At 58.4% G+C, this 57,194-nt stretch carries 52 protein-coding genes and 1 pseudogene (2 of these 53 cut by a window edge); 20 read left to right on the top strand and 33 right to left on the bottom strand.

Going from position 1 to position 57,194, the window contains the following annotated elements; genetic code table 11:
- The 3 genes in view from D8U73_RS22875 to D8U73_RS22865 are tightly spaced (each overlapping or abutting the next) and all read right to left on the bottom strand, a layout consistent with a single transcriptional unit that may run on beyond the window.
- Positions 1-584: the 5' portion of a prepilin-type N-terminal cleavage/methylation domain-containing protein gene (locus D8U73_RS22875; RefSeq protein ID WP_130905864.1), read on the bottom strand. 130 nt of this gene lie to the left of the window's left edge; the window shows 584 of its 714 coding nt (coding positions 1-584); its start codon is at positions 582-584; its stop codon lies off the left edge, out of view.
- Positions 581-1,030, bottom strand: coding sequence for a type IV pilus modification protein PilV (pilV, locus tag D8U73_RS22870; protein WP_130905863.1), 450 nt, complete (start codon positions 1,028-1,030; stop codon positions 581-583). Before pilV ends, D8U73_RS22875 begins: the two co-directional genes overlap by 4 nt.
- Positions 1,027-1,500, bottom strand: a complete 474-nt coding sequence (locus tag D8U73_RS22865; RefSeq protein WP_130905862.1) for a GspH/FimT family pseudopilin — start codon at positions 1,498-1,500, stop codon at positions 1,027-1,029. The genes pilV and D8U73_RS22865 overlap by 4 nt, the downstream gene beginning before the upstream one ends.
- A gap of 131 nt (positions 1,501-1,631) precedes the next feature.
- Here D8U73_RS22865 and D8U73_RS22860 point away from each other — a divergent pair, with 131 nt between their 5' ends.
- Positions 1,632-2,189 (top strand): GspH/FimT family pseudopilin, encoded by a 558-nt coding sequence (locus D8U73_RS22860; protein ID WP_130905861.1) that lies wholly within the window; start codon positions 1,632-1,634, stop codon positions 2,187-2,189.
- Here D8U73_RS22860 and ispH read toward each other — a convergent pair.
- The 6 genes from ispH to murJ all read right to left on the bottom strand — a co-directional run bounded on the left by ispH (position 2,158) and on the right by murJ (position 9,675).
- Complete coding sequence (gene ispH / locus D8U73_RS22855; RefSeq protein ID WP_056855662.1) at positions 2,158-3,105, bottom strand: 4-hydroxy-3-methylbut-2-enyl diphosphate reductase; 948 nt, start codon at positions 3,103-3,105, stop codon at positions 2,158-2,160. The two genes, D8U73_RS22860 and ispH, sit on opposite strands and share 32 nt — an antisense overlap.
- A gap of 157 nt (positions 3,106-3,262) precedes the next feature.
- Complete coding sequence (fkpB, locus tag D8U73_RS22850; RefSeq protein WP_172668667.1) at positions 3,263-3,700, bottom strand: FKBP-type peptidyl-prolyl cis-trans isomerase; 438 nt, start codon at positions 3,698-3,700, stop codon at positions 3,263-3,265.
- Between the two features lie 7 nt (positions 3,701-3,707).
- Positions 3,708-4,220: a signal peptidase II gene (gene lspA / locus D8U73_RS22845; protein ID WP_056855663.1), complete on the bottom strand. Its 513-nt coding sequence runs from the start codon at positions 4,218-4,220 to the stop codon at positions 3,708-3,710.
- Positions 4,213-7,044, bottom strand: a complete 2,832-nt coding sequence (gene ileS / locus D8U73_RS22840; RefSeq protein WP_130905860.1) for an isoleucine--tRNA ligase — start codon at positions 7,042-7,044, stop codon at positions 4,213-4,215. Before ileS ends, lspA begins: the two co-directional genes overlap by 8 nt.
- A complete protein-coding gene (gene ribF / locus D8U73_RS22835) occupies positions 7,045-7,995 on the bottom strand; it encodes a bifunctional riboflavin kinase/FAD synthetase (RefSeq protein WP_056855665.1) in 951 nt (316 codons plus the stop codon).
- Between the two features lie 141 nt (positions 7,996-8,136).
- Complete coding sequence (murJ, locus tag D8U73_RS22830) at positions 8,137-9,675, bottom strand: murein biosynthesis integral membrane protein MurJ (protein WP_056855666.1); 1,539 nt, start codon at positions 9,673-9,675, stop codon at positions 8,137-8,139.
- A gap of 252 nt (positions 9,676-9,927) precedes the next feature.
- On the opposite strand from murJ, the gene rpsT reads away from it, so the two are divergent.
- Positions 9,928-10,206, top strand: coding sequence for a 30S ribosomal protein S20 (gene rpsT / locus D8U73_RS22825; RefSeq protein ID WP_020798646.1), 279 nt, complete (start codon positions 9,928-9,930; stop codon positions 10,204-10,206).
- Between the two features lie 134 nt (positions 10,207-10,340).
- Here rpsT and D8U73_RS22820 read toward each other — a convergent pair whose 3' ends face one another.
- The 5 genes from D8U73_RS22820 to rplU form a co-directional block, all read right to left on the bottom strand.
- Positions 10,341-10,802, bottom strand: a complete 462-nt coding sequence (locus tag D8U73_RS22820; RefSeq protein ID WP_056855667.1) for a CreA family protein — start codon at positions 10,800-10,802, stop codon at positions 10,341-10,343.
- A gap of 12 nt (positions 10,803-10,814) precedes the next feature.
- Positions 10,815-11,933: a glutamate 5-kinase gene (gene proB / locus D8U73_RS22815; protein WP_056855668.1), complete on the bottom strand. Its 1,119-nt coding sequence runs from the start codon at positions 11,931-11,933 to the stop codon at positions 10,815-10,817.
- 147 nt (positions 11,934-12,080) lie between these two features.
- Positions 12,081-13,304, bottom strand: a complete 1,224-nt coding sequence (gene cgtA, locus D8U73_RS22810; RefSeq protein WP_056855669.1) for an Obg family GTPase CgtA — start codon at positions 13,302-13,304, stop codon at positions 12,081-12,083.
- Positions 13,305-13,499: 195 nt separating this feature from the next.
- Positions 13,500-13,757, bottom strand: a complete 258-nt coding sequence (gene rpmA, locus D8U73_RS22805) for a 50S ribosomal protein L27 (protein WP_003281574.1) — start codon at positions 13,755-13,757, stop codon at positions 13,500-13,502.
- A 35-nt stretch (positions 13,758-13,792) separates the two neighbouring features.
- Complete coding sequence (gene rplU / locus D8U73_RS22800; protein ID WP_003176051.1) at positions 13,793-14,107, bottom strand: 50S ribosomal protein L21; 315 nt, start codon at positions 14,105-14,107, stop codon at positions 13,793-13,795.
- Positions 14,108-14,347: 240 nt separating this feature from the next.
- On the opposite strand from rplU, the gene D8U73_RS22795 reads away from it, so the two are divergent.
- From D8U73_RS22795 to D8U73_RS22785, 3 genes are all read left to right on the top strand, one after another.
- A complete protein-coding gene (locus D8U73_RS22795) occupies positions 14,348-15,316 on the top strand; it encodes a polyprenyl synthetase family protein (RefSeq protein ID WP_056855670.1) in 969 nt (322 codons plus the stop codon).
- 177 nt (positions 15,317-15,493) lie between these two features.
- Positions 15,494-15,835, top strand: a complete 342-nt coding sequence (locus tag D8U73_RS22790; RefSeq protein ID WP_028624609.1) for a zinc ribbon domain-containing protein YjdM — start codon at positions 15,494-15,496, stop codon at positions 15,833-15,835.
- Between the two features lie 206 nt (positions 15,836-16,041).
- Entirely contained in the window at positions 16,042-16,299 is a 258-nt protein-coding gene (locus D8U73_RS22785; protein ID WP_130905859.1) for a hypothetical protein, read from the top strand.
- A gap of 113 nt (positions 16,300-16,412) precedes the next feature.
- Here D8U73_RS22785 and D8U73_RS22780 read toward each other — a convergent pair whose 3' ends face one another.
- The 3 genes from D8U73_RS22780 to D8U73_RS22770 all read right to left on the bottom strand — a co-directional run bounded on the left by D8U73_RS22780 (position 16,413) and on the right by D8U73_RS22770 (position 18,086).
- A complete protein-coding gene (locus D8U73_RS22780) occupies positions 16,413-17,030 on the bottom strand; it encodes an FKBP-type peptidyl-prolyl cis-trans isomerase (protein ID WP_056855672.1) in 618 nt (205 codons plus the stop codon).
- 121 nt (positions 17,031-17,151) lie between these two features.
- Entirely contained in the window at positions 17,152-17,460 is a 309-nt protein-coding gene (locus tag D8U73_RS22775; protein ID WP_056855673.1) for a DUF6482 family protein, read from the bottom strand.
- A 137-nt stretch (positions 17,461-17,597) separates the two neighbouring features.
- On the bottom strand, positions 17,598-18,086 hold the full coding sequence (locus tag D8U73_RS22770; RefSeq protein ID WP_007970904.1) for a TIGR00645 family protein: 489 nt from the start codon (positions 18,084-18,086) through the stop codon (positions 17,598-17,600).
- Between the two features lie 169 nt (positions 18,087-18,255).
- On the opposite strand from D8U73_RS22770, the gene D8U73_RS22765 reads away from it, so the two are divergent.
- Entirely contained in the window at positions 18,256-20,085 is a 1,830-nt protein-coding gene (locus D8U73_RS22765) for a hypothetical protein (RefSeq protein WP_130905858.1), read from the top strand.
- A 6-nt stretch (positions 20,086-20,091) separates the two neighbouring features.
- Here D8U73_RS22765 and D8U73_RS22760 read toward each other — a convergent pair whose 3' ends face one another.
- On the bottom strand, positions 20,092-20,433 hold the full coding sequence (locus D8U73_RS22760) for a hypothetical protein (protein ID WP_056855675.1): 342 nt from the start codon (positions 20,431-20,433) through the stop codon (positions 20,092-20,094).
- 321 nt (positions 20,434-20,754) lie between these two features.
- Entirely contained in the window at positions 20,755-23,193 is a 2,439-nt protein-coding gene (locus D8U73_RS22755) for an ATP-binding protein (protein WP_056855676.1), read from the bottom strand.
- A gap of 278 nt (positions 23,194-23,471) precedes the next feature.
- Between D8U73_RS22755 and D8U73_RS22750 the strand changes: the two genes are divergently transcribed.
- From D8U73_RS22750 to D8U73_RS22740, 3 genes are all read left to right on the top strand, one after another.
- The gene (locus D8U73_RS22750; RefSeq protein WP_056855677.1) at positions 23,472-23,960 is read left to right on the top strand and encodes a DUF3015 domain-containing protein; all 489 of its coding nucleotides are present in this window, start codon (positions 23,472-23,474) and stop codon (positions 23,958-23,960) included.
- 95 nt (positions 23,961-24,055) lie between these two features.
- Positions 24,056-25,909: a DUF4105 domain-containing protein gene (locus D8U73_RS22745; protein WP_130905857.1), complete on the top strand. Its 1,854-nt coding sequence runs from the start codon at positions 24,056-24,058 to the stop codon at positions 25,907-25,909.
- A gap of 75 nt (positions 25,910-25,984) precedes the next feature.
- A complete protein-coding gene (locus D8U73_RS22740; protein ID WP_130905856.1) occupies positions 25,985-26,479 on the top strand; it encodes a GreA/GreB family elongation factor in 495 nt (164 codons plus the stop codon).
- Here the strand turns inward: D8U73_RS22740 and gdhA are convergent.
- Positions 26,476-27,813 (bottom strand): NADP-specific glutamate dehydrogenase, encoded by a 1,338-nt coding sequence (gene gdhA / locus D8U73_RS22735; RefSeq protein WP_056855680.1) that lies wholly within the window; start codon positions 27,811-27,813, stop codon positions 26,476-26,478. The two genes, D8U73_RS22740 and gdhA, sit on opposite strands and share 4 nt — an antisense overlap.
- Positions 27,814-28,182: 369 nt before the next feature.
- Positions 28,183-29,847: an energy-dependent translational throttle protein EttA gene (gene ettA, locus D8U73_RS22730; RefSeq protein ID WP_020798667.1), complete on the bottom strand. Its 1,665-nt coding sequence runs from the start codon at positions 29,845-29,847 to the stop codon at positions 28,183-28,185.
- Between the two features lie 285 nt (positions 29,848-30,132).
- Here ettA and D8U73_RS22725 point away from each other — a divergent pair, with 285 nt between their 5' ends.
- Positions 30,133-33,981 carry a bifunctional diguanylate cyclase/phosphodiesterase gene (locus D8U73_RS22725; RefSeq protein WP_056855682.1) on the top strand — a complete coding sequence of 1,283 codons (3,849 nt, stop codon included), beginning with the start codon at positions 30,133-30,135 and terminating at the stop codon, positions 33,979-33,981.
- A gap of 275 nt (positions 33,982-34,256) precedes the next feature.
- Positions 34,257-35,510, top strand: coding sequence for a serine hydroxymethyltransferase (gene glyA, locus D8U73_RS22720; protein WP_056855683.1), 1,254 nt, complete (start codon positions 34,257-34,259; stop codon positions 35,508-35,510).
- 117 nt (positions 35,511-35,627) lie between these two features.
- Here glyA and lanM read toward each other — a convergent pair whose 3' ends face one another.
- The 4 genes from lanM to D8U73_RS22700 all read right to left on the bottom strand — a co-directional run bounded on the left by lanM (position 35,628) and on the right by D8U73_RS22700 (position 42,598).
- Positions 35,628-38,702 (bottom strand): type 2 lanthipeptide synthetase LanM, encoded by a 3,075-nt coding sequence (gene lanM / locus D8U73_RS22715; RefSeq protein ID WP_130905855.1) that lies wholly within the window; start codon positions 38,700-38,702, stop codon positions 35,628-35,630.
- Positions 38,703-39,224: 522 nt separating this feature from the next.
- On the bottom strand, positions 39,225-40,196 hold the full coding sequence (yjiA, locus tag D8U73_RS22710; protein WP_130905854.1) for a GTPase: 972 nt from the start codon (positions 40,194-40,196) through the stop codon (positions 39,225-39,227).
- Between the two features lie 122 nt (positions 40,197-40,318).
- Complete coding sequence (locus D8U73_RS22705) at positions 40,319-40,516, bottom strand: YbdD/YjiX family protein (protein WP_007895266.1); 198 nt, start codon at positions 40,514-40,516, stop codon at positions 40,319-40,321.
- A 15-nt stretch (positions 40,517-40,531) separates the two neighbouring features.
- Positions 40,532-42,598 carry a carbon starvation CstA family protein gene (locus D8U73_RS22700; RefSeq protein ID WP_130905853.1) on the bottom strand — a complete coding sequence of 689 codons (2,067 nt, stop codon included), beginning with the start codon at positions 42,596-42,598 and terminating at the stop codon, positions 40,532-40,534.
- 159 nt (positions 42,599-42,757) lie between these two features.
- Between D8U73_RS22700 and D8U73_RS22695 the strand changes: the two genes are divergently transcribed.
- Complete coding sequence (locus D8U73_RS22695) at positions 42,758-43,126, top strand: PilZ domain-containing protein (RefSeq protein WP_056855687.1); 369 nt, start codon at positions 42,758-42,760, stop codon at positions 43,124-43,126.
- 46 nt (positions 43,127-43,172) lie between these two features.
- On the opposite strand, the gene radA is transcribed toward D8U73_RS22695, so the two are convergent.
- Positions 43,173-44,540 (bottom strand): DNA repair protein RadA, encoded by a 1,368-nt coding sequence (gene radA, locus D8U73_RS22690; protein ID WP_056855688.1) that lies wholly within the window; start codon positions 44,538-44,540, stop codon positions 43,173-43,175.
- A 665-nt stretch (positions 44,541-45,205) separates the two neighbouring features.
- Between radA and mscL the strand changes: the two genes are divergently transcribed.
- On the top strand, positions 45,206-45,619 hold the full coding sequence (gene mscL / locus D8U73_RS22685) for a large-conductance mechanosensitive channel protein MscL (protein WP_056855689.1): 414 nt from the start codon (positions 45,206-45,208) through the stop codon (positions 45,617-45,619).
- A gap of 44 nt (positions 45,620-45,663) precedes the next feature.
- Here mscL and D8U73_RS22680 read toward each other — a convergent pair whose 3' ends face one another.
- On the bottom strand, positions 45,664-46,440 hold the full coding sequence (locus D8U73_RS22680) for a ferredoxin--NADP reductase (RefSeq protein ID WP_130905852.1): 777 nt from the start codon (positions 46,438-46,440) through the stop codon (positions 45,664-45,666).
- A 322-nt stretch (positions 46,441-46,762) separates the two neighbouring features.
- On the opposite strand from D8U73_RS22680, the gene D8U73_RS22675 reads away from it, so the two are divergent.
- Both D8U73_RS22675 and D8U73_RS22670 read left to right on the top strand, forming a co-directional pair.
- A complete protein-coding gene (locus D8U73_RS22675) occupies positions 46,763-47,494 on the top strand; it encodes an autoinducer binding domain-containing protein (RefSeq protein ID WP_130905851.1) in 732 nt (243 codons plus the stop codon).
- A 163-nt stretch (positions 47,495-47,657) separates the two neighbouring features.
- A complete protein-coding gene (locus tag D8U73_RS22670) occupies positions 47,658-48,782 on the top strand; it encodes a methyltransferase (RefSeq protein ID WP_056855692.1) in 1,125 nt (374 codons plus the stop codon).
- 26 nt (positions 48,783-48,808) lie between these two features.
- On the opposite strand, the gene D8U73_RS22665 is transcribed toward D8U73_RS22670, so the two are convergent.
- From D8U73_RS22665 to D8U73_RS22655, 3 genes are all read right to left on the bottom strand, one after another.
- Positions 48,809-48,976, bottom strand: a complete 168-nt coding sequence (locus D8U73_RS22665) for a DUF2474 domain-containing protein (protein ID WP_081504875.1) — start codon at positions 48,974-48,976, stop codon at positions 48,809-48,811.
- Between the two features lie 86 nt (positions 48,977-49,062).
- On the bottom strand, positions 49,063-50,070 hold the full coding sequence (gene cydB / locus D8U73_RS22660; protein ID WP_130905850.1) for a cytochrome d ubiquinol oxidase subunit II: 1,008 nt from the start codon (positions 50,068-50,070) through the stop codon (positions 49,063-49,065).
- A gap of 3 nt (positions 50,071-50,073) precedes the next feature.
- A complete protein-coding gene (locus D8U73_RS22655; RefSeq protein ID WP_056855694.1) occupies positions 50,074-51,510 on the bottom strand; it encodes a cytochrome ubiquinol oxidase subunit I in 1,437 nt (478 codons plus the stop codon).
- A gap of 362 nt (positions 51,511-51,872) precedes the next feature.
- Here D8U73_RS22655 and D8U73_RS22650 point away from each other — a divergent pair, with 362 nt between their 5' ends.
- From D8U73_RS22650 to D8U73_RS22640, 3 genes and pseudogenes are all read left to right on the top strand, one after another.
- Positions 51,873-53,111, top strand: a complete 1,239-nt coding sequence (locus tag D8U73_RS22650; protein ID WP_056855892.1) for an MFS transporter — start codon at positions 51,873-51,875, stop codon at positions 53,109-53,111.
- Between the two features lie 85 nt (positions 53,112-53,196).
- A pseudogene (locus tag D8U73_RS22645) lies at positions 53,197-53,475 on the top strand (type II toxin-antitoxin system RelE/ParE family toxin).
- A gap of 13 nt (positions 53,476-53,488) precedes the next feature.
- Positions 53,489-53,785 carry a HigA family addiction module antitoxin gene (locus D8U73_RS22640; protein WP_056855696.1) on the top strand — a complete coding sequence of 99 codons (297 nt, stop codon included), beginning with the start codon at positions 53,489-53,491 and terminating at the stop codon, positions 53,783-53,785.
- On the opposite strand, the gene D8U73_RS22635 is transcribed toward D8U73_RS22640, so the two are convergent.
- The 3 genes from D8U73_RS22635 to D8U73_RS22625 form a co-directional block, all read right to left on the bottom strand.
- Entirely contained in the window at positions 53,782-54,333 is a 552-nt protein-coding gene (locus tag D8U73_RS22635) for a DJ-1 family glyoxalase III (protein ID WP_056855697.1), read from the bottom strand. The genes D8U73_RS22640 and D8U73_RS22635 overlap by 4 nt on opposite strands.
- Positions 54,334-54,400: 67 nt before the next feature.
- Positions 54,401-54,850, bottom strand: a complete 450-nt coding sequence (locus D8U73_RS22630) for a DUF4879 domain-containing protein (RefSeq protein ID WP_056855698.1) — start codon at positions 54,848-54,850, stop codon at positions 54,401-54,403.
- Complete coding sequence (locus D8U73_RS22625; RefSeq protein ID WP_130905849.1) at positions 54,847-55,038, bottom strand: hypothetical protein; 192 nt, start codon at positions 55,036-55,038, stop codon at positions 54,847-54,849. Before D8U73_RS22625 ends, D8U73_RS22630 begins: the two co-directional genes overlap by 4 nt.
- A gap of 32 nt (positions 55,039-55,070) precedes the next feature.
- Here D8U73_RS22625 and D8U73_RS22620 point away from each other — a divergent pair, with 32 nt between their 5' ends.
- Together D8U73_RS22620 and trmA are read left to right on the top strand one after the other, a co-directional pair.
- Positions 55,071-56,366 (top strand): NCS2 family permease, encoded by a 1,296-nt coding sequence (locus D8U73_RS22620; protein WP_056855699.1) that lies wholly within the window; start codon positions 55,071-55,073, stop codon positions 56,364-56,366.
- On the top strand, positions 56,363-57,194 hold the 5' portion of the coding sequence (gene trmA / locus D8U73_RS22615) for a tRNA (uridine(54)-C5)-methyltransferase TrmA (protein WP_130905848.1). The gene runs 248 nt beyond the window's last position; 832 of the gene's 1,080 nt are visible here — the first part of the coding sequence; the start codon lies at positions 56,363-56,365; its stop codon lies off the right edge, out of view. Before D8U73_RS22620 ends, trmA begins: the two co-directional genes overlap by 4 nt.

The raw sequence follows: 57,194 nt of genomic DNA, 5'->3' as shown, positions 1-57,194 counted from the left end.
TAACTGGAAGCCGACGAGTCGGCAGCAGAGCTGGCAAGGCCAAAGCTCACATTGAAGGCGCTGACGTTGTCCACCAGGACCTGCTGGGCCGGCGTGCCTCGGCCTACACCCATGGTCAACTGGCCGTTCTTCAAGCTGTAGATCAACCGTCGAATCGGGAATGCCAGCTGCCCCGAAGCCGGCGCGCGCAGGTCGCTGTATGCCGTTGCAGTGTTTCGACAGTCGGATATCACCGTCCAGGTCGGCGCCCCGCCGCTGCCTCCGACATCCGCCGTTACCAGAGTCAGCTTGAGGTTGGCGTTATCCCAACTGATCGGTGTGATTTGCGCCGCGTTGAAATCACCCGGCGTACTGGCGTCCGTGATCGTCCCCAGACAACCAAACATGCCCACCATGCGGATTTCCTGGATCATCTTGCTCAGCACGAAACGCGCGTCTTCCTGCATCGCAGCGGCGGCGTTCTGGCTGATGTAGGTGTTTTTCGACGCGATGAAAACCTGCACCACGCCCAGGACCACCACCAGACTCAAGGCCAGGGCGACCAGCAATTCGATCAGGCCGAAGCCTCTTTGCCGGCGGATCATGGCGTCGATACCGGGTCAACGGTGGCACGACTGGTGAGGACGAAGCTGCGACGGGCATTGGCGCTATTGGCAGCCCTGGAGTCATCCCAAGTGATGGTGATGGTATAAACCCGCTGATTGAGTGCGATGCTGCCCGTGGCGGTGGGACCGCCGAAATTGACGATATTGCTGGTGAAGTCGTACAGGTCCTGGTCCCGGGCTACGTTGAGGTTGCCGGAAGTCGGAGGTGACACGGTGTAATCGGCGGCGGAATTGGCGCGGATGCGGTCCATCATGTCGTAGGCGATGAAACTGGCCTGGCTGGTCATCCGCGCACTGTCGGTGTATTTCAGCGCATTCAATTGAAAAGCTGCCGCCCCCAACAGCCCTACGCTCAATATCAACAACGCAACCAGAACTTCGATCAATGTCATGCCATCCTGTGCATGCTTGCTCCATGGCCTCATCCGCAATTTCCACCCAATAGAATTCGTCCGTTCAAACACACATTCAGCGTCCTGCTTTGCGACCCCAGCACATAACTGATCACCACCGCCGTGGACGATGACGCCAGCCCGCCCAGATTGTTGAAATCAATGGGGGTCACCCCTGAGGTTAGCGTCAGAGTCGCTCCGCTGCTCATCGCTGGAACAACCCGCAATACATTGGCCGCAGTGCCAGTACCGTCATAAACCGCTAACTCTCCGGTCCAGACGCCGTCGCCTGCCTTGGGCCGCAGCCGCGTCGTCACGCCTCGGTCGATGGCCTCGAGGCGAGCGAAATTCAGACTGCGTTGCAGGTCGCCGATTTCAGTGTCGGCCTTTGTCGTTTGGGCCGAGCGGGTAAACGCCGGGACGGCCAAAGTGATCAGCACCAGAAAGATCCCCAGCGCGATCAACAACTCGACCAGCGTGAAACCTTTTGAATGATGTTGCATCGGTGCCCTCCGTTGCCGTCGGCTATACCTGCAATTACACGCTAGAACATTCCACCGCCCCAGCGCGGTAGATTTGCCATCAGTCGCGCAGGAAGCGCACAGATTCACGCCACTCCAGGGAGGGAGATATCATGCGTCAGCACGGTTTCAGCCTGATTGAACTGCTTATGGGACTGACGATTGTCGGGATTGTTCTGCATTTGGTCAGTCCGGCATTCGCGGCAGTTACCGAATCGAACCTTCGCGAGCAGGCTGCGCAGTCGCTGTACAGTGACATCCGCACCGCCAGAACCGAGGCGATCGCCCGCCATCAAAGCGTGATGATTTATTCCATCAACGGTGACTGGGGCCAGGGTTGGCGAATCATTCTGGATATCAGTGGCAAGGGGCACAAAGACCCCGGCAATCCGCTGCTGGTCGAGCGTCAAAGCGCCACGCCGATGCCGATCGTCGGTAACCGACCTGTCAGCCAGTTCGTGCGTTTCAGCCATCTGGGCGAACCACAGTTCGCCCAGGGAGAATTTCAGGCGGGGACATTACATGTTTGCGCCGCGCGCGAAGCGGTCAGTCAGTATCAGGTGGTACTGGCGCCGAGCGGACGCGTCAGCCTGCGCAGCGCGAAGGCTGAGCAGGCGTTGTGCGCAGAAGGAAAAACGCTTAAAGCAGGGAGCGGACGCGCAGCTCTTTAGGCATGGAGAACGTGATGTTCTCCTCACGACCGGCCAGCTCATCGGCACCGGTAGCGCCCCAGGCCTGCAACTGCTGGATCACGCCGCGCACCAGCACTTCCGGTGCAGAGGCGCCAGCCGTAATGCCGATACGTTCGACACCGTCGAACCAGCTCTTTTGCAGGTCTTCAGCGCCATCAATCAGATAGGCTGGGGTCGACATGCGTTCGGCCAGCTCACGCAGGCGATTGGAGTTCGAGCTGTTCGGGCTGCCGACAACCAACACCACATCGCATTCGTCGGCCAGTTGCTTGACCGCATCCTGACGGTTTTGCGTGGCGTAGCAGATGTCGTCCTTGCGTGGCCCACCGATGGCCGGGAAACGCGTACGCAGGGCATCGATGACGCGACTGGTATCGTCCATGGACAAGGTTGTCTGGGTCACGAACGCCAGTTTCTCGGGGTTATGCACTTGCAGCGCGGCGACATCCTTTTCGTCTTCGACGAGGTAGATCGCGCCACCATTGCTGGCATCGTACTGGCCCATGGTGCCTTCGACTTCCGGGTGCCCGGCGTGGCCGATGAGGATGCATTCGCGACCGTCGCGGCTGTAGCGTGCGACTTCGATGTGCACTTTGGTCACCAGCGGGCACGTGGCATCGAATACTTTCAGGCCACGGCCGGCAGCTTCGGTGCGCACCGCCTGGGAAACACCGTGGGCACTGAAGATCACGATCACGTCGTCCGGTACCTGATCCAGCTCCTCGACAAAGATCGCGCCACGGTTGCGCAGGTCTTCGACGACAAATTTGTTGTGGACCACTTCATGGCGCACATAGATCGGCGGCCCGAAGACTTCCAGGGCGCGGTTGACGATTTCGATCGCCCGGTCCACACCGGCGCAGAAGCCACGGGGATTGGCGAGTTTGATTTGCATGCTGTGCCTCGTGTCTTGCGCGCAAGAAGTTAGATCATTACAAACCTGTAGGAGCAAAGCTTGCTCGCGAAAGCGGCAGATCAGTCGACATCAATGTTGGATGTGATGACGCCTTCGCGAGCAAGCTTCGCTCCTACAGTTGACCGAATCCGGTCAGTTACAGCGCTTTGACGGAGATGATTTCCACGTCAAAGGTCAACGTCTTGCCAGCCAGCGGATGGTTGAAGTCGATGGTCACTTGCGCGTCATCGAACTCTTTGACCACACCCGGCAATTCAGTATTGGCCGCATCGTTGAAGATCACCAGCAATCCTGGCGACAGGTCCATGTCCTGGAACTGTGAGCGCGGGATGATCTGCACGTTTTGCGGGTTAGGCTGGCCAAAAGCGTTTTCCGGCTCGATGCTCAGGGTTCGCTTGTCGCCCGCCTTGAAACCGAACAGTGCCGCTTCGAAACCTGGCAACAGGTTGCCATCACCGACCTTGAAGGTCGCCGGGGCTTTGTCGAAGGTGCTGTCCACCGTGTCGCCGTTCTCCAGGCGCAATGCGAAATGCAAGGTGACTTCCGTGTTCTGGCCGATGCGTTGCTCAGCCAATACCTGTTCAGTCATGAACGGTTTCTCCGGTCTTTTTACTTTTGAACATATCCAGTGCCAGCATTACCGCACCGACCGTAATTGCACTGTCGGCAAAGTTGAACGCCGGGAAGTACCAGCGGTTTTGCCAGTGCACCAGGATGAAATCGATCACATGGCCCAAGGCAATGCGGTCATACAGGTTGCCCAGCGCGCCACCGAGCACCAGCGCCAGCGCAACCGCCAGCCAGGTCTCGTTACGCCCCAGACGCTTGAGCCACACCACCAGCACCGCACTCACCCCAATCGCGATCAGGGCAAACAACCAGCGCTGCCAGCCGGAGCTGTCGGCCAGAAAGCTGAATGCCGCGCCAGTGTTGTAGGCCAGGGTCCAGCTGAAGTAATCGGGAATGATCACGATCTGCTGGTACATCTCGAGCCTGCCTTCGAAGTAGAACTTGCTGGCCTGGTCGATGACCAGAACCAGCAAGCTCAACCAGAGCCAGCCCAGTCGCCCGAAGCGACCAACGGCATTAGGCATAGTGACGAACCTCGCCGGCGCCGCTGATGTTGTCGACGCAACGACCGCAAATTTCCGGATGTTCCGGGTTCACGCCGACATCTTCACGGCAGTGCCAGCAACGGGCGCACTTGGCGTGGGCCGATTTGACGATTTTCAGTTTCAGGCCGCTGACTTCGGTGACCACTGCGTCGGCAGGCGCCTGTACGAACGGCGCAACGCTGGCGGTCGAAGTGATCAACACGAAGCGCAACTCGTTGCTCAGCTTGGCCAGGTCGGCGCTCAGGGCGTCTTCGGCGAACAGCGTCACTTCGGCTTGCAGGTTGCCACCGACGGCCTTGGCCGCACGCTGGATTTCCATTTCCTTGTTGACCGCCACCTTCACTTCCATGATGCGATCCCAGTAGGCGCGACCCAGTTCGAAGCCTTCCGGTAGTTCGGTCAGACCTTCGTACCAGGTGTTGAGCATGACCGATTCGTTACGCTCGCCCGGCAGGTACTGCCACAGCTCGTCGGCGGTGAACGCCAGGATCGGCGCGATCCAGCGCACCAGCGCTTCGCTGATGTGGAACAGCGCGGTCTGGCACGAACGACGGGCCTTGCTGTCGGCGCCAGTGGTGTACTGGCGATCCTTGATGATGTCGAGGTAGAAACCACCCAGCTCCTGCACGCAGAAGTTGTGGATCTTCGAGTACACGTTCCAGAAACGGTACTCGCCGTAGTGCTCTTGCAACTCGCGTTGCAGCAGCAGGGTACGGTCCACGGCCCAACGGTCCAGCGCGAGCATTTCTTCAGCCGGCAGCAGGTCGGTGGCCGGGTTGAAACCGGTCAGGTTGGAAAGCAGGAAGCGCGCGGTGTTACGGATACGCCGGTAGGCGTCCGCACTGCGTTGCAGGATCTGCTCGGATACCGCCATTTCACCGGAGTAATCGGTAGACGCGACCCACAGACGCATGATGTCGGCGCCCAGTGTGTCGTTGACCTTTTGCGGTGCGATCACGTTGCCCAGGGACTTGGACATCTTGCGGCCGGACTCGTCGACGGTGAAACCGTGGGTCAGCAGCTCGCGGTACGGCGCGTGGTTGTCGATGGCGCAACCGGTCAGCAGCGACGAGTGGAACCAGCCACGGTGCTGGTCCGAACCTTCCAGGTACAAGTCGGCGCGCGGGCCGCTCTCGTGGCCCATCGGGTGCGAACCGCGCAGGACGTGCCAGTGCGTGGTGCCCGAGTCGAACCAGACGTCGAGGGTGTCGCTGATCTTGTCGTACTGCGGTGCTTCGGCGCCCAGCAGCTCGGCGGCGTCCAGCTTGAACCAGGCTTCGATGCCTTCGACTTCGACGCGCTTGGCGACTTCTTCCATCAGCTCGACGGTGCGTGGGTGCAGCTCGCCGCTTTCCTTGTTCAGGAAGAACGGGATCGGCACGCCCCAGTTGCGCTGACGGGAAATGCACCAGTCCGGACGGTTGGCGATCATTGAGTGCAGGCGCGCCTGGCCCCAGGCCGGGACGAACTTGGTGTCTTCGATGGCTTTGAGCGAGCGCACACGCAGGGTGTCGCCGCTGGTGGGCTCTTTGTCCATGCCGATGAACCACTGCGCAGTGGCGCGGTAGATCAGCGGGGTCTTGTGGCGCCAGCAGTGCATGTAGCTGTGTTCGATGACAGTGGTGTGCAGCAGCGCGCCGACTTCGGTCAGCTTGTCGACGATGGCCGGGTTGGCCTTCCAGATGAACTGGCCGCCGAAGAACTCCAGCGATGGCACGTACACGCCGTTGCTTTGCACTGGATTGAGGATGTCGTCGTTGACCATGCCGTATTTCTTGCAGGTCACGAAGTCGTCCACGCCGTAGGCTGGCGCGGAGTGAACCACGCCAGTGCCTGCGCCCAGTTCAACGTAATCAGCCAGATAAACCGGCGACAGACGGTCGTAGAACGGGTGACGGAAGTTGATCAGTTCCAGTTGTTTACCGGTGGTGGTCGCGATGACCGAGCCTTCAACGCCATAGCGCGCAAGGCAGGCCTCGACCAGTTCTTCAGCCAATACCAGCAGCTTGTCGCCGATGTCGACCAGCGCGTAGTTGAATTCCGGGTGAACGTTCAGCGCCTGGTTGGCCGGGATAGTCCACGGGGTGGTGGTCCAGATCACGATCGACGCAGGTTTGGCCAGCGACGGCAGACCGAAGGCGGCAGCCAGCTTGGCTTCATCGGCAATCGGGAACGCGACGTCGATGGTCGAGGACTTCTTGTTCTCGTACTCGACTTCCGCTTCAGCCAGGGCCGAACCGCAGTCGAAGCACCAGTTTACGGGCTTGAGGCCCTTGAACACGAAACCGCCCTTGACGATTTCAGCCAAGGCACGGATTTCACCGGCCTCGTTCTTGAAGTCCATGGTCTTGTACGGGTTGGCGAAGTCGCCCAACACGCCCAGACGGATGAATTCGGATTTCTGGCCTTCGATCTGCTCGGTGGCATAAGCCCGACACAGTTCGCGGGTCTTGTCCGCGCCCAGGTTCTTGCCGTGGGTCACTTCGACTTTGTGTTCGATCGGCAGACCATGGCAATCCCAGCCAGGAACATACGGCGCATCGAAGCCCGACAGGGTCTTCGAGCGGATGATCATGTCCTTGAGAATCTTGTTCAGTGCGTGACCGATGTGGATCGTGCCGTTGGCGTACGGAGGGCCGTCGTGCAAGACGAACTTCGGACGATCCTTGCCAATCTCGCGCAACTTTCCGTACAGGCCAATACTGTCCCAGCGCTGCAGAATCTGCGGTTCGCGCTGTGGCAGGCCGGCCTTCATTGGGAAGGCGGTGTCCGGAAGGTTTAGCGTGGCTTTATAGTCGGTCATTTAAGGCTCTTCATTAGCGATTGGCGCTAGGTGCGACAGGGCACGGGCGGCGGCGACATCCGCATTGATCGCCGTCTTAAGCGCCTCCAGAGAGGCGAAACGCTGCTCTTCACGCAGCTTTTGGTGGAAAACCACCGTCATACGCCGGTCATACAGATCGCCGGCAAAATCTAAAAGATGAACTTCGAGATGGGCTTTGCCATCCCCCTGAACCGTAGGTCGAACGCCGATATTGGCGACACCCGGCCAGGTCTTGCCATCGAGGTCGACGCTGACCAGGTAAACGCCTGTCAGCGGCACACGGCGACGCTTGAGTTGAATGTTGGCAGTGGGCGTACCCAGTTGGCGCGCCAGTTTCTGGCCATGCAACACGCGACCGGCAATCCGGTACGGGCGCCCGAGCAGACGTTCAGCGAGGGCAAAATCGGCAGCCGCCAGTGCGTTACGCACCTGGGTACTGCTGACGCGAATGCCATCGAGCTCGACGGTCTGCGCCGCTTCAACGGTGAAGCCCTGCATGACGCCGGCCTGTTGCAGGAAATCGAAATCGCCTACCCGGTCACAGCCGAAACGGAAATCGTCACCGACTTCAAGGTGCTGTACACCGAGGCCGTCCACCAGAATGGTATCGACGAATTCGCTGGCGCTGAGTTTGCTCAGGCGATGGTTAAACGCCAGGCACAAGACCCGGTCGACGCCTTCGCCAGCCAGCAGCTGCAGTTTGTCACGCAGGCGGGCCAGACGGGCCGGTGCGGTGTCCGGAGCGAAAAACTCTCGCGGCTGCGGCTCGAAAATCACCACGCAGCTGGGCACGCCCAACTCGAGCGCACGCTCACGCAGCCGCGCCAGGATAGCCTGGTGGCCACGGTGTACACCGTCAAAGTTGCCAATAGTGGCGACACAGCCCCGATGCTGGGGGCGCAGATTGTGGAGGCCTCGAACCAGCTGCATAACGCGCTTCTTGCTCATAAAGTGGTCGATTATAACCACACCCGGCGGCCGACGACAGGCAACACCGTATCCCAAAGTAATCGAGCCGACAGAAATGCCGGCCCGTGCCGTTTTTTCATGACAGATATCGAGGTTTTATCCTCAGCCCAACGCCTTGCGGTTGAAGTCGCGCAAACGGAAGCCCATCAACATTAACATGCCGAAATAGGCAACCACACCGGCAACCACCAAAGCTCCGAGACGCAGGAAACGCTCAAGCATCTGCCCTTCGCCCCAGGCCGGCATAAAGTGCATCCCGGCCAGCAATACGCCGGACATCACCACCACCGCAATCACCAGCTTGAAGCCGAACTTTGCCCAGCCCGGTTGCGGCTGATACATCTGCTGCTTGCGCAATTGATAGAAAAGCAGCCCGGCATTCAGACAGGCCCCGGCGCTGATGGCGAGCGCCAGGCCGGCGTGCGCCAGCGGGCCGATCAGCAACAGGTTGAACAGCTGAGTGACCACGAGAGTGAAAATTGCGATTTTTACCGGCGTGCGGATGTTTTGTTGCGCATAAAAGCCCGGCGCCAGCACTTTGATCACGATGATCCCGAGCAAACCGACGGAATAGGCGATCAACGCACGCTGGGTCATGGCGGCGTCATGGGCATCGAACTGACCGTACTGGAACAGCGAAACCGTCAGCGGTTCGGCCAGAATCGCCAATGCCAGAGCGCAAGGCAGCACCAGCACAAAGCACAGCCGCAACCCCCAATCAAGAATGCGTGAGTATTCCTGGCGATCCTTGCTGGCGTAGGTCTTGGCCAGGGTCGGCAGCAGGATTGTCCCCAGCGCCACACCCAACACACCGGACGGCAGCTCCATCAAACGGTCGGCGTAGTACATCCACGACACAGAACCGGCGACCAGGAACGACGCGAAAATAGTGTTGATGATCAGCGAGATCTGACTCACCGACACCCCGAGAATCGCCGGCAGCATCTGCTTCATTACTCGCCAGACACCGGTGTCGCGCAAATTCAGGCGCGGCAGCACCAGCATGCCGATTTTTTTCAGATGCGGCAGTTGATAGAGCAGCTGCGCAAGACCACCCACCAACACCGCCCAACCCAGTGCCATTACCGGCGGATCGAAATACGGGGTCAGGAACAGCGCGAAGACAATCATGCTGACATTGAGCAGCGTCGGCACGAACGCCGGCACCGAAAAACGGTTCCAGGTATTGAGGATTGCGCCTGCCAGCGATGAAAGGGAGATCAGCAATATGTAAGGAAAGGTCACCCGCAACAGGTCAGTGGTGAGCTCGAATTTTTCCGGGGTATCGGTAAAACCCGGTGCCGTCACCCAGATGACCCATGGCGCGGCCAATATGCCCACCGCAGTGACCAACGCCAGCACCAGTGTCAGCAGGCCCGAAACGTAAGCAATGAATGTTCGCGTCGCCTCATCGCCCTGCTGACTTTTGTATTCGGCGAGAATCGGCACGAAGGCCTGGGAAAACGCGCCCTCGGCGAAAATCCGTCGCAACAGGTTTGGCAGCTTGAAGGCGATGAAAAAGGCGTCGGTCGCCATTCCCGCGCCGAATGCCCGTGCAATGAGGGTGTCACGAACAAACCCCAGAACCCGGGAAAGCATCGTGATAGAGCTGACGGCGGCCAACGATTTGAGCAGATTCATTGAAAGAGTTTGTGCCTGTCGATAAACAGCAGGCGAACAATGCGCCTACTTATGCGATACTCCGCGCCGCAACAGCACAGAGCCAAAGCTCGCGAGTTTACAGGTCGCACGCTGGAAAGAAATATCCAGAGGTGTAGTACCTACCACTTAGCGGAACGTCTCAACCGCCCTTGACAAGACCTCAACTCATCGGCATGATTCGCGGCCTATTTTGTTTGCTATTTCCTAAAAAGTCTTTCGAGGAGCTCGACGGTGGCCAACTCACCTTCCGCCAAAAAACGTGCAAAACAGGCTGAGAAGCGTCGCAGCCACAACGCCAGCCTGCGTTCCATGGTTCGTACCTACATCAAGAATGTAGTTAAAGCCATCGACGCAAAAGACGCTGAAAAAGCTCAAGCTGCTTACGTTCTGGCTGTGCCAGTTATCGACCGCATGGCCGATAAAGGCATCATCCACAAGAACAAGGCTGCTCGCCATAAGAGCCGCCTGAATGGCCACGTTAAGGCCCTGAACGTTGCCGCTGCTGCCTAAGCGACTCGTTCATTAAAAAACCGACCTCAGGGTCGGTTTTTTATTGCCTGCGATTTGGTGCGCATCAATCCACACCTTCGCGGACAAGCCCCACCCAGCAGGAGCGAGGCCTGGCCGCGAAGACAATCTTCAAATCACTGCTGAGCCCACGGCAAGATCGGGATCGCCGTCACCGCATTCTGCGGACTGCCTTCGATCAAGCGATCGCTGTACACCAGATACACCAGCGTATTGCGCTTCTTGTCGAGGAAACGCACCACCTGCATGGTTTTGAACACCAGCGACGTGCGCTCCTTGAACACCTCGTCGCCATCCTTGAGCTCACCCTTGAAACTGATCGGCCCCACCTGGCGACAAGCGATGGACGCTTCGGCACGATCTTCAGCCAAGCCAAGACCACCCTTCACGCCGCCCGTCTTGGCGCGCGACAGATAGCAGGTCACACCTTCGACCTTGGGATCATCAAACGCCTCGACGACGATCCGGTCATTCGGGCCGACGAATTTGAACACCGTCGACACTTGACCAATCTCCTCGGCCGAAGCCAACAACGGCATTGCCAACAGCAGCCCCAACAATCCTTTTGCCACGCGCATTCAGGTATTCCTTCAGACCAGAATCAGGTTATCGCGGTGAACCAGTTCCGGTTCCGCCATGTAACCCAACAGACCGACAATCGCATCAGACGACTGACCGATGATTTTTTGTGCTTCCAGCGCGCTGTAGTTGGCCAGGCCACGGGCAATCTCACGACCGTCCGGCGCCACGCAAACCACCATTTCGCCGCGACGGAAACTGCCCTGGACCAGCTTGACCCCAACCGGCAACAAGCTTTTATTGCCCTTAGACAACGCCGTCACAGCCCCCGCATCGAGCACCAGGGTGCCACGGGTTTGCAGATGCCCGGCCAGCCATTGCTTGCGCGCCGCCAGCATGCCGCGCTCCGGCGAGAGCAAGGTGCCAATGCGCTCGCCAGCCTTGAGGCGATCCAGCACACGCTCAAGACGCCCACCAACGATGATGGTATGCGCCCCGGAACGCGCCGCCAGACGCGCCGCGCGCAGCTTGGTCTGCATGCCGCCACGACCCAGCGCACCACCCGTACCACCCGCCACCGCATCAAGTGCGGGATCATCGGCGCGCGCTTCGTAGATCAGCTGTGCATCGGGATTGTTGCGCGGATCGGCGTCGAACATGCCGTCGCGATCGGTCAGGATCACCAGCAAATCAGCCTCGACCAGGTTGGCCACCAGCGCCGCCAGGGTATCGTTGTCGCCGAAACGGATTTCGTCGGTGACCACGGTGTCGTTCTCGTTGATGACAGGGATCACTTTCAGCTCAACCAGCGCACGCAAGGTACTGCGGGCGTTGAGGTAGCGCTTGCGGTCAGACAAGTCGTCGTGGGTCAGGAGAATCTGCGCCGTGTGCCGACCATGCTCGGCAAAGCTCGACTCCCAGGCCTGCACGAGCCCCATCTGGCCGATTGCCGCAGCGGCCTGGAGTTCGTGCATTGCACTGGGTCGCGAGGTCCAGCCCAGACGGCTCATACCGGCCGCCACCGCCCCAGAGGACACCAGCACCAGCTCGACGCCCGCCTCATGCAGGGCCACCATCTGCTCTACCCAGACACCCATTGCCGCGCGATCCAGGCCTTTGCCGTCTGCCGTCAGCAAAGCGCTGCCGATCTTCACGACCCAACGCTGCGCACCTGTCACCTTGCTCCGCATCATCTTCAACCTTTGCTTTGAGGACAGCGCGACCTGGCACTGCCCGTGACGTTATTCGTGGTTATTCGTGGTTATGAGTGACCATCGACGATTTCCAGATACTAAAACGCCGCTCGATTGAGCGGCGCTTAAGTTTATCGCAACGAATCAGTCACGCACGTAAATGATTTCCGGACCGTCTTCGTCATCCACATCTTCTTCATCCCAATCATCGTCACCGATGTCATGGACCGACTTCACGCCACTGCGACGCAGAGCACGCTGATCGTCCAGCGCCTGCAGCTGGGCACGCGCCTCATCTTCAATGCGCTGATCGAGATCGGCCAATTCTTCCTTGTAGGCCGGGTCGTTGGCCAGGCGATCGGCGCGATCTTCCAGGTAACGCATGATGTCGTGGCACAGACGCTCGGTGTTCTGCTTGGCGATGGCCGAGATCACATAGACCGGACCGGTCCACTCCAGACGATCGACGATCTCCTTGACGCGAGCATCGTGCTCTTCATCGAGGATCTGGTCGCACTTGTTCAGGATCAACCAGCGATCGCGCTCAGCCAGCGACGGACTGAATTTGGTCAGCTCGTTGACGATGACTTCGGCGGCGTCCGGAGCGCTGGTTTCATCCAGCGGCGCCATGTCGACGAGGTGCAGCAACAGACGGGTACGCGACAAGTGCTTGAGGAAGCGAATCCCCAGACCCGCGCCATCGGAAGCGCCTTCGATCAGACCCGGGATGTCCGCGACCACGAAGCTTTTCCAGCGATCGACGCTGACCACACCCAGGTTCGGCACCAGGGTTGTGAACGGGTAATCGGCCACTTTCGGCTTGGCGGCCGATACCGAACGGATAAAGGTACTTTTACCAGCGTTCGGCAAGCCCAGCAGACCGACGTCCGCGAGCACTTTCATTTCCAGCTTCAGGTCACGCTGCTCACCCGGCTTGCCCGGCGTAGTCTGGCGTGGCGCACGGTTGGTACTGGATTTGAAACGGGTGTTGCCCAGGCCGTGCCAGCCACCATGAGCCACCATCAGCTTCTGGCCGGCCTTGGTCAGGTCGCCGATCACTTCTTGAGTGGCAGAGTCGATCACCGTGGTACCCACAGGTACACGCAGGATCAGATCCTCGCCCTTCTTGCCGGTGCAGTCGGTGCTGCCGCCGTTGGAGCCACGCTCGGCATCGAAGTGCCGGGTGTAACGGTAGTCGACCAGGGTGTTGAGGTTCTCGTCGGCCATCATGTAGATGGAACCGCCATCACCGCCATCACCGCCGTTAGGGCCACCGTTTTCGATGAATTTTTCGCGACGGAAACTCATGCAGCCATTGCCGCCGTCACCGGCCTTTACTCGAATCGATACTTCATCAACAAACTTCATAACAAACGCCTCTCGCCATACGGACGAGCCGAAAAACAATCAAGACATAAGACTCTTGCAAAAATGAGCGCAGCGACCCCAAACCACGACACCTACATCGTACGCCGACAGCCCATACAAACAGCTTTGCAAGAGACTCACCCCACAAACGAAAAAGCCCCGTCGCGAGACAGGGCTTTTCCAGCGATCGCGCAATTAAGCTGCGACTACGCTCACGTAACGACGACCGAAGGCGCCTTTTACTTCGAACTTGATCACGCCTTCGACTTTAGCGAAGAGGGTGTGATCCTTACCCATGCCAACGCCGTAGCCAGCGTGGAATTGGGTGCCGCGCTGACGCACGATGATGTTGCCTGCTTTGATAGCCTGGCCGCCATACATCTTCACGCCAAGGCGTTTGGCTTCTGAGTCGCGACCGTTACGGGTACTACCACCAGCTTTTTTGTGTGCCATGAGTTCAATTCTCCTAGTGAGGAATTAGGCTGAAATTAAGCCTGAATACCGGTGATTTTGATCTCGGTGTACCACTGGCGGTGGCCCATACGCTTCATGTGGTGCTTACGACGACGGAACTTGATGATGCGGACTTTATCGTGACGACCTTGGGAGATCACTTCAGCCACAACGGTAGCGCCAGCAACAACTGGAGCACCGATATTCACGTCGTCACCGTTGGCAACCAACAGAACGCGATCAAAGGTAACGGATTCGCCGGTAGCGATTTCCAGTTTTTCGATCTTCAGGTATTCACCTGGGGCGACTTTGTACTGCTTGCCGCCAGTAACGATTACTGCATAAGACATGGTATTTCTCCGATAATCCTGCTCACCCAGCTCTTTATAAGAAGAGGTATTGGCTGGCATGGCTGCATGGGGCTGGAAGGCCCGCTTGCAATTGCGTAAGGCAGGTGCTGCCCAGGAAGTTCAGGGTGCGCGATTGTACGCAAGGCACGAGCGCCTTGCAATAGGCCGTCCATCGCGCCTTGACAGGCCCGGACGTGGGTCCTAGCATGCCGCGCAACCCTTCTGGAGCGACTGTCGCTGATGCAACCCCAAGCTTTCTACCGCGCGGTGGCGGACGATTTTAGCGCCGTCGACGGCATCATCAAGAAGCAGCTGACTTCCCGAGTGCCGCTGGTATCGAAAATCGGCGATTACATTACCTCGGCCGGCGGCAAGCGCCTGCGTCCTTTATTGGTGCTGCTTTCTGGCAAGGCCCTGGGACGTGAAGGCGATGACCTGCGACTGCTGGCCGCCACCATCGAATTCCTGCACACCGCTACCTTGCTGCATGACGACGTGGTCGATATGTCCGGCATGCGCCGAGGCCGCTCGACCGCCAACGCCATGTGGGGCAATGCACCCAGCGTACTGGTCGGCGACTTCCTGTATTCGCGTTCATTCGAAATGATGGTCGAACTGGGCTCCATGCCCGTGATGAAGATCCTTTCGCAAGCCACGCGCATCATCGCCGAAGGCGAAGTGTTGCAGCTGTCGAAGGTTCGTGACGCCAGCACCACCGAAGAAACCTACATGGAAGTCATCCGCGGCAAAACCGCGATGCTCTTCGAAGCCTCGACCCACAGCGCCGCCGCCCTGGCCGGCGCAACGCCCGAGCAGAGCGAAGCACTGCGCATGTTCGGCGATCACCTGGGCGTGGCTTTCCAACTGGTCGACGACCTGCTCGACTATAAAGGCGATGCCGAAACCCTGGGCAAGAACGTCGGTGACGATCTGGCCGAAGGCAAGCCGACCCTGCCGCTGATCTACACCATGCGCGAAGGCACGCCGGAACAGGCCGCCCTGGTGCGCAAGGCGATCCAGAAAGGCGGCATCGAAGACCTGGAGAGCATCCGCGTAGCCGTGGAAGCCTCGGGCTCGCTGGAATACACCGCACAACTGGCTCGCGATTATGTGGCCCGAGCGATCAAATGCCTCGAAGTGCTGCCGCCGAGCGAGTATCGCGATGCGCTGGTCGAACTGAGCGAGTTTTCGGTAGCCCGCACGCACTGATACTCCCTTCGTAGGAGCGAGGCTTGCCGCGAAGGCAATTTGTCAGTCAAATTGATGTCGACTGGTAGATCGCCTTCGCGGACAAGCTTCGCCCCTGCAATTCATGTGTCGCCCCTCACCCGCTAAAAACCCTATACAATGTGCGCTTTTTAGCGATCCTGAATCCAAGGAGCCTTAGTGAGCACGTTGCCACCCTGCCCGAAATGCAATTCCGAATACACCTATGAAGACGGCGCCCAGCTGATCTGCCCTGAGTGCGCCCACGAATGGTCCGCCACCGGCGAAGCCGAAGCGGCATCCGATGACGCGGTGAAAAAGGATTCGGTCGGCAACGTCCTGCAGGACGGCGACACCATTACCGTGATCAAGGACCTCAAGGTCAAGGGCACGTCCCTGGTGGTCAAGGTCGGCACCAAGGTCAAGAACATCCGCCTGTGCGATGGCGATCACGACATCGACTGCAAGATCGACGGCATCGGCCCGATGAAACTCAAATCCGAGTTCGTCAGAAAAGTCTGATATTGCTGTATTCCATCCCGCGCCAAGCGTGGGATGGCACTTCGCCCTCTCCCGTCCCACCCAGCAATTTCACGCAATAGCCAAAGGCCAGCCGTTTTGACCTTACGCAATCTTTACCCGGAAAAAAGCGCAAACCTCTAATCGATCCTTGCTATTTATTGAATAGGAATTATTCTCATTGAAACTATCAATGGAGATGAGAACCCATGACTTATTTGATCGATGCCTGGCTGGATCGCCCGCACCCTTACCTCAGGATCCTTCATCGGGAAACCGGGGAAGTCTGTGCCGTACTGGAAGAGGAGGCCTTGAACGAACTTCAGAATCAGGGTGACCTGGACCTCAGCGGCTTGAGCTCAATCGAGCCTGTGGTGCTCAAGGAAGTGGTGCGCAACCTGTTTCTGTTCTGCTATGCGCGGGCGTTGCGCCCTTCGCATGATCTGCAGCACAAGTTGGAACTATGAAAAACGCAAAACCTGTAGGAGCCGGCTTGCTGGCGATGCAGTCACCTCGGTCCAGACTTCAAACCGGGTAGATCCAATTCGCCAGCAAGCCGGCTCCTACAGGCAGGGCAGTCTTACAGAACGTCGAGCAGTTCGACGTCGAACACCAGAACGCTGTGCGGCGGAATGCTGCCAACGCCTTGAGCGCCGTAAGCCAGTTCACTCGGCACGTACAGGCGCCATTTGCTGCCGGCATTCATCAGTTGCAGGGCTTCGGTCCAGCCAGCGATCACGCCGCCAACCGGGAATTCTGCAGGCTGGCCACGCTCGTAGGAGCTGTCGAACACGGTGCCGTCGATCAGGGTGCCGTGGTAGTGAGTACGCACGGTGTCTTCACGGGATGGCTTGGCGCCTTCACCGGCAGTCAGTACTTCGAACTGCAGGCCGGAGGCCAGGGTGGTGATGCCGTCACGCTTGGCGTTTTCAGCCAGGAAGGCCAGGCCTTCGCCAGCGGCCGCTTCAGCCTTGGCTGCTGCTTCGGCTTGCATGATTTCGCGAATCACCTTGAAGCTCGCGGACATTTCTTCCTGGCCGACACGGCTAGGCAGACCGGCAAACGCGTCGGTCAGGCCGGCCAGGATCGCGTCCAGGCTGACGCCCGGTGGCGGGTTGTCGCGCAGTTGGTCGCCCAACTGACGGCCGATACCGTAGCTGACGCGTGTTTCGTCGGTGGACAGATTTACTTCGGACATGACACTGCTCCGCTGTGCGGACGGCCCGGGAACTTGCCGTGCGTGCACAGCGCGTCCCGGAGCGCCCGGAACCAAAAGGGCCAGCAGACTAGCACAGTTGCCATAGCGTTGATCAGGGGCATCAGCCCTGATGCGGTGAACGCTGCTCGATCGGCACTTTCAGGCTTTCTTCAATGCCACCCAGCCCGCACATCTCGTCATGCACCAGAGTGTGCACCAGATTGAAGTTCAACTTGGGAAAGGAGCGCAGCACATCACGGGCGTGCTCAACTGATCGCAGGTGCATCATGTGGCCGTGGGTATCGCTCAACGGATACGCCGCGCCATGCATCCGTGCCTCCAGCAAATAGATGCCTCCCTCCAGCGAGATCAGGTTCAGCTCATCGACTTTCCCGGCGACGGCATAAGCATTCAACTCTTGCAGGTTCATGAAACACACCTCACGCATTGGCGAACCAAGACATCTACAGGCATATGCCTCGGCACCTCAAAGCACAAGCCAAAAACGACGCCGCCCGTCTGTTTCTGCAACAGACGGGCGGCGGCACAGCGATCAGCAACAGGTGATCAGTGCTTGGTCACTTTATCCAGGTAACCCATGGCGAACGCTGACACGACGAAGGTCATATGGATGATCACGTACCACTGCAAATGCTCGGGATCGACATTTTTGGCGTCCATGAAGATGCGCAGCAGGTGGATGGACGAAATGGCCACGATGGAGGCGGCCACTTTCATCTTCAGCGACGAAGAGTCCATGGTACCCAGCCAGTTGAGCTTTTCCTTGCTGTCGTCGATGTCCAGTTGCGAGACGAAGTTTTCGTAACCGGAAATCATCACCATCACCAGCAAACCGCCCACCAGCGCCATGTCGATCAACGACAGCAGAACCAGAATCAGGTCCGATTCGGCCATCGAAAATACATTGGGTATGACGTGGAAGACTTCCTGGAAAAATTTAAGCGCCAGCGCCAACAACCCAAGGGACAAGCCAAAGTAGATCGGCGCCAGCAACCAGCGGGATGCGTACATTGCGTTTTCGATAAAGCGTTCCATTGAATCTCACAGGTGGTCTGAAAATGGACGCGAGTATAACAGCCACCTGCCCTTCCTCAGAAGCGGCCATAAACCACCGGGAATCTGCCACCTGCGCGGTGTGTGGCAACGTTTTCTGCTAGTGTCCAGATCATTGATATTGCCGTGATATCGGACAGGAAGACTGGAAATGGATGTGCGACTACCCCTGACGAGTGCCGGAATCTGCCTGGCCGTGCTGCTGAGCGGCTGTTCGCCCAGCGAAGAGAAACGCCAGGTGAGCCTCGAGGAAAAGACTGCGCAGTTCGAAAAATCGCTGGATGCGATCGAGGATCCGAAACTCAAGGATGCCGTGGCCGAGCTCGGCGGTTCGCTGCTGTTGCTTGAACGGGCGCAACTCAAGCTCGACAGCAAACCATTGGAAACCGAGTACGGCGAAGACGTCCTCGCCGTGCTAAAGCACTACCCCACGCCACAAGCGCTGGTCGATACCTACATCAACGGCCTGTTCGTACTGCATAAAGATTCCAGTTCAGATTACCTGACCGACCTGCAGCCGGTATTCCCCTTCAATTTCAGTATTCCGGCGGCCTTCATTTTCCCTCATGGGTTGCAATGGCAGTCGGTGACCCTGAGCAATAAACGGGTGATAGCCTTTCAGCCGGAATGGTCGGAAACCGATCCCGGCATTCAGTTGAGTCCTTCGAGTTCAAACCTGACCAACCCTGATGACCTGACGGTGGCCTACCCCTTCATCGACGGGCTCGACGTCGACATCAAGAATCAGCCTCAGCCGGTCAGCCTGCAAGGCACGGTGGAGGTCATCGCACCTCGCCGGCTCTATAGCTTCGACCTGACGAAAAAGGACGAGGGCCAGACCCGCACCAATGACAACCTGAGCGTCACCTTGATCAAGCTGGGCACCAACTATGCCGAAGTCGAGTTCAGCAACAGTGCGCCACAAGCCCCCGAGATCGGGGAAACCCCGCTGAACCCATTGATCGTCCAGGCCCGGGACGCCACCGGGCAATTTCTCTCACGCTCTGGCTCAATCAACGAAACCGCTACAAAAATCGCCTTCTACCAAAAGCAGCTGGCGAAGATGCAGCAACAAAAGGTCTGGAGCGAGGCGCTGGAAAAACAACTCGATGATGAGCAACGCAACTTCGAGAAACAACAAACCCACCGTTATTCAAAAGTGTATTTCAACGGTCCCATCGAAACCCTCGAAGTCAGCCTGCTGGACTTCTCGAGCGCCACGGTAACCCGCAAGGACTTGAACCTGCCGGTACGCCGTTTCGACCGCAGCACCACGGACAAGGCCATCCAACCGCTGAACCTGCCGGTGGTGGTATATGACGACCAGGCCTCGACATGGCTCAAGGGGGCAACGCTGACTGAGGAACAACTGAAAAAAGGCGTGAGCATCAGCCAATCGGTCGAAGACCCCAGCGCCGCGCTAATCGAATTCAATCACTTGAGAAGCTTCAATGACGAGTTGCTGGGGTCGTCATTCAACCCCGGTGAAAGCCCGGTCAGTTTCTTCACCGAGGACAGCCGTGGCAAACGGGATGAACCCATTGAATTGCCACCGCAGGCCTATCAGGTCGACCCATTACGCGGCAGCATCACCTACGATCTGAACCTGTTCCCGGAAACACCGGCTTATGTGGTGGGCTCCATACCGTTGTTTCTTGCGACCATCGACAAAAAGACCTTCGATGCCCATCAATTGCCCAAGGGGCTGGAGTTCAAAGGCAACACGCTAGTGGTGGATCTCAAGAAATTTCCCGAACAGGACTGGCGCTTTTTCACCAAGGATGAGAGCGGCAATTACCTCAAGGAAATTCTAGCGGTCAATCATCTCGCGAGCGCAGAAGGGCCGGCGCTGTTTGCCGTACATTACTTCTATGGGCAGCCCACACGCCTGGAGACCTATCAACGAACTGACCTCGCCACCGTGCCCTACGGTTTCGAGGTCAGACTCGACAAGGCCGACTTGAGCAAACTGCCCGAATAGCAGAAGTCAGTGTTCGGGACGAAATTCGAAGCCACCCACGTTACGGCAGCGGCCGCCATTGATTTCCCGCAGCTGGGCTTGCAGATGCAGGCACCAGATTTGCGGATCATCGGCCAGCTCATAGCCGTGCAGTGTCAGGCTTTCAACAATGGTGTCGAGGATGGTTTCAGCCGCAAAGGGGCCATGGAACGGGCCTTGGGCTTTGATGGCTGAAGGTTGCTCGCCAGCCATTCCGGCGGCGAAGAGCAAGGTCCACATCCCCGTATCCCCGGCCAGCGGCTTGATGGCGCATTCGATACGGGTCACGAGACCCAGGCATTGACGAGTGAGGCAGAGGTTGCGCGACATGGCGGCGACCCTCGGTCGATCCGGTATTCAGCCCTCATGGGAAAGGCTGTTTCGATCCAGTGATTACTGTCCTTGTCCTTGAGCAGAGAATAGAAGAAAAGAACGAGTTGCAGACCAATCGACACCAGAAGGCGCCGAATGGTCATAGTGTGAATATTGACGCCAGAGTGATGGCGTTTTTTTGTTGAATACACCGTGTAAAAATGCAGAAGCGAGCCTGCTCGCGATGGCGGTGTGCCAAACAACATAATGTTGAATGTCAGTCCGCTTTCGCGAGCAGGCTCGCTCCTACAGTGGATCGGTGCGAAGTTCAGGCTTGCATCAAGCCGGTTTGGCCTCCACCAACGCCTCGATCGCCATTTCCTTCTCGGCTTCCTTCAGGTCGTCCTCGTTGATCATCTCCGCGATGACCCGCAAGCGCTCCACCACCCGCGCATTGACGCTGCCTTCAGGGAATTCGCCATTCTCGTCCGGCTCACCCGCAGGCTCACCCACCAGCAGGCTCAACGCCTCATCGGCCTGGCGTACCGCATAAACGTGGAATTGCCCGGCGCGCACCGCCGCCAGCACTTTTTCATCCAGCATCAGCGTGGCGACGTTGGCCTGGGGAATGATCGCCCCCTGCTCGCCCGTCAACCCGCGGGCTTCGCACAGACGGAAGAAGCCTTCGATCTTCTCGTTGACCCCTCCCACTGCCTGTACTTCACCGAACTGGTTGATCGAACCGGTAATCGCAAAGCACTGCTTGAGCGGAGTTTTCGACAAGGCCGAAATCAGTGTGCATGCCTCACCGAGTGAAGCGCTGTCGCCATCCACATAACCGTAGGACTGCTCAAGGGCGATACTGGCGGAAATGGCCAACGGGAATTCCTGGGCGTAACGGCTGCCCAGGTATCCGGTGAGGATCATCACGCCTTTGGAGTGAATGGGCTGGCCGAGGTTGACCTCGCGCTCGATGTCGACGATGCCGCTGCCCCCCGGGTACACCGTGGCGGAAATCCGCGCCGGCACGCCGAAGGCCGAATCGCCGACCTCCAGCACCGTCAAGCCGTTGCACTTGCCGACAGCCGCGCCATCGGTATCGATCAGGATGATCCCCGCCAGCATGTCATCGAGAATCCGCGCCGACACGCGCCCGGTGCGGGTAGCCTTGGCTTTGAGCGCACGTTCGATGTGCCCGGCGTCGGTCATTTCATCGCCGGCCAGATGGCGAATGAAATCCGCCTCGCTGACCAATTGGAACAAATCACCGATACGCGCCGACAAGCGCCCTTGATGCTCGGCCAGACGCGCACTGTAGGTCGCCAGGCGCGCCACCGCATCGGCGGTCAGCGGCGCCATGCCTTCCTCGGAAGTGCGGGTTTTGAGCAACTGGGCGAACTGTTCCAGGCTCTCGTCGACCATCGGGATGTCTTCGTCGAAGTCCACCAGCACGCGGAACATTTCCTGGAAGTCCGGATCGAGGTCCTGCAGCGTGTAATACAGCGAACGGGCACCAATGATGACGACTTTGACCTGCAAAGGAATGTGCTGCGGGTTCAGCGTGACAGTGGCGAAACGGCCCATTTCGCCCAGCGGCGATTCCATTTTCAGCTTGCGCGATTGCAGGGCTCGCTTCAGCGCATCCCACACGAAAGGCTCGCTGAGCATTTTTTCCGCTTCGAGAATCAGGAAACCGCCATTGGCGCGATGCAGTGCACCCGGGCGTAATTGCCGATAGGTGGTGTACAGCGCGCCCTGATCGGTGCTGTATTCAATGCGGCCGAACAGGTTTTCGTAGGTCGGGTGCGGTTCAAACACCACGGGCGCGCCGCCACTGGCCGAATGGCCGACCACCAGGCTCGGTGCGTATTGTTCCTCGAGCAATTTGCGGGCGACGGCGTCGGTCTTGCTGTCGTCTACCAATTGCTCGACCACGGTCTTGAGCAGATACACCTGCATCGCTTGCAAATACCCGCACACGGCGGCGTTCTCGGCGTACTTCTCCGACAACGGCGACAGCAGCGGCTGCAGGGCCAGGGTGATGGTTTCTTCGTTGAGGTGGCGCAGTTGATTGCTCGATTCACGCTTCCATTGCGGCAGGCTGGCGAGCTCTTCGTTCAAGCGCTCCTCCAAAGCCGAGATGTCGTCGTGGAATCGATCGCGTTCGGCTTCCGGCAACTGCGCGAACTCCGCTTCGTCCAACGCCTTGCCTTCGCTCATCGGTGTGAAGGCGATGTTGCTGGCATCGCGGTACAGCGCGACTTCCTTTTCCAGGGCCAGGCGCTCGATCACGTCCAGCGCCTTGTCATAGCGCTGGTTGAAGGCGCGGTCGATGGCGCTTTTTTTCTGCTGGTAGGACGGGTGTTCGAACACCGCTGGAAAAGTCGCCAGCAGGTTATCGATCAAGCCGTTGATATCCCCCATGAAGGCACCGGCGGTGCCCGACGGCAGTTCCAGGGCACGCGGCTCGCGCGGCTCATCGAAATTATTGACGTAGACCCAGTCCGCCGGGGTCTGCAGGCGCTTGCCTTCGGCTTTCAGGTAGCGTTTGACGAAGGAGAACCGGCCGGTGCCGGGCTCGCCCATGACGAACACGTTGTAACCGGGGCGTGGCATGGCCACACCGAACTGCAAGGCTTCGACCGCACGTTCCTGGCCAAGCACACCGCGAAAGGGCTCCAGATCATTGGTGGTAGAGAAGCTGAACTGTTCAGCGGAAAACGGACGGGTCAGCGCTTCGGGCGCTAGACGCAAGCTGGCAGCAACAGGATCAGGCATCGGGCTTCCTTACATCAGGCGGGGCAGATAGCGGCATTCTGGCGCTGCCTGTGCCTGACTGGCAAGGAGCGCCTGCGGCCAAAGCATAGACAAGTCGCTGCGCCCCGATGAGCTTGCGTCAAATCACTGTTTTCAACGAATGTTTTGCAAAAAATCACGGAACTGCGCGATCGTGCCTAAACTCCAAACTGCGCGGCTGGACTTATAACCGGCCCAACTGACGTCGGAACGCCGTCAGACCCCTTGTCCATTGGTATGCACATAAAGAGAACAAAGCTATGAAACGGATTCTTCTCGGTACTCTCTTCACCGCTGTATCCATCAACGCCATGGCTCAGGCGCCAGGCGGCCCGGATTGCGGTTGGGGCAACATGCTGTTCGAAGGTCAGCGTGGCACCCCGGCTCACTTCCTGGCATCCACCACCAACGGCACTTCCGGCAATGCAACCTTCGGTATGACTTCCGGTACCAACGGTTGCTCCACCAACGCGTCGCTGACCTATGGCGGCAAATCCTGGTTTGCCATGAATGGCATGATGAACGAGCTGTCCGAAGACATGGCCAAGGGTCAGGGCGAAGCGCTGACTACTTACGCCGTGGTACTGGGCGTGGCGCCGGAAGACCGTGCGCACTTCGCCGCCGTCACTCACCAGCACTTCCAGCAGATCTTCAGCAAGGCTGACGTGACTGCAGAAGATGTGCATACCAACACCCTGGCCGTTCTGAAGAGCGATCCTCGTCTGGCCAAGTACGCTACTCAGGCTTAAGCTCGATCAGCCCGTTTCTCTTCGGAGAGCGGGCTTTTATTTTTTCGACCTGCCCTTCTTCGGGTCTTTGTTTTTTCCTGTTTAAGTTGCCGACTATGCTCAAACGCCTTGCCTGGCTGGCGCTCTGTGTCTGCGCCCCGCTGTCCGCCGCGCCCGTTATCGACAATCAACGTTTGCAGCAACTGGCCAACGATCCTTTCTGGATTTCACTGGGCCATTACGAAACCGCCAAGCTCGGCGGCTGGCGCAGCTATGTCAGCGATCCGAAGTTCTTCCTTGCCGCCGATGGCAACGCACACCCGGACCGTGAACTGGCGGCCACCGTGCAAGCGCTGTACGCGCCCGCCAGCGCGGGCGAGCAGCACGCTCAATGCGTTTATCCGGCGCGCACCCGTTGGCTCAAAGCACAGCTCAACCTGACAGATCTGCCAGTCCTGGACTGCGCCGAATTCAAGCAATGGTTCAAGGATGTCTCGCCCCACAGCGCGGTAATGATCTTCCCCGCGGCGTATTTGAACAGCCCTTCCTCGATGTTCGGCCACACCCTGCTGCGTATCGATCAGGCGGATGTGCAAAGCGACAAGACTTCGCTGCTCAGCTACGCAATCAACTTCGGTGCGTACATCGAAGGTTCGGACAACAGCATTCTCTATGCCTGGAAAGGCTTGATGGGCGGTTACCCGGGGTTGTTTGCCCTGGTGCCGTATCAGGAAAAACTCTCGGAATACCGCAGCCTGGAAAACCGCGACCTGTGGGAATACCGGCTCAACCTGACCCAGCAGGAAACCGCGCGCATGGTCGAGCATGTCTGGGAGTTGAAGCAGATCAAGTTCGACTACTTCTTCTTCGACGAAAACTGCTCCTATCGCCTGCTGGAACTGTTGCAAGTGGCCCGCCCGAGCCTGCGCCTGACCGAACAATTCCCTCTGACCGCCATTCCCACCGACACCGTCAAAGCGGTGAAAGACGCAGGGCTGGTCGAGTCGATTGAGTATCGTCCATCCCGCGAACGGGAGTTGTTGAGCCGCGCCGAGCCGTTGTCCGATGAAGAACAACAATGGGTGCTGACCGTAAGCGCCGACCAGAAGCAACTGCAAACCCCGGCCTTCAAGGCCCAGCCTCGCGCGCGCCAGGCACTGATCATCGACGCGGCCTATCGTCTTGAACGGTATCGCGCCAACGGCCAGGAACGCGATCCGCAGCGGGCACAGCGCAGCTTCGAACTGCTGCGGGCGATCAACCAGAACCCGGCACCGGAACTGGACATCCCGCAACCCGGCCTGCCAGAGGATGGTCATGAATCCCGCACGTGGCAGGCCGGTCTAGGTACCCGTGGCGACCGCGCCTTTGGCGAATACGGTTTGCGCATGGCCTATCACGACCTCAACGACAACTCGGAAAGCTTCCCCCTTGGCGCGCAGATCGAAATCCTGCAACTGAAGCTGCGCCAATACGAAGGCAATGATTGGCAGGTGCAGCAACTGGACCTGGCGACCATTCGTTCCCTGACCCCGCGCAACGAGCTGCTGCAACCGCTGTCGTGGCAGGTGACCGGCGGCCTGGAACGGGTGCCGGGCAAGCATGACGATGAAACCCTGGTCAGCCACGTCAATGGCGGTGGCGGCGGCACCTGGCAACTGGCCGACGACATGCTCGGCTTTGCCTTGGGCACTGTGCGGGTGGAGCACAACAATGACTTCGCCGAATTCATTTCTCCGGCAACAGGTTTCAACACCGGCCTGCTCTGGAAAAACCCGCTGGGTAACTTGAGCCTTGAGACCAGGGGCGATTTCTTCACCAATGGCGAAGTGCGCCGCTCCATCAGTTTGAACCAGCAATGGGAGCTATCGCGCAACCTGGGCCTGCGCCTGAGCGCCCAGCGCGAATTCAGCCACCTGGCTTCGCCGGAGAACGAAGTGATGCTTGAGGTGAAGTGGTATCACTACTGATTTGAGTCGCTTTCAGACATTCAAAGAAACCAAATGCCAGCAACCATGGCCCAAACCCTATAACGGGAGAAAACCATGAGTCGCGCCTTCGTCAATGAAGATAACGCCGCCGCGCAAGCCGATCAGCCAGTTGAACGGCAGGTCAGTGCGCAACCCAACTACGTCACGCCGCAAGGGTTGAAGTTGTTGCAGGAAAAAGTCGCCGAGCTGCAAGCGCTGCATGCCGAACAATCGGCCAGGATCGACCAGACCGACAAACAACGCCTGGTCGACCTCGAACGGGACCTGCGCTACTTCAAGCAGCGATTGAGCAGCGCACAGGTTGCAGCTGTCGCCACTTCAACCGAAAAAGTGCAGATCGGCAGCTGGGTGACCTACGCCGATGAGCATGACAGCGAACACCGGGTACAATTGGTGGGCGAAGATCAGGCCGATGCCGCCCATGGCCTGATCAATTGGGGCTCGCCACTGGGTCGGGCGTTGCTCGGCGCACAACTCGGTGACGAGGTGCTGTGGCAACGCCCGGCCGGTGATCAAGTGATCGAAGTGATCCGCATCGAACCGGCTTAAACCACACCCTGAGCAAGCATCGCATCGGCGACTTTGACGAAGCCGGCGATGTTCGCGCCCTTGACGTAATTGACCTGACCGTTCTCTTCGCCGTAATGCACACAGGCGTGGTGGATCGACTGCATGATCGCGTGCAGCTTGCTGTCCACCTCACCGCCGGTCCACAGCAGACGCATGGCGTTCTGCGACATCTCCAGACCGCTGACGGCAACGCCACCGGCATTGGACGCCTTGCCCGGGGCGAACAGGATCCCCGCCTCGATGAACAGGTCCACTGCTTCCAGCGTGGTCGGCATGTTCGCGCCCTCGGCCACGCAGATGCAGCCATTGCGCAGCAGAGCGCGAGCCGCCTCGGCATCCAGTTCGTTTTGCGTGGCGCAAGGCAGCGCGATATCGCACCTCAGCCCCCACGGGTGTTGCCCGGCAAGGAACTCAAGACCAAAACGGCCGGCCAATTCGCTGATGCGCCCGCGCTGGACGTTTTTCAGCTCCAGCACCGCGCTCCATTGCTCTTCGGTCAAACCGCTTTCGCAGTACAGCGTGCCTTCGGAATCCGACAGCGAGATCACCTTGCCCCCCAGGTCCATGACCTTGCGCGCAGCGTATTGGGCGACGTTGCCGGAACCGGAAATCGCCACACGCTTGCCCTCGACGGTTTGCTCGCGACGCTTGAGCATTTCCTCGGCAAAGTAAACGCAACCGAAACCCGTCGCTTCCGGGCGGATCAGGCTGCCGCCGTAGCTTGGACCTTTACCGGTCAGCACGCTGGTGAACTGGTTGCTCAAGCGCTTGTACTGACCGAACAGGAAACCGATCTCGCGGGCACCGACGCCGATGTCTCCGGCCGGCACGTCAACGTCGGCGCCGATGTGCCGGTACAGCTCGCTCATGAAAGCCTGGCAGAAGCGCATGACTTCGGCATCGCTTTTGCCTTTGGGGTCGAAGTCCGAACCGCCCTTGCCACCGCCCATGGGCAGCGACGTCAGCGAGTTCTTGAAGGTCTGCTCGAAGGCGAGGAATTTCAGCACGCCGAGGTTAACCGAAGGATGGAAGCGCAAACCGCCCTTGTACGGACCGATGGCACTGTTCATCTGGATGCGGAAGCCACGGTTGACCTGCACCTTGCCATGATCATCGACCCAGGAAACCCGAAACACGACTGCCCGCTCCGGTTCACAGATGCGTTCCAGAATGCCCGAGGTCAGGTAGTGCGGATTGGCTTCGAGAAACGGCCACAGGCTGCGCAGGACTTCTTCGACAGCCTGGTGAAATTCGGGTTGATCCGGGTCGCGTTTTTTCAGGCGCGCCAGGAAAGATTCGACGGATTCGATCATGAAGAGTCTCGGCAAATTTATTGTCGTTGGGAGAGATTGCGCCGGACTTTAACAAACGGATCGCGCACAGGAACAGAGCAAAATGTCGCTTCTATGAAATTAAATGGTGCACAGGATATAAATCAGACCGGTTTTTAGCCCTATTTTGCACTTGAATGGTGAGATCAGACTCAAATTATGCACCAACAGTTATATCGCCATCGCTGGCAAGCCAGCTCCCACAGTGTCAGCGGTGACTACATTTCCGGGCATGACAAAAATCCTGTGGGAGCTGGCTTGCCAGCGATGAATTCACCGCAGTATTCCTGAAAAAAACCGGGCAAAAAAAAACGAAGCCCGAAGGCTCCGCTCTTTATGCAACCAACCCAATCAGGCCAGTTTCTTGTGCCGTACACGATGCGGCTGGGCAGCTGCTTCGCCGAGACGCTTTTTACGATCGGCTTCGTATTCGGTGTAGTTACCTTCGAAGAACACCGCTTGGGAATCGTCTTCGTACGCCAGGATGTGCGTCGCGACGCGGTCCAGAAACCAGCGATCGTGAGAGATCACAATGGCGGCGCCCGGGAAGTCCAGCAGGGCTTCTTCCAGGGAACGCAGGGTTTCAACGTCGAGGTCGTTGGACGGTTCGTCGAGCAGCAGGACGTTGCCGCCCTCCTTCAGGGTCAGCGCCAGGTGCAAGCGACCACGCTCACCACCGGACAGGTCCTTGACGAACTTCTGCTGGTCGCCGCCCTTGAAGTTGAAGCGACCGACATAGGTACGCGACGGGATCTCGTAGTTGCCGATGCGGATCTGGTCGGAACCGTCGGAGATCTGCTGGAACACGGTCTTGCTGCCGTCCAGGTCTTCGCGGCTCTGGTCGACACAAGCCAGTTGCACGGTTTCACCGACTTCGATGCTGCCCGAATCCGGAGTTTCCTTGCCCATCAGCATGCGGAACAGGGTGGATTTACCAGCACCGTTACCGCCGATCACGCCAACGATGGCGCCTTTAGGCATGGAGAACGACAGGTTGTCGATCAGCACGCGATCGCCATAACCCTTGGTAACGTTCTTGAACTCGATGACCTTGTCGCCCAGGCGTGGACCGGCCGGGATGTAGATCTCGTTGGTTTCGCTGCGCTTCTGGAATTCCTGCGATTGCATTTCTTCGAAGCGTTGCAGACGAGCCTTGGATTTCGACTGGCGGGCCTTGGCGCCTTTGCGCACCCATTCCAGTTCTTCCTTCATGGCTTTTTCGTGAGCCGACTGCTGCTTGGATTCCTGGGCCAGACGATCGGACTTGGCTTCCAGCCAACCCGAATAGTTGCCCTCATAAGGAATGCCCGCGCCGCGGTCGAGTTCCAGGATCCAGCCCGCGACGTTGTCGAGGAAGTAACGGTCGTGCGTGATCGCGACCACGGTGCCCGGGAAGTCGTGCAGGAAGTGCTCCAGCCAGGCGACGGAATCGGCATCCAAGTGGTTGGTCGGTTCGTCGAGCAGCAGCATGTCCGGCGCGGACAGCAGCAGACGGCACAGGGCCACACGGCGCTTTTCACCACCGGAGAGGTGTTCGACCTTGGCATCCCAGGCCGGCAGACGCAGCGCATCGGCGGCGACTTCCAGCTGACGCTCAAGGTTGTGGCCGTCGCTGGCCTGCAGGATCGCTTCGAGCTTGGCCTGTTCAGCGGCCAGTTTGTCGAAGTCGGCATCCGGATCGGCGTAGGCCGCATAGACCTCGTCCAGGCGCGCCTGGGCGTCCTTGATCACGCTGACCGCTTCCTCGACCACTTCACGCACGGTCTTGGTCGGATCAAGTTGTGGCTCTTGCGGCAGATAACCGATATTCAGGTCCGGCATCGGACGCGCTTCGCCGTCGAATTCAGTGTCGACGCCGGCCATGATTTTCAGCAGCGTGGATTTACCCGAGCCGTTTAACCCGAGTACGCCGATCTTGGCGCCCGGGAAGAACGACAAAGAGATGTTTTTCAGGATTTCCCGCTTCGGCGGAACAACTTTACCCAGCCGATGCATGGTGAATACGTATTGAGCCATGGAGAACCTTGGGTCAGTGACTATGAATGATTGGAGCGCAGGCGATGCCCGGGCCAGACCGTGCGCGTTCTACGCTTGACGAGGGCAATGCGTGCGCGCTGAAAGAAGTCTGATTCTAGGAGCTGGAACGCTCCCGCGTAACCGGCAAAGCTACCTGAATGACAGGTGGCCGTCCAGCCGAGCGGGGCTGGCACTTTGCCACAACTCAAGGCATGCTAGCCGCCCTTCGGGCGTCCGGCTTATAGTGCACGTCGCGCCAGTCCAGCCAAACCGCAGGATTAAAGTTTGTCCAACGTCCCTTCGTCCCTGATCACCAGTGCCCCCACTGCGGCGCCCGGCTCGCCCCTGCGCGGCACCCTCAAAGGCGCGCTCGCGACACTGGTGCTGATGCTGCTCGCCCTGATGTTCTGGCAGCTCCTGGATCAGTTGCGCGAGACCCAAAAAACCCAGCGCCAGTACACCATCGACTACACCGCTGACCTGGCAGCGCAAGTCAGTCTGAACATGGCGCTCAACGCGCGGATCGCCCTCAATCTGCTGCCGATTGTCGAACAGCCGCAAACAGCCGACGAACAGCAGGAGTTGCTGCGCAAGCTGCAAAAGTCCCTGCCCGATCTGATCAGCCTTGCCTTGCTGAGCCCCTCGGGCAGGATCCTGAATGACAGCGCCAGCAACAGCGAAGATGCCGACTATCTGGCCGAGCTGGTCCGGCGCAGTCGTGCCCAGCCTCATTACTTCAGCAATGCCATCGATGGCTCGGTGGTGCACCTGTTGCTGCATCAAGCCAGCGGCAGTACCCGCGGCTATTGGGCCCTGCGCCTGAAACCAACGTTTTTCACGACCTTGACCAAGCTCAATGAAGCGGGTGACCGGCCATTGTGGCTGGTGGAAAACCGCTTCAATCACCAAATCATCAGTCGTGATGAATCACTGCCGCTGGTCAATCCAGGCACGCTGACCCAGGACGATCTGACCAACAGTGTGCTGACGGTTCCCCTGAGCAGCAGCGACTGGCAACTGCGCGGCCTGTTCGATCGCCACCGCGTGCTCGAAGAACTGCTGCCCGCCTTTATCGGCAAATGCCTGCTGGGGCTGGCCTTCTCGATGCTGCCGTTCATCGTTCTACTGAACATGCGCCGCCGCCAGCGCCAATTACATGAAGGCCGGCGCCGCTATCAGGAGATTTTCGAGGGCACCGGTGTTGCGCTGTGCGTGCTCGATGTGGCCAGCCTCAAGAACGTATTCGACAAAGCCCGATTGCACAGTAACGAGCAACTGCATACCTGGCTTGCCGATCCGGAACAACGTCGGCAATTGCTGCAAGAACTGCGGATTACCGAGGTCAACCAGGTGGCCCTGCAACTGCTCAATGTCAACACCACCCAACAGGCCTGGGACTTGCTGATAGACGGCAACCCGCTGGACGGCAGTGCCATCGGTAATAAGGTGCTCGAAGCGCTCCTCAACCGGCAGGAGCAGCTGGAACTGGAGATCAAACTGCAGGACGCCACAGGCCGCGATCAGCACCTGTGGCTGGTGCTGCGCCTGCCGCAAGACCTGGCCGACTATAAAGCGGTAATCCTGAGCATCACCGACATCACCAGCCGCAAGCTCATCGAGCTGTCTTTGCAAGAGCGCGAAGGGTTCTGGTCGGATGTGGTGCGTACCGTGCCCGATCACTTGTACGTGCAGGACGTGATCAGCCAGCGGATGATCTTCAGCAATCACCATCTGGGCCAGACGCTGGGCTACAACCGCGCTGAACTGCAGCAGATGGGCGAGTATTTCTGGGAGATCCTCCTGCATCCCGACGATGCCGACTTCTACCACCGTTCACGCCAGAGCCAGCGCCTGGGTGGTTACAGCCAACTGTTGCAATGCCAATTGCGCTTTCGTCACCGCGACGGTGAATGGCGGCGCTTCGACATTCGTGAACAGGCCCTGGCGCGGGACAAGCATGACCAGGTGACGCGCATCATCGGCGTGGCCAAGGACGTCACCGAACAGATCGAAGCCAGCGAGTCCCTGCGCGACAGCGAGCAGCGTTACCGGATGCTCGCGGAAAGCATCAGCGATGTGATTTTCTCCACCGACAGCCGCATGGCCCTCAATTATGTCAGCCCGTCGGTGCAAGCCGTACTCGGCTACGACGCCGAGTGGATTTTCCAGAATGGCTGGCAATCGACCATTGCCAACCCTCACCAACTGACCGGTATCTACAGCCTGATGGAACGGGTCGGCAAAGCCCTGGACCAGCCCGACCAGTTGGCACTGTTGCGCAACCAGGTGCAGACCCAACTGTTCCTGTTTGACTGCCTGCGCGCAGACGGTCGCAAGATCCCGATCGAGTTGCGCCTGGTGCTGGTCTGGGACGAGCACGGCGCCTTCGAAGGCGTGCTCGGTGTCGGACGTGATATCAGTCAGCAACGTCGCGCCGAAAAGGACCTGCGCATGGCCGCTACGGTTTTCGAGCATTCGACCTCGGCGATCCTGATCACTGACCCGGCCGGCTACATCGTCCAGGCCAACGAAGCCTTCAGCCGTGTCAGTGGCTATGCCGTGGAACAAGTACTCGACCAGTTGCCGAACATGCTGACCGTCGACGAGCAGCAGGAAGCTCACCTGCGTTATGTGCTCATGCAACTCAATCAGCACAGCACCTGGGAAGGCGAAGTCTGGTTGCGGCGCCGCAACGGTGAGCATTATCCGGCGTGGGTTGGCATCACCGCTGTGCTGGACGACGAAGGCGACCTCGCCAGTTACGTGTGCTTCTTCAGCGACATCAGCGAGCGCAAGGCCAGCGAGCAGCGGATTCATCGCCTCGCTTATTACGATGCACTGACGCACCTGCCTAACCGCACGCTGTTCCAGGACCGCTTGCACACGGCGCTGCAAGCGGCCGAACGTCAGAAGTCCTGGGTGGTGCTGATGTTCCTCGACCTGGACCGTTTCAAACCGATCAACGATTCCCTGGGCCACGCCGCCGGCGACCGCATGCTCAAGGAAATGGCGACGCGCCTGCTCGGTTGCGTCGACGATGACGACACCGTGGCGCGCATGGGCGGTGATGAGTTCACCCTGCTCCTGCAACCGCGCGCCAATCGTGAAATTGCCTTGAACCGGGCCATTCACGTAGCGGAACAGATTCTCGCCAGCCTGGTAAAACCCTTCGTGCTCGAAGGCCGCGAATTCTTCGTCACCGCCAGTATTGGCATCGCCCTGAGCCCGCAGGACGGCAACGAACTCAGCCAGCTGATGAAGAACGCCGACACGGCGATGTACCACGCCAAGGAACGCGGCAAGAACAACTTCCAGTTCTATCAGGCGGACATGAACGCCAGCGCTCTGGAGCGTCTGGAGCTGGAAAGCGACCTGCGCCACGCTCTGGAGCAGAATGAATTCGTGCTGTATTACCAGCCGCAATTCAGCGGCGACGGCAAACGTTTGACCGGCGCCGAGGCCCTACTGCGCTGGCGCCATCCGCGCCGTGGCCTGGTGCCGCCAGGGGACTTCATTCCGGTGCTGGAAGAGCTCGGCCTGGTGGTGGATGTGGGTGACTGGGTGATCAGTGAAGCCTGCCGTCAACTCAAGACCTGGCATCAGGCCAGATTGCGCGTGCCGAAGGTGTCGGTGAACATTTCCGCGCGGCAATTCTCCGACGGCCAACTCGGCATGCGGATCGCCACCATTCTCAAGGAAACCGGCTTGCCGCCGGCGTGCCTGGAACTGGAGCTGACCGAAAGTATCCTGATGCGAGAAGTCAGTGAGGCGATGCAGATTCTCGACGGCCTGAAAAATCTTGGCCTGAGCATTGCTGTCGATGACTTCGGCACCGGTTATTCATCGCTCAACTACCTCAAGCAGTTCCCGATCGACGTGCTGAAAATCGACCGCACCTTCGTCGACGGCCTGCCATCCGGCGAACAGGACGCGCAGATTGCCCGCGCGATCATCGCCATGGCCCACAGCCTCAACCTGGCGGTGATCGCCGAGGGCGTGGAAACCCATGAGCAGCTGGATTTCCTCAGGGAGCACGGTTGCGACGAGGTTCAAGGCTACCTGTTCGGCCGCCCGATGCCGGCCGGGCAGTTTGAAGTGCAGTTCAGCAATGATGCGCTGTTCATGTTCGACTGAGACGTTGTGGTGAAACAGCCGGGCCTCATCGCTGGCAAGCCAGCTCCCACAATGTCCGTGTCGGTCGTGAATTGATCGTTCCCACGCAGAGCGTGGGAACGATCAACAACACAAGACCCTGTGGGAGCTGGCTTGCCAGCGATGGGGCCGGCACAGGTGCCGCATATCCGGTCATGAAGCCCACTTGTCTGCGACATGATGCCGTTTCATATGCCATCTAAAACCCATTGGGTTAGAATGCCCCCCTTTTCCGCCCCCGATCCTTGAGGACCGCCATGTTCAGCCGTGATTTGACTATTGCCAAGTACGACGCCGATCTCTTTGCCGCCATGGAGCAAGAAGCTCAGCGCCAGGAAGAGCACATTGAGCTGATCGCTTCGGAAAACTACACCAGCCCTGCGGTGATGGAAGCTCAAGGCTCGGTGCTGACCAACAAGTACGCCGAAGGCTACCCAGGCAAGCGCTACTACGGTGGTTGCGAGTACGTCGACGTCGTCGAGCAACTGGCCATCGACCGCGCCAAAGAACTGTTCGGCGCCGATTACGCCAACGTTCAACCGCACGCCGGTTCGCAAGCCAACGCCGCTGTCTACCTGGCGCTGCTGTCGGCCGGTGACACCATCCTGGGCATGAGCCTGGCCCACGGCGGTCACTTGACCCACGGTGCCAGCGTTTCGTCTTCGGGCAAGCTGTACAACGCCATCCAGTACGGCATCGATGCCAACGGCCTGATCGACTACGACGAAGTCGAGCGCCTGGCAGTCGAGCACAAGCCGAAAATGATCGTGGCCGGTTTCTCTGCCTACTCGCAGATCCTCGACTTCCCGCGCTTCCGTGCAATCGCCGACAAAGTGGGTGCCTACCTGTTCGTCGACATGGCCCACGTGGCCGGTCTGGTTGCCGCGGGCGTCTACCCGAACCCGGTTCCATTCGCTGACGTCGTGACCACCACCACCCACAAGACCCTGCGTGGTCCACGTGGCGGCCTGATCCTGGCTCGCGCCAATGCCGATATCGAGAAGAAGCTGAACTCCGCCGTATTCCCGGGCGCCCAGGGCGGCCCGCTGGAGCATGTGATCGCTGCCAAGGCAATCTGCTTCAAGGAAGCGCTGCAGCCTGAGTTCAAGGCTTACCAGCAACAAGTGGTGAAGAACGCCAAGGCCATGGCCGGCGTGTTCATCGAGCGCGGTTTCGACGTGGTTTCCGGCGGTACCGAAAACCACCTGTTCCTGCTGTCGCTGATCAAGCAGGAAATCTCCGGTAAAGACGCCGACGCCGCGCTGGGCAAAGCGTTCATCACCGTGAACAAGAACTCCGTGCCAAACGACCCACGCTCCCCGTTCGTCACCTCCGGCCTGCGCTTCGGCACTCCGGCAGTGACCACTCGCGGCTTCAAGGAAGCAGAGTGCAAGGAACTGGCCGGCTGGATCTGCGACATCCTGGCAGATCTTTCCAACGAAGCGGTGATCGACGCCGTTCGTGAGAAGGTCAAGGCCATCTGCAAGAAGCTGCCGGTGTACGGCGCTTAATCAGCGTTGCTGAACCGCAGTTGAAAAACCGGCCAGGAAACTGGCCGGTTTTTTTTCGTCGACAAATCAACCTGGTCAGCGCCGCTCTTTATCAAGCTGATCCTGACGCCTTTGCGCTCAAGGCTCGACTGTCGGCTGCGCGAACTTCATGGATAACACATCAGGCAAACCGCCTTCTACCGCATTCAGCAGGGCCTGACCGACACCCGTAATCCCCAGCATCAGCCCCAGGTCCGGGACACTGCCCTCCCCCAAGAAGTCTTCATCGAGGAAGTTATGGAGCACCTGAGAGAGCGCCCCCATGACCCTGGCAATGCCCGGTGCGTTGCCCGTGTCACGGTACTCGCTCAGCAAGCACATGAGATTGCCGAAATCGCCGTGACACAAACTGTAGCCCGAACCCAGCCCCTGTTCCCAAAGGTGGCGCTCACAACGCTCGGCGTCTTGTTCGAGCAAATCCCGGGTGTCGCCATCCAGCGTGCCGCCCATCGTACGTATCAACCAACGTCGGGCAATCAGAATACCCGCGTCGCCATGACACCACTTGATGGTGGACGAAGACCTCGCGTTTTCACGTAAATCAAGCCAGTACCCCTCGACAGTGAGGCGATTTTCAGCCCGTACGTACTGTGCGATCAACTGAGCCAACAGCGGATCGCGGGTCACGTCCCACACCTTGCCCAATGCGTACAGAACACCGGAAATACCATGGGAAAAACCTGTCCACAGCGGCTTGCCCGTGTTTTTTAACAACAACACTCCGTTATCCAGCGTCACTGCCGATTGGATCGATTGCGAGAAACGTTCGATCAGGGGGAGCAATGTCTCACGCTGTTCAAGCTGATAAAGGTTCACCAGTACAGTCACCGCCCCGCACCAGCCATGAATGAAATCGAACTCATCGGCTGTGCTCGGGATATCTGCCAGTTTGCCCAGCAATTCATCGACCTTTGTCTCGTACGTCAGACGACCAGTCATGAGTCGATAATTGACCAACACGTATAAATAGGAGGTCAGGCCGAAATAGGCACTGACCGTCAGTTCACTGGCGAAGTGCCCGTGGGACAGGGCCATGGAGCACAGAATGCGTTCGGCATCCTCCAGATAAGGCAATTCACCGGTGATCCGGTACAGGCTCAAGTAGAAAATCGCCAGGCCGCCCATGCCGTTGTATACACCGCAGCCCATGGGTGAAATGAAATGGCGGCTTGTACGAGGGTGCGTATCCATGAACCTCCAGCCTGCATCGCCTTGCTCACCGTAAATACGCACCTTTGCGATGGCCTCAGCAATCTTCATCGCACAACGCACATACTGCGCCGAGCTCAGGTCTGGCACGACGTTAAGTTGATGTTCGCGGTTCATAGGCAAGGCTTCGCTTGCCACGGGAAACAGGCACATCTGCAATACATGCCTCTGAAAGGCTTTATCGCTTGACGAGAAACTCTCCAGCTTGCGGCGGCAACTGTCGAACGAGTTCTCGATCGCCAGGGAAGCAACAGTCTCGCCATGGGCATTGATCAAGTGGCTGGATAACAATGGCAAGGTGAAACAAGGGATGTCGGTTTTTTTCAGATCCCTGATTTCATGCCGAGGTATCTCATAATCGTTGAGTGTCTCAGGCAAGTCTGACCACAGGGTCGCCAGCAACAACTCCTGTTGAACGCGACACTGAGTAAAACGCGGATGAAGCATCATCGCGATGAAATCCGCATAGCGCTGCGTATTTTTCATCAGGACGCGAGTCTTCAGTGAGGCGGCATGTTGCGCGAGCAGTTCAAGCACGGCTTCCCGAGTGTTCATCAATTCATCGTAGGCGCGCTCGAAACCCAGAAAAAATGCGGCCTGGTGATCAGCGACCGAATGCGTCGTGCCAGCGAAAACCGGCAAGTGCCGGATGACCGGCCGACTGTCGAATTCAACGGATTTCAATCGATAAAAGCGTTGCTCGCGAACCAGCTGTTTTCTCTTCCCCGTGAAGTGCTGCTGGCGGCTAAGACCGCTGTAATCATTGTCTGAATCCGGGGTGTAAGGCACGAAGCCACTTGAAAAAACGGATTGCCCATTGAGCTTGATCGTTTTGAACAGGGCGCGGCTGTGCGCCAATGGCGTTCTCAAATCAATCATGGACGGGGTGAACAAACACTCCAGATCGATCATGACCGGACTGCTGCCGCAGGCAATGATGTTTTCGTAGTGAAAGTCGATGCCGTTCAAGGCGTGGATCACTGCAACCTGGGCGCCCAGACGCTGAAAAAAAATATCCAGATCGCCTACGTTTTCGCATTCCCGGTTTTCGATTTTTTCAATCCAGCAATGATCGTCCTGCGACACCATGACCGGGGCATAAACGTCAAAGCACGCATTACCGCTGCTCGCACGCAATTGCTCAAGCAATGCCCCGTAAAACAACGCTTCCCGGTTGCTGCGGGGTTTGTACACCAGTGATCGGTCGCCGACCTGAACGAAGCAGACTGTTTCACCATTGGAGTGGAAGTCGCCCAGCCCCAGGACGATGGAGTCGATGCGTCGGTCGGAAAGCGGGAAGGCCGCTACGAGTCGTTCGATATCCTGGCTGAAGTGATCGATGACCTTGTAAAGATAAGCTACAGTGTCGTCGATTCGCTGAAACAACAGATCGGTCAAAACCGGGTAGGCAGCCAGGAACGGCACTAAGGCGCCTTCTGAGAACTCTCGGTTGAATGCCTGTAGATCCAGTTCGGGGCTCTCGGCGATCCGGCTGTTCAATTGGTGAACAAGCGATTTTTCGGCCAAGTATCTGATATTGGAAATGATACTTGCGCGAGCGCTGAGCAAGAAGGCTTCGACATTAATCCATTCACAAGCTTGCGTATATTTTTGGTCACTTTTGAAAACATGTTTCAGATAAACATACCAACAGGCATGAAAAAAACCAAACCCTTCGCTATCACTGTCATGCGCTTCGAAAGGCAACGAGACAAGATCGTCAACTCTTTCATCAAGCAGCGGAATAAAACAGCAACTTCCCCGATACGCATCCGATGAATAATATGCCAAATTCTTTATAAGCGCTTGTCGATCAACTCCAAAGTATCGCAGTACAGCCTTGTCATCCGTGTGCAGCAGCTCTATTGTCTTGCGCAGTGTTTCAGGGGATGGAACGGTATTTTTTGCTTTCAACTCTTTAATATTCAAATTATCGGTCAACATCGCCAAACACCCAAGACAAGCAGAGCGGGACGTGCCCGCCCTGCATGGAGATCGGTTAGCAGCAGCCTAGAACAGTACACTGCAGGGTTCCACAAGACACATTAGTGCACATTGTTTCCCCTCCGACATCTGCCTGACCAGAACTTGCATACGCTTCGAACTCGGCATCCAACTCGCCCGACAGATCCATAATTTGCTCTTGCATGGGATTTCTCCTGAGATATACATTTGTCTGAATTGACGACGGCGACTTTAGCACTTGACTGCAACACGTACAGCCGCAATTTAGAACAAAATGTAAAGCAGGACACCGCATATTTCGTTACATTCAAAGGCCAATATAAAATAATTACACCGCTCTGGAATTCAACGAACTCGACACGCAAACCCTTACAAACCTCACCCCATCATAAACCTGACACACAACAAATCTCGCACCATCAAACAGCAAATAAAACAAACGCCTTCAATAAAAAACCTATTTAAACTGGCGTCCCTGCCGCCATTACTGCCCGTACTTTTTTAATCCGAGACAACTCGCGCAAAACCTTCGCGAATCTTTTCTTCCGGTAAATCGTCGGCAATAAACACGATCACACTCTCACGCGCTTCGCCCTCGGCCCATGGGGTGTCCCAATCGAAACCGTAAAGCTTCAGCACGCCCTGAAACACCATGCGCCGCGGTTCGCCAGCGATGTTCAACACGCCTTTGTAGCGCAGCAGTTGTTTGCCGTGGTCTTCCAGCAGCTCGTTCATGAACTCGCTGAGCTTGTCGATATCCAGCGGCTTGTCGCTACGCAGCACAAGGCTGCTAATGCGGTCGATGGAGGGCGCCTGGCTTACCGGACGCAGACTCACGCCACCGCCAAGGTCAGCATTGAGATTGAAACCACGTACGTCGAGCATTTCGGCCAGGTCGATCTTGCCGTGATCGACCACACGGATCGGAGCCCGACGATTGATCCGGGTCAGCCGCTCGCTCAATGCGTTGAAGGTCGGCTCGTCCACCAGATCGCGCTTGCTCACCAGCAAGCGGTCGGCGAAGCCGATCTGGGCCTGGGCGATGGTCTGTGTCAGGTGGGTCTCGGCGTGTGCCGCGTCCACCAGGGTGATGATGCCATCGAGGATGTAGCGCTCTCGCAATTCTTCGTCGATGAAGAAGGTTTGCGCCACCGGCGCTGGATCGGCCAGGCCGGTGCATTCGATCACCAGCCGGTCGAACACGATGTCGCCGCCGTCGAGGCGCTCGAGCAGCAGGTACAGGGCCTTGGTCAGATCGGTGTGGATGGTGCAGCAGACGCAGCCATTGGACAGCGTCATCACTTGTACCGGCTCGTCGCCCAACAGTTGGGTATCGACGCCGGCGTCGCTGAATTCGTTTTCGATCACGGCAATTTTAAGGCCGTGCTCGGCTTTCAGCAGGTGGCGCAGCAAAGTGGTTTTACCGGCGCCGAGGAACCCGCTGAGGATTGTTACCGGGATAGGGGGTAGCAAAGGAAGGTCTCCCATACACTGAAAAAACTGTAGGAGCCTGGCTTGCCAGCGATGGCGTCCTGAAGATCGCTATCGCCGGCAAGCCGTGCTCCTACAGTGGTGTGTTACCTAAGCGTGGTGCTTCAACAGCACTTCGGCCCACCCTTGCCACCGTAACGGGCTTCCTGACGTTCGCGGAAGAACATCTCGTAGCTCATCACCGGTTTGTCCGGGTGTTTGGTTTGCATGTGCTCGACATAGTTGTCGTAGTCGGGCATGCCGACCATCAGGCGTGCGGCCTGACCGAGGTATTTACCGAGGCGACTCAGGTCATTGAACATGCTGCAAATCCTCGATTACGCATCCGGCAATGCCTGGAAGGGCGACTCTTTATCCGTGCGTTCTTTTTTACCCCAGGCGGCGATGCCGACCTTGAGCGCATAGAACAGGATGCTGAACACCACGAACAGGAACAGCGCAGTCAGCGTTGCGTTGGTGTAGGCGTTGAAGATCACGTGCTGCATCTGAGTGATGTCCTTGGCCGGGGCGAGGATCTGGCCGTTGGCCAGGGCATCGCTGTATTTTTTCGCCAGGGCCAGGAAGCCGATCGCCGGGTTGGCGTCGAACAGCTTGATGAAGCCCGCCGTCGTGGTGCAGATCAGCAGCCACACTGCCGGCAACATGGTGACCCAGACATAACGCTGGCGTTTCATTTTGATCAGCACCACGGTGCCGAGCATCAGCGCGATACCGGCCAGCATCTGGTTGGAGATACCGAACAGCGGCCACAAGGTGTTGATGCCACCCAATGGGTCGATCACGCCCTGATACAACAACCAGCCCCACATCGCCACACAACCGGCAGTGGCGATCAGGTTGGCAGTCCAGGATTCGGTGCGCTTCAGCGCCGGCACGAACGAGCCGAGCAAGTCCTGCAGCATGAAACGACCGGCACGGGTACCAGCGTCTACCGCCGTGAGGATGAACAGCGCCTCGAACAGGATCGCGAAGTGGTACCAGAACGCCATGGTGTTTTCACCCGGCAGCACGCTGTGCAGGATCTGCGCGATACCGACGGCCAGGGTTGGTGCACCGCCGGCACGGGCCAGGATGGTGGTTTCACCGATGTCATGGGCCACCGCTTGCAGCGCTTCGGGAGTAATTGCAAAGCCCCAGTTGCTGACCGCCGTCGCCACGGACACGACATCACTGCCAACCACAGCCGCCGGGCTGTTCATGGCGAAGTACACCCCTGGCTCGATCACCGAAGCGGCGACCATCGCCATGATTGCCACGAACGACTCCATCAACATGCCGCCATAACCGATGTAACGGGCATTGACTTCGTTATCGAGTAGTTTCGGCGTGGTGCCGGAAGCAATCAGCGAGTGGAAACCCGATACCGCGCCACAGGCGATGGTAATGAACAGGAACGGGAACAGGCCGCCCTTCCACACCGGTCCAGTGCCATCGACGAACTGGGTCAGCGCCGGCATTTTCAGCTCTGGCATGGTCACCAGAATACCGATGGCCAGGGCAACGATGGTGCCGATTTTGAGGAAGGTCGACAGGTAGTCACGCGGCGCCAGGATCAGCCACACCGGCAACACTGCCGCGACGAAACCGTAGCCGATCAGCATCCAGGTAATTTGCACGCCAGTGAAGGTAAAGGCCTTGGCCCACACCGGGTCAGCGGCGATTTCTCCTCCAAGCCAGATCGAACCCAGCAGCAACAGCACGCCGATGACCGAGATCTCACCGATGCGGCCCGGGCGGATGTAGCGCATGTAAATGCCCATGAACATCGCGATCGGGATGGTCGCCATCACCGTGAAGATCCCCCACGGGCTCTCGGCCAAGGCTTTGACGACGATCAGCGCCAACACGGCGAGGATGATGATCATGATCAGGAAGCAGCCGAACAGCGCGATGGTGCCAGGAATGCGGCCCATTTCTTCACGGACCATGTCACCCAGCGAACGACCGTTGCGGCGGGTGGACATGAACAGGACCATGAAGTCCTGAACGGCACCGGCCAGCACCACGCCGGCGATCAGCCACAGCGTGCCAGGCAGATAGCCCATCTGCGCCGCCAGCACCGGACCGACCAGCGGTCCCGCGCCAGCAATGGCCGCAAAGTGGTGACCGAAAAGGATGTGTTTGTTGGTCGGCACATAGTCCAGACCATCATTGTTGAGTACGGCGGGGGTGGCCCGTCGCGGGTCGAGTTGCATCACATTGTTGGCGATAAACAGACTGTAGTAGCGGTACGCGACCAGATAGATGGCCACAGCAGCGACCACAATCCACAAGGCATTGATTGCCTCACCTCGGCGCAATGCCACTACACCCAGAGCGCACGCCCCTACGATTGCCAGCACCAGCCAGGGTAAATGGCGTAGCAGGCTATTATTATTTTTCATTTTATTATTCCAGCCAGAGTGGACAAGAAAGACAGCCACGTCGAGTTTAGCTCTCCTGACGGCAAAGACCATAGCCAACATTGGTCTAGAGCCCTTGTCCTGGCTGGCAGGTTTCAACGATGCGGGTCTATAGTCAGCGAACATCAAGAGGATTGCGCCATGAGCGAACACCCCGCCGACCGCCGTCGCTTCAAACGCATCGCCTTCGATGCCAGGACTGAGCTGAGCCAAGGCGAGTACATCTGGCCGGTAAAGCTGATCGACCTGTCGCTCAAAGGGCTATTGATCGAACGCCCTGAACCTTGGCTGGGTGATGCGACGCAGGACTTTTTCGTCGACATTCATCTGAGCGATGACATCGATATCGAGATGGATGTGCAGCTGGCCCATGAAGAAAACGGCCAGTTAGGGTTTGTCTGCCGGCACATCAGCCTGGAATCCATTGAGCGCCTGCGGCGACTGATTGAGCTGAACCTCGCAGACGAGGCTGAGCTTGAACGAGAGCTGGGTGCCCTGATTACGCCATGACAGCACCCCGTGAGAGCGGGCAAGCCCGCCCTCTCAGAATCAAAGACTATTCAAACAGTGCGTCGAGCGCCTGCTCCAGGCGGGTGACGGCAATGATCTGCAACCCCGCTGGCGCTTCCTTCGGCGCATTGCCCTTGGGCACGATTGCCCGCTTGAACCCGTGCTTGGCAGCCTCTTTCAAGCGCTCCTGACCGCTGGGCACCGGTCGCACTTCGCCGGACAGGCCGACCTCGCCGAATACCAGCAAATCGTGAGGCAGCGGCCGGTTGCGCAAACTGGACATGACTGCCGCCATCAACGCCAGGTCAGAGGCGGTTTCCAACACTTTCACGCCGCCGACGACGTTGAGGAACACATCCTGGTCATGGGTCGGAATGCCGCCATGTCGGTGCAACACCGCCAGCAACATCGCCAAACGATTTTGGTCCAGGCCCAGGGTAACGCGCCGCGGATTGGCCAAATGGCTGTCATCCACCAGCGCCTGAACTTCTACCAGCATCGGCCGGGTGCCTTCCCACGTCGCCATGACCACACTGCCTGGCACTTCTTCCTGAGCTCGAGTCAGAAAAATCGCCGATGGGTTGGAGACTTCTTTCAAGCCCTTGTCCGTCATGCCGAACACACCCAGTTCGTTGACCGCACCGAATCGGTTTTTCACCGCTCGCAACAAGCGCAGACGGCCATCGGACTCGCCTTCGAAATACAACACGGTATCGACCATGTGCTCCAGCACACGCGGGCCGGCCAGAGCTCCTTCCTTGGTGACATGGCCCACCAGGAAAATCGCCGTGCCGCTCTGCTTGGCATAACGCACCAGCAGGGCCGCGCTTTCACGCACCTGGGACACACCGCCCGGCGCGGATTGCAACTGCTCGGTGAAAATCGTCTGGATCGAGTCGATCACCATAACCTTGGGCTTCTCGAGGCGCGCCGTGGCGATGATGGTTTCGATGCAGGTTTCGGTCATGACCCGCAATTGATCCTGGGGCAAGCCAAGACGACGGGCACGCATGGCCACTTGCTGCTGGGATTCTTCCCCCGTGACGTACAGGGCCGGCATGCTTTTGGCGAGGTTGCACAGGGTTTGCAGGAGGATGGTCGATTTGCCGATGCCCGGATCACCGCCGATCAACACCACCGAACCGTCGACGAGGCCGCCGCCCAACACCCGGTCCAGTTCACTGGAGGCGGTGGAAAAGCGCGGGATCTCCTCGACGCTGACTTCGGCCAGGGTTTTGATCTGCGCCTGCTGACCGGTCCAGCCCGTGCGTCCGCTGGGTGCCGCCGCCCCGCCGCTTTCCACCATGGTTTCAGTCAGCGTATTCCAGGCACCACACTCGCCACACTGGCCGGCCCATTTCGGGAAGGTTGAGCCGCACTCGGTGCAGCCGTACATGCGCTTGGCCTTGGCCATCTGAACTCCCGGCAAAAATCGCGATGATAGCTCAGGTGGCGGCGATCAGTGCGATGCTGTTGTCGGAATGAATCAGCGATCGTATCTGACTGTTCCGAGAGTGAGGGGGGCAGGCAAATATCATCACTTACATTAAATAAAGCTGTGAACGGTACACACACTTCCAATCCAAACGCCTTTAACAACCTGTACAAACTATCCGAAATAAATACCAGCCCCCCTAATCAACCGTCATTAAAACTTGTACAACACTTAACCGCTTTAAATCTGAGCGTACAATTTTCAACAAAAATGCAATCAAAAACCCCCATCAATAACCACACACTTATAACGGATAAGTTTTTACATCAAGCCTTCGAAACTCCGAGCGGATTGATCCAACCAAACCGTCAGTCCTTTATTGTTATGAAGTGTAAAACGATCATCAGAATAGCGGCTGATATTGATTCGCCACCAACCTTTTGTTCACACTGATTACTGCATCATCAGTCCACAAAGCCTGATCCAGAAAGCTCAAGCCATCCGGTGGCAGGCAAGGCTCGCTAAAACTTTTCGCCGTCGGTCCGGTCGATTGCAGGCGAGCATCGTAAGCAGTTGTTTCGGGCAGGAAGCATTTGGCTGATTTACACTGCGTTCACCAACTCATCTGTAACAAGGAAATACCTATGGGCGTGCTTAACGAGTTCAAGGCCTTCGCGGTCAAAGGCAATGTGATCGACATGGCCGTCGGTATCATTATCGGCGCCGCTTTCGGCAAGATTGTGTCGTCGTTCGTCGGTGATGTGATCATGCCTCCCATCGGGCTGCTGATCGGCGGGGTGGACTTCAGTGACCTGGCCATTACGCTCAAGGCCGCGCAGGGCGACGTCCCGGCGGTGGTGTTGGCGTACGGCAAATTCATTCAGACACTGATCGACTTCATCATTGTCGCTTTCGCGATCTTCATGGGCGTCAAGGCCATCAACCGTCTCAAGCGCGAAGAAGCTGTTGCCCCGACCCTGCCGCCGGTTCCGACCAAGGAAGAAGAGCTGCTGGGTGAGATTCGCGACCTGCTCAAGGCGCAGAACAGACAGCCCTGATTATTCGCAAACAAAAACGGCGCCCCTCGAGGCACCGTTTTTTTTTACCAGAAATTCTCCACCGCCACCTGCCCGGGGCGGCGGCTGAGGCTTAAATGCATATCGCGCTGTTTGAGCAATTTGCGTGTGTCATCGATCATTTGCGGGTTACCGCAGAGCATGACCCGCGAATGCTCAGGCGTCAGCGCCACCCCGGCTGCGCGTTCCAATTCGCCGTTTTCGATCAGCGTGGTAATGCGGCCGTTGAGCGCGGCTGGGTGCAACTCGCGCGTGACAGTGTTGATGAGCTGCAGTTTGTGTGCAAACTCCTCCAGATACTCGCGTTGGGCCAGCCCCGCGATCAGCTCCTGATACGCCAGCTCGCGGGATTCGCGCACGCTATAGACCAGGATGATGCGTTCGAATTTCTCCCAGACTTCAAAGTCCTGCAGGATCGACAGAAACGGCGCAATTCCAGTCCCCGTGGATAACAGCCACAGATCACGCCCATCGACAAATCGGTCGAGGGTCAGGTAACCGAAGGCCTGACGGTCGACCAGCAACGTGTCGCCTACCCCCAGTCGACTCAGTTCGCTGGTGAACTCGCCTCCCGGAACGACGATGGAAAAGAACTCCAGAAACTCGTCATGGGGCGATGACACCATGGAATAGGCTCGCCAGACTGTGCTGCCATCGGCCTTGGTCACGCCCAGTCGGGCGAACTGGCCTGCACGAAAACGAAACCCGGCGTCCCTTGTCGACCGAAGCGTGAACAGGTTCGGGGTCAATGGCTGGACGTCGAGCAAGGTCTGGCGGGTAAATTTTTCTTCACTGGCTGTCATTGGGACGCTCCATTCAACAGACGCTCCCAGTGTCGCGCAAATAGACCGGCAGAAACACCGATGGTTTGTGGTGCCTTTAAGGTGAAAACAACTTGTTCAATTGAATTCAGTTCGCCCAGCACAACTAACTGCTCGGTTAATTGATGATATTAAAATCAACATACTTAAACGTCAGTCGCGTTATAGAACCAGACACATGTTTAAAACTGGTTTAGCCAAGCAAAAAAATCTCAACACGATGTAAGAATCATCCTACACTTCCACTCGCGCCGATCGCTTGGATCCAAAGCGCCCACACGCGAGTTCATATATGGAGCCGATAATGGAACGGTGGAAGGAGCTACAACTCATTCAGTTATCCAACACAACGGATATGGATAGCGCCTATCGGGTTGCGTTGAGTTTCGCAAAAAATATCGGGTACAAATTTTGTGCTTTTTCAGCAAGTTGCTTACCGGTGAATGATCAATTTCAACCTGTGCAATTGAACAATTACTCTAAGCAATGGAACAGTGAATATGAACACACAAAGTTCAGTTTGATTGATCCGGTAATAGCACATTGCAATCAATCCACGCTGCCCATCCTGTGGACCGAGGAACTCTTCCATGACGTGCCATGGATATGGGACACCATGGAGCAACAGGGAATGCAGCATGGTTGGTCACAAGCCGTTCATAACGAGGACAGTGGCTTGTGCTCTATCTTGAGTCTTGCCAGAAGTCATTGCCCGATCAGTGCGTGGGAGCTGTACGAAAACCTCGGTTTCTCGGTATTCATCGGCAATCATTTACACAAACTAATGCTGGAGGCGATGCCCAAAGCTGCCAAGAGGCCCCAAACCCCGCATCTGACGCCACGGGAAGTCGACGTGCTGAAATTGGCGGCCGATGGCAAGACAGCCTACGAAAGCGCGAGGATTCTCAACCTCAGTGCACGGACGATCAACTTCCATGTACAGGAAGCCATCCGCAAACTCGGGGTCAATAACAAAATTTCGGCCGTGATTGCCGCTGTCAAGGAAGGCTATCTGACTGGCGACGCGATTCGCTGAAGCGAAAACCTGCGAGTAATCGGATACAAAAAACCGTACCATTCGCGGTCCCTCCCGAGTGTTTTGCCGTGTGATTTTTCCACAACGCAGGCCACTCGGCCGGCCCGCCGCCAAGTTGCCCAAGGGCCGCGGGATACCCGTTGATTACCCAGAGCCCCGCCCCATGCCTTTGCTCGAAACACCTTTTGCCAGCCTTGACCTGATTCGTCAGCCCGAACAGCAGAATGAACCGCTGCAAGCCTTCGATGCAGCCGACGAATACCTGCTCAACCATCTGGCTGAGCAGCAGCCCTCGATCGATACACGGGTGCTGGTGTTGAACGATAGTTTCGGCGCGTTGGCAGCCAGTCTGGCGGGCAAGGTCAACGTGGTCAGCAGCGGTGATTCGTTCCTGGCTTTGCAAGGGTTGGAAAAGAATCTGGCCCGCAATGGTCAGGCATTTGACGCAGTGCCACATGTGCCGGCCAGTGAAATCGTTGCAGGGCCATTCGACCGGGTGTTGATCCGGGTACCGAAGACACTGGCATTGCTGGAGGAGCAGTTGATCCGCCTGCAGGGCCAACTCGCGCCCGGTGCCCAAGTGATCGCCGCAGCCATGATCAAACACCTGCCGCGTGCGGCCGGCGACTTGCTCGAACGCTACATTGGCCCTGTGCAAGCTTCGTTGGCGGTTAAAAAAGCCCGGCTACTGATTGCCACTGCTCAAGCAATGGCACCTGCAACATCGCCCTACCCGACGCGCTATCGGCTTGACGAACCGGCCATTGAATTGCTCAACCACGCGAACGTGTTCTGTCGCGAAGGGCTGGACATCGGCACGCGGGCATTTCTGCCGCACTTGCCGAAGAATCTCGGTACGGCGCGCGTGGCCGACCTCGGTTGCGGAAACGGTGTGCTGGCGATTGCCAGTGCTCTGCAAAACCCTGACGCCCATTACACCTTGGTGGACGAGTCGTTCATGGCGGTGCAATCGGCTGCCGAGAACTGGCAGGCAGCATTGGGCGAGCGCGATGTCATCGTGCGTGCCGGCGACGGGTTGGCCGGACAGGAACCTCAGTCGCTGGACGTGGTGCTGTGTAATCCGCCGTTTCACCAGCAACAAGTGGTGGGCGACTTCCTCGCCTGGCGAATGTTCCAGCAAGCCCGGGAGGCGCTGGTCGTCGGGGGGGCGCTGTACATTGTCGGCAATCGTCACCTGGGTTATCACAGCAAACTTGCGCGTCTGTTCCGAGGTGTGGAGCAAGTGGCGGCCACGCCGAAGTTCGTGATCCTCAAGGCGCGCAAGTAACCCCAAAAAGCTTCCGGGTGCGGATGTCAGTGAGTGCTCAGACCGGCGGCGTTCATGAACATCCGCATCAGGCTGGCGACGATGAACAGCGCACCGACGCTGCCGGCCCAGATCATGGCCAACCAGCCGAGCCGCTGCCACAGCGGTTTTTTTTCGGCTTCTTCGATGTCGTGCAGGGAATGTTTGCCGGACATGATTCAATTTCTCCAGTAAGGGTGGATGGCGTCTGTGATGACGCCATCGCGAGCAGGCTCGCTCTTACAATTTTTCGCACTGCGCCCTAGTGATAACCATCTTCATGGGTGACCTTGCCGCGGAACACGTAGTAGCTCCAGAAGGTGTAACCCAGGATAAACGGAATGATGAACAGCGTACCCACCAGCATGAAGCCCTGGCTCTGCGGTGGTGCAGCGGCGTCCCAGATCGAGATCGACGGCGGTACGATGTTCGGCCACAGACTGATGCCCAAGCCGCTGTAACCGAGAAAGATCAGCACCAGCGTCAGCAGGAACGGCGTGTAGTGCGCATTGCGCGCCACCGCGCGAATCAGGCCGTACAAGGTCACCAGCACCAGGATCGGCACCGGCAGGAACCAGAACAGGTTCGGCAGGGTGAACCAGCGGGCTGCGATCTCGGCATGGGCCAGCGGCGTCCAGATACTGACGATACCGATTACCGCCAACAACACGAACGCCAAGGGCCGCGCCAGGTCATGCATCTGTTCCTGCAATTTCCCTTCGGTCTTCATGATCAGCCAGGTGCAACCGAGCAATGCATAAGCCACCACCAACGCTGCGCCGCAGAACAGGGTGAACGGTGTCAGCCAGTCCAGTGAGCCACCGGCGAATTGCCGATTGACCACTGGCAAGCCATCGATGAACGCCCCCAATGCCACGCCCTGGAAAAACGTCGCGGCAATCGAACCGCCGATGAAGGCCTTGTCCCACAAGTGACGTTTGTCGTCCTTGGCCTTGAAGCGGAACTCGAACGCCACGCCGCGGAAAATCAACCCGACGAGCATGAAGATCAGCGGCAGATACAACGCCGAGAGCACCACCGAATAGGCCAGCGGGAAGGCGCCGAACAACGCCGCACCGCCCAGCACCAGCCAGGTTTCGTTGCCGTCCCAGACGGGCGCGACGGTGTTCATCATCACGTCACGGTCGGTCTTGCCGGGAATGAACGGGAAAAGAATGCCGATCCCCAGATCGAAGCCATCCATGACCACGTACATCATGATGCCGAAGATGATGATCACGGCCCAGATCAGCGGAAGATCAATACCCATGATTCAAATCTCCTTGGTCACGGTGCGGTCGGCATCGGAATGCTCATCGTCGGCTGCGGACAGCGGCCGCGCCGGGGTGCGTTTCTGGCCAGGACCACCGTCGTTGGTTTCCTTGCCTTCATCGATCTTCGGCCCTTTGCGCACCAGGCGCATCATGTAGCCCAGGCCCGCGCCAAACAGCGCGAAATACACCACGACGAACAGGATCAGGGTGATGCTCATCTGCATGAAGCTGTGATTGGAGGACGCGTCCGCCGTGCGCATCAGCCCGTAGACCACCCACGGCTGGCGTCCGATTTCAGTAGTGAACCAACCGGCGAGGATTGCGATCAGCCCGGACGGCCCCATCCACAACGCCAGGTACAGGAACGGTCGCGAGGTATAGAGTTTGTCGCGCTTGCGCAGCCACAGGCTCCACAAACCGGTGAAGATCATCAGCATGCCCAGGCCAACCATGATCCGGAACGACCAGAACACGATGGTCGAATTCGGCCGGTCTTCGGGCGGGAAATCCTTGAGCGCTGGCACTTGTTTATCCAGCGAGTGGGTCAGGATCAAGCTGCCCAGGTACGGTATCTCGACCGCAAACTTGGTCCTCTCTTCTTTCATGTCCGGCCAGCCGAACAGAATCAGCGGCGTTGCCTCGTCGCCTTTGTTTTCCCAGTGGCCTTCGATCGCGGCAATTTTCGCGGGCTGATGTTCCAGCGTGTTGAGGCCGTGGAAATCGCCAATGACCGCCTGGATCGGCGCCACGATCAGCGCCATCCACATCGCCATCGAAAGCATGGTACGGATCGCCGGGTTGTCCTTGCCGCGCAGCAAATGCCAGGCCGCCGAAGAGCCGACGAAGAACGCCGTGGCAACGAAGGCCGCCGTCGCCATGTGCATCAGGCGATAAGGGAACGAAGGGTTGAAGATCACCGCCAGCCAGTCGGTTGGAATCACCTGGCCGTTGATGATTTCAAAGCCCTGCGGTGTTTGCATCCAGCTGTTGGACGCAAGAATCCAGAACGTCGAAATCAGCGTGCCGATGGCGACCATGACCGTCGAGAAGAAGTGCAAGCCGCGCCCGACCTTGTTCCAGCCGAACAGCATGACCCCGAGGAACCCGGCTTCCAGGAAGAACGCCGTGAGCACTTCGTACGTCAGCAACGGTCCGGTGACCGACCCGGCGAAATCCGAAAAACGGCTCCAGTTGGTGCCGAACTGATAAGCCATCACCAGCCCGGAGACCACCCCCATGCCGAAGTTGACCGCAAAGATCTTCGACCAGAAATGGTAGAGGTCCCGATAGGTGTCGTTGTTGGTTTTGAGCCACAAGCCTTCGAGTACAGCCAGGTAACTCGCCAGGCCAATGGTGATGGCCGGAAAAAGGATGTGAAACGAAATGGTGAACGCGAACTGAATTCGGGCGAGATCAAGTGCCTCTAAACCGAACATAAGTCTTCCTCTGTCAGGTATTACGGCTGCTGGCTGGAAGCCTGCATCCACGGGTCCCACGGGTATGGAGTGCGGCGAATTCAAATTCGTTCTTTTTTTTACAGGCATCGCAACGCAGGGATTCTGGCCAATCAATTCCCTTCGCAGGGCGTTGATCTGGATCAAGCAACGTTGAAAGAGTAGTCCCAATTTCGGCGATGAACTGCGTGGCCGTTTGCCGCGTGACAAGTTGCCTCATGGCGTTCGAGATCGGCTGCCTCAGCAAAATCGATGTCTGGCTAATGAAATTTTCAGGCGTGGCAACTTCCTGTTACAGGTTGGTGATAACCTCGCCCTTCCCCTATTCCAAGATTTGCCCGCAGATGCCCAGCCAAGCGCCCTTGCTGTTACGTCACCATCGCCCTTTCCTCGCGTTCTGGCTGGCCCGGGTGTTTACCGCCAGCGGTTTCCAAATGCTTACCGTGGCCATTGGCTGGAACCTGTACCAGTTGACCGGCAACGTGCTCGATCTGGGACTGGTGGGGCTGGTGGAATTCGCACCTCGCGTACTGTTCATGCTGCACACCGGGCATGTCGCAGACCGCTACGACCGACGCAAAGTCGCCGCCATCTGCCAATCGCTCCAGGCGCTGATCGCCCTGTCGCTGGCCATTGGCAGCGCGACGGATCATGTCACCCGGGAGATGATCTTCATCCTCGCCTTCCTGCTGGGAGCCGCCCGCTCCTTTGAGATGCCGACCACCCAGGCCCTGCTCCCGAGCATTGTGCCCAGCGCCTTGTTTCCCCGGGCGGTAGCCGCCGCGCAATCGGCCCAGCAATCGGCAACCATCGTCGCCCCGGCCCTCGGCGGTCTGCTCTATGCCTTTGGCAGCGTGTGGGTGTATGGCCCGACGGTGGTCCTGTACATCATCGCTTGCGCATTGATGCTCAATTTGCCCGCTCGGCAAACACCGCTGAACAAGGGTAAGGCGACGCTGGATTCGTTGCTGGCGGGGATCCGCTTCATTCGCAGTCGCCCGGATATCCTCGGGGCCATTTCCCTGGACCTGTTCGCTGTGCTGCTGGGCGGTGCGACAGCGCTGTTGCCGGTGTTCGCCAAGGACATTCTGCTGACCGGCCCGTGGGGCCTGGGCCTGCTGCGCTCAGCTCCGGCGGTGGGTGCGCTGCTGATGTCGCTGTTCCTGGCGCGATTTGCCGTGGAGCGCAACGTCGGGCGGGTGATGTTTACAGCCGTGGGCGTATTTGGCGTGGCAACCATTGCCTTCGGCCTGTCGACCTCGTTCTGGTTTTCCCTCGCCGTGCTGGTGGTATTGGGCGCGGCCGACATGATCAGCATGGTGATCCGCGCCTCGTTCGTTCAACTGGAAACCCCGGACGAAATGCGCGGCCGGGTCAGTGCGGTGAACGGGCTGTTCATCGGGGCCTCAAACCAGTTGGGCGAATTCGAGTCGGGCCTGACCGCCCATTGGTTCGGTACGGTTCCGGCGGTGGTCATGGGGGGAATAGGCACGCTGCTGGTCACCGGGACCTGGATCAAACTATTCCCGACCCTGGCCAATCGTGACCGCATGCATGTGCCAAAGGAAGAGGTGAAAGTCTGAAGCAGTCATCCATCACAGTTTTGCCGACCATGTGCAATACATAGATACCGCATAAAGTGTAATGTATCGCCTTACACTTTTTTCCATGATCAAATCCTTCCAGCACAAAGGCCTTCGTGTCTTCTATGAAACGGGTTCGACTCGCGGAATTCGAGCCGATCATGCAAAGCGTCTGGCTCGCATCCTGTAGTTCATGGATCGCGCCATGGTCCCTGACGACCTCAACCTACCGGGATGGCGATTGCATCCGCTGAAGGAAGGATTGGCCGAGTACTGGTCCCTGAGTGTCTCAGGGAACTGGCGAGTCGTTTTTCGATTTATCGGCACAGATATCGAACTGGTCGATTATCTGGATTACCACTGACAGGAGGCAGGACATGCCCATGCACAACCCGCCGCACCCTGGTGAAACACTTTTGATGGATGTATTGCCCGAGTTGGGAATCAGCGTCGCGCAGTTAGCCCGGCACCTCGGGTTCGCACGCCCACATTTGTCGCGAGTATTGCATGGGCATGCGCCGATCAGTCCGGACCTCGCTGTACGCCTGGAGCGGGCGGGGATTGGTAAGGCGCGGACATGGCTAGGGGTTCAGACCGACTACGATCTCTGGCAGGCTGAGCATCGTGAGCAACCGCTCATCAAACCCATCGGCATTCACGCTGATGCTGTCTAAACCAGCAACTCCCCCGCCACAGCCGTTCGCGTGGCTTTGCCGCAAAGCTGTTCCACCAGTGTCAGAGCAAACGCCAACGCTGCGCCCGAACCTTGGGCGGTGATGCAATTGCCGTCGACCACCACCGGTTGATCGACGAAATTGCAACCTGACAGTTGATGGCTGACGGAGGGCAGGCACGTCATGCGCCGCTGACGCAGCACACCGAAAGTTTGCAGGGCAACCGCGGGCGCTTCGGCGATACCCGCAAATAGCCGACCGGCCGTAGCCTGGTCCTTGATCAACTGTTGCAGTGGCTGATGGCCAGCCAGGTGTTGCGTGCCCACGGCACCGCCTGGCAGCACGATCAGATCGAAAGGCTGGGCGAGCAAATCCACCAGCATGGCATCAGCGGTCAGGCGTGTACCGCGCGCGCAGGTCAGCATGCGCCGGCCTTCGATGCTGGCGACCACCACTTCCACCTTGGCGCGGCGCAGTACATCGATCAGGGTGACGGTCTGCAGGTCATCGGTGCCCTCGGCGAGGGTAATCAAGGCTCGAAAGGTCATGGGAACAATCCACAGGAGGGTTCTTAAAGCGTAGTCAGCTTTCCCTACCCTTGTTCGAGGCTTGCCGTTACTTGATGTAAAGCTGTGTCGACATCGTGTTGCCCGGCGCGTTGATCGACGTGTTGCTGTACGTAAAGGTACCTTCCTGCTTGCCCGCCAGGCTGAAGATGTACAAATTGCCAACGATTTTCGTGCGTTGTGAACAATCCGTCAGGTTGCCGTTTTCATAGGCGCAGACTGGCGTGCGGGTGCCATTCACCTCGAAGCCATCCAGAGCAGCATGGGGCTGGCTGCGACCGTAGCCCACTTCCAGCACGTAGATCCTGATGTTCGGGCCACTGTGATTGCAGCGGGTCTGGATCTGTCCCTGCTCAATGGTTTCAAAACCACATTGAGGCGACTCGACCTTGAGCACCTTCACTTCGGTCAACGGCGGTGCCGAGGCCGCCGAGGCGCTTTGTGCCGCCAACAGCAACGCCATCCCGATAGCGGACAAGATCGACAGACACTTTTTCATCCAATAGCCACCCCAATAAACCAGCGCGCAGTATGGCTGGTTTGGGTGAAACGCAAAACATCGACGACGATCACCGCCATAAGCAGCCATAACGCTGTGCTACTGGTATGATGCGCGGCTTTTTCCGACCCACAGAAAAATCCCAGGCGCTTGCAGCGGTCTGTGCTTTGCTGTTGAAGTCGATACATTCACGGCGCCGGGCGCGCCACGGGGAGCAGGCATGCTGGAAAGGCTGTTTCAACTCAAGGCACATAACACCAACGTACGCACCGAGATCCTGGCGGGCGTTACGACCTTCCTGGCCATGGCCTACATTCTGTTCGTCAACCCGAGCATTCTCGGCGAGACCGGCATGGACAAGGGCGCGGTGTTCGTCGCGACTTGCCTGGCTGCCGCCATCGGCTCGACGACCATGGGCCTGATCGCCAACTACCCGATCGCCCTTGCACCGGGCATGGGTCTGAACGCCTTCTTCACCTACACCGTGGTCCTGCACATGGGCCACACCTGGCAAGTGGCGCTGGGCGCGGTGTTCATCTCGGCGGTGTGCTTCTTCCTGCTGTCGATCTTCCGCATCCGGGAATGGATCATCAACAGCATCCCGCTGCCGCTGCGCTCGGCGATCGCCGCCGGTATCGGCCTGTTCCTGGCGTTGATCGCCCTGCACAACGCCGGCATCGTGGTCAGCAACCCGGCGACCATGGTCGGCCTCGGTGACCTCAAGCAACCGGCTCCGATCCTCGCCACCATCGGCTTCGCCCTGATCGTCGCCCTTGAGGCGCTTGCCGTGCGTGGCGCAGTGCTGATCGGCATTCTGGTGGTGACCATCGTTTCCATCGTCATGGGCTTCACCCCGTTCGGCGGCGTGATGTCGATGCCTCCGTCGCTTGCTCCGACCTTCCTGCAACTGGACATCAAGGGCGCGCTGGACATCGGTCTGGTCAGCGTGATTTTCGCCTTCCTGTTCGTCGACCTGTTCGATAACTCCGGCACTCTGATCGGCGTCGCCAAGCGCGCCGGCCTGATGGGCAAGGACGGCCACATGCCGAAAATGGGCCGTGCGCTGATCGCCGACAGTACGGCCGCGATGGCCGGCTCGCTGCTGGGCACCTCGACCACCACCAGCTACATCGAATCCGCCGCGGGAGTGAGTGCCGGTGGCCGCACTGGCCTGACCGCCATCGTCGTGGCCATCCTGTTCCTGCTGGCGCTGTTCTTCTCGCCGCTGGCTGCCAGCGTTCCGGCATTCGCCACCGCACCGGCCCTGCTGTTCGTCGCCGTGCTGATGACTTCCGGCCTGGCCGAAATAGACTGGGACGACATTACCGTCGCCGCGCCAGTGGTGATCACCGCGCTGGCCATGCCGTTCACTTATTCCATCGCCAATGGCATCGCCTTCGGTTTCATTGCCTGGACCGCCATCAAGCTGATGTCCGGTCGCGGCCGCGAGCTGAACCCGGCGCTGGTGATCCTGTCGATTCTGTTCGTGATCAAGCTGGGTTGGTTCAACGCATGACTTTTGATTCCCAGGCCTACGCCGTTCAGCTCGAAGACAAGGTCACGCGCTTGCGTGACCTGCTGGCCCCGTTCGATGCGCCACAGCCGAGCGTTTTCGACTCGCCGCTGCAGAACTTCCGTCTGCGTGCCGAATTCCGCCTGTGGCGTGAAGCCGGTGAGCGTCACTACGCGATGTTTTCCCAGGAAGACAAACGCACGCCGATCCTGATCGAAGAATTCCCGATTGCCAGCCTGCGCATCAACCAGTTGATGCCGCAGCTCAAGGCTGCGTGGCAGGCCAGTGCGGCACTGAGCCACAAGCTGTTCCAGGTGGAGTTCCTGACCACCCTGGCCGGCGATGCGATGATCACCCTGTGCTATCACCGTCCACTGGACGAACACTGGCATGCAGCGGCTTCGAAGCTCGCGGCCGACCTGAACGTCAGCATCATCGGTCGCTCCAAGGGCAAGCGTGAAGTCATCGGCCACGATTACGTGGTCGAGAAGCTGGAAGTCGGCGGCCGCACGTTCAGCTATCGCCAGCCTGAAGGCGCGTTCACTCAGCCCAACGGCACGGTGAACCAGAAGATGCTCAACTGGGCATACGATGCGCTGGGCGATCGCCCGGACGATTTGCTCGAGCTGTATTGCGGCAATGGCAATTTCACCCTGCCGCTCGCGACCCGCGTACGCAAAGTGCTGGCCACCGAAATCAGCAAGACTTCAGTGAACGCTGCTTTGAGCAATCTCAGCGAAAACGCTGTGGATAACGTCACTCTGGTGCGACTGTCCGCCGAAGAGCTGACCGAAGCCCTCAACGAAGTGCGGCCGTTCCGCCGCCTGCACG

The organism is Pseudomonas sp. Sample_22 (assembly GCF_004307635.1).
Classification (GTDB): Bacteria; Pseudomonadota; Gammaproteobacteria; order Pseudomonadales; family Pseudomonadaceae; genus Aquipseudomonas.
This window is presented reverse-complemented; position numbering and strand designations above follow the sequence as displayed.

Bases quoted from the DNA above. Each gene is read 5' to 3' on its own strand.
- pilV (WP_130905863.1), bottom strand. From the start codon at position 1,030: ATGAGGCCATGGAGCAAGCATGCACAGGATGGCATGACATTGATCGAA.
- D8U73_RS22865 (WP_130905862.1), bottom strand. From the start codon at position 1,500: ATGCAACATCATTCAAAAGGTTTCACGCTGGTCGAGTTGTTGATCGCG.
- D8U73_RS22860 (WP_130905861.1), top strand. From the start codon at position 1,632: ATGCGTCAGCACGGTTTCAGCCTGATTGAACTGCTTATGGGACTGACG.
- ispH (WP_056855662.1), bottom strand. From the start codon at position 3,105: ATGCAAATCAAACTCGCCAATCCCCGTGGCTTCTGCGCCGGTGTGGAC.
- lspA (WP_056855663.1), bottom strand. From the start codon at position 4,220: ATGCCTAATGCCGTTGGTCGCTTCGGGCGACTGGGCTGGCTCTGGTTG.
- ileS (WP_130905860.1), bottom strand. From the start codon at position 7,044: ATGACCGACTATAAAGCCACGCTAAACCTTCCGGACACCGCCTTCCCA.
- ribF (WP_056855665.1), bottom strand. From the start codon at position 7,995: ATGCAGCTGGTTCGAGGCCTCCACAATCTGCGCCCCCAGCATCGGGGC.
- murJ (WP_056855666.1), bottom strand. From the start codon at position 9,675: ATGAATCTGCTCAAATCGTTGGCCGCCGTCAGCTCTATCACGATGCTT.
- D8U73_RS22820 (WP_056855667.1), bottom strand. From the start codon at position 10,802: ATGCGCGTGGCAAAAGGATTGTTGGGGCTGCTGTTGGCAATGCCGTTG.
- proB (WP_056855668.1), bottom strand. From the start codon at position 11,933: ATGCGGAGCAAGGTGACAGGTGCGCAGCGTTGGGTCGTGAAGATCGGC.
- cgtA (WP_056855669.1), bottom strand. From the start codon at position 13,304: ATGAAGTTTGTTGATGAAGTATCGATTCGAGTAAAGGCCGGTGACGGC.
- rpmA (WP_003281574.1), bottom strand. From the start codon at position 13,757: ATGGCACACAAAAAAGCTGGTGGTAGTACCCGTAACGGTCGCGACTCA.
- rplU (WP_003176051.1), bottom strand. From the start codon at position 14,107: ATGTCTTATGCAGTAATCGTTACTGGCGGCAAGCAGTACAAAGTCGCC.
- D8U73_RS22795 (WP_056855670.1), top strand. From the start codon at position 14,348: ATGCAACCCCAAGCTTTCTACCGCGCGGTGGCGGACGATTTTAGCGCC.
- D8U73_RS22785 (WP_130905859.1), top strand. From the start codon at position 16,042: ATGACTTATTTGATCGATGCCTGGCTGGATCGCCCGCACCCTTACCTC.
- D8U73_RS22780 (WP_056855672.1), bottom strand. From the start codon at position 17,030: ATGTCCGAAGTAAATCTGTCCACCGACGAAACACGCGTCAGCTACGGT.
- D8U73_RS22775 (WP_056855673.1), bottom strand. From the start codon at position 17,460: ATGAACCTGCAAGAGTTGAATGCTTATGCCGTCGCCGGGAAAGTCGAT.
- D8U73_RS22770 (WP_007970904.1), bottom strand. From the start codon at position 18,086: ATGGAACGCTTTATCGAAAACGCAATGTACGCATCCCGCTGGTTGCTG.
- D8U73_RS22765 (WP_130905858.1), top strand. From the start codon at position 18,256: ATGGATGTGCGACTACCCCTGACGAGTGCCGGAATCTGCCTGGCCGTG.
- D8U73_RS22760 (WP_056855675.1), bottom strand. From the start codon at position 20,433: ATGTCGCGCAACCTCTGCCTCACTCGTCAATGCCTGGGTCTCGTGACC.
- D8U73_RS22755 (WP_056855676.1), bottom strand. From the start codon at position 23,193: ATGCCTGATCCTGTTGCTGCCAGCTTGCGTCTAGCGCCCGAAGCGCTG.
- D8U73_RS22750 (WP_056855677.1), top strand. From the start codon at position 23,472: ATGAAACGGATTCTTCTCGGTACTCTCTTCACCGCTGTATCCATCAAC.
- D8U73_RS22745 (WP_130905857.1), top strand. From the start codon at position 24,056: ATGCTCAAACGCCTTGCCTGGCTGGCGCTCTGTGTCTGCGCCCCGCTG.
- D8U73_RS22740 (WP_130905856.1), top strand. From the start codon at position 25,985: ATGAGTCGCGCCTTCGTCAATGAAGATAACGCCGCCGCGCAAGCCGAT.
- gdhA (WP_056855680.1), bottom strand. From the start codon at position 27,813: ATGATCGAATCCGTCGAATCTTTCCTGGCGCGCCTGAAAAAACGCGAC.
- ettA (WP_020798667.1), bottom strand. From the start codon at position 29,847: ATGGCTCAATACGTATTCACCATGCATCGGCTGGGTAAAGTTGTTCCG.
- glyA (WP_056855683.1), top strand. From the start codon at position 34,257: ATGTTCAGCCGTGATTTGACTATTGCCAAGTACGACGCCGATCTCTTT.
- lanM (WP_130905855.1), bottom strand. From the start codon at position 38,702: ATGTTGACCGATAATTTGAATATTAAAGAGTTGAAAGCAAAAAATACC.
- D8U73_RS22705 (WP_007895266.1), bottom strand. From the start codon at position 40,516: ATGTTCAATGACCTGAGTCGCCTCGGTAAATACCTCGGTCAGGCCGCA.
- D8U73_RS22700 (WP_130905853.1), bottom strand. From the start codon at position 42,598: ATGAAAAATAATAATAGCCTGCTACGCCATTTACCCTGGCTGGTGCTG.
- D8U73_RS22695 (WP_056855687.1), top strand. From the start codon at position 42,758: ATGAGCGAACACCCCGCCGACCGCCGTCGCTTCAAACGCATCGCCTTC.
- radA (WP_056855688.1), bottom strand. From the start codon at position 44,540: ATGGCCAAGGCCAAGCGCATGTACGGCTGCACCGAGTGCGGCTCAACC.
- mscL (WP_056855689.1), top strand. From the start codon at position 45,206: ATGGGCGTGCTTAACGAGTTCAAGGCCTTCGCGGTCAAAGGCAATGTG.
- D8U73_RS22680 (WP_130905852.1), bottom strand. From the start codon at position 46,440: ATGACAGCCAGTGAAGAAAAATTTACCCGCCAGACCTTGCTCGACGTC.
- D8U73_RS22675 (WP_130905851.1), top strand. From the start codon at position 46,763: ATGGAACGGTGGAAGGAGCTACAACTCATTCAGTTATCCAACACAACG.
- D8U73_RS22670 (WP_056855692.1), top strand. From the start codon at position 47,658: ATGCCTTTGCTCGAAACACCTTTTGCCAGCCTTGACCTGATTCGTCAG.
- D8U73_RS22665 (WP_081504875.1), bottom strand. From the start codon at position 48,976: ATGTCCGGCAAACATTCCCTGCACGACATCGAAGAAGCCGAAAAAAAA.
- cydB (WP_130905850.1), bottom strand. From the start codon at position 50,070: ATGGGTATTGATCTTCCGCTGATCTGGGCCGTGATCATCATCTTCGGC.
- D8U73_RS22655 (WP_056855694.1), bottom strand. From the start codon at position 51,510: ATGTTCGGTTTAGAGGCACTTGATCTCGCCCGAATTCAGTTCGCGTTC.
- D8U73_RS22650 (WP_056855892.1), top strand. From the start codon at position 51,873: ATGCCCAGCCAAGCGCCCTTGCTGTTACGTCACCATCGCCCTTTCCTC.
- D8U73_RS22640 (WP_056855696.1), top strand. From the start codon at position 53,489: ATGCCCATGCACAACCCGCCGCACCCTGGTGAAACACTTTTGATGGAT.
- D8U73_RS22635 (WP_056855697.1), bottom strand. From the start codon at position 54,333: ATGACCTTTCGAGCCTTGATTACCCTCGCCGAGGGCACCGATGACCTG.
- D8U73_RS22630 (WP_056855698.1), bottom strand. From the start codon at position 54,850: ATGAAAAAGTGTCTGTCGATCTTGTCCGCTATCGGGATGGCGTTGCTG.
- D8U73_RS22625 (WP_130905849.1), bottom strand. From the start codon at position 55,038: ATGTATCGACTTCAACAGCAAAGCACAGACCGCTGCAAGCGCCTGGGA.
- D8U73_RS22620 (WP_056855699.1), top strand. From the start codon at position 55,071: ATGCTGGAAAGGCTGTTTCAACTCAAGGCACATAACACCAACGTACGC.